General features: G+C 50.4%; 52 protein-coding genes, 1 other RNA gene and 1 other annotated feature (1 of these 54 running past the window's edge). Of the genes, 32 read left to right on the top strand and 21 right to left on the bottom strand.

Annotation, left to right across the window (positions count from 1 at the left end; all coding sequences use genetic code 11):
* Nucleotides 1–459 carry the 5' portion of a 23S rRNA pseudouridine(1911/1915/1917) synthase RluD gene (rluD, locus tag OGY06_RS00345; protein WP_003826464.1) on the bottom strand. The gene continues 522 nt to the left of window position 1, outside the view, so the window shows 459 of its 981 coding nt (coding positions 1–459); the start codon lies at nucleotides 457–459; its stop codon lies beyond the left edge, outside the window.
* 131 nt (nucleotides 460–590) lie between these two features.
* On the opposite strand from rluD, the gene bamD reads away from it, so the two are divergent.
* From bamD to pheA, 4 genes are all read left to right on the top strand, one after another.
* The gene (bamD, locus tag OGY06_RS00340; RefSeq protein WP_003826460.1) at nucleotides 591–1,328 is read left to right on the top strand and encodes an outer membrane protein assembly factor BamD; all 738 of its coding nucleotides are present in this window, start codon (nucleotides 591–593) and stop codon (nucleotides 1,326–1,328) included.
* A 269-nt stretch (nucleotides 1,329–1,597) separates the two neighbouring features.
* Complete coding sequence (raiA, locus tag OGY06_RS00335; RefSeq protein ID WP_003031244.1) at nucleotides 1,598–1,936, top strand: ribosome-associated translation inhibitor RaiA; 339 nt, start codon at nucleotides 1,598–1,600, stop codon at nucleotides 1,934–1,936.
* Nucleotides 1,937–2,038: 102 nt separating this feature from the next.
* Nucleotides 2,039–2,164: a sequence feature (Phe leader region), on the top strand.
* Nucleotides 2,040–2,087, top strand: a complete 48-nt coding sequence (pheL, locus tag OGY06_RS00330; protein ID WP_100250063.1) for a pheA operon leader peptide PheL — start codon at nucleotides 2,040–2,042, stop codon at nucleotides 2,085–2,087. Its footprint overlaps the feature before it by 48 nt.
* Before the next feature lie 22 nt (nucleotides 2,165–2,186).
* Entirely contained in the window at nucleotides 2,187–3,347 is a 1,161-nt protein-coding gene (gene pheA / locus OGY06_RS00325) for a bifunctional chorismate mutase/prephenate dehydratase (protein ID WP_197385589.1), read from the top strand.
* A gap of 96 nt (nucleotides 3,348–3,443) precedes the next feature.
* On the opposite strand, the gene tyrA is transcribed toward pheA, so the two are convergent.
* Together tyrA and aroF are read right to left on the bottom strand one after the other, a co-directional pair.
* A complete protein-coding gene (tyrA, locus tag OGY06_RS00320) occupies nucleotides 3,444–4,565 on the bottom strand; it encodes a bifunctional chorismate mutase/prephenate dehydrogenase (protein ID WP_003826456.1) in 1,122 nt (373 codons plus the stop codon).
* 10 nt (nucleotides 4,566–4,575) lie between these two features.
* A complete protein-coding gene (aroF, locus tag OGY06_RS00315; protein ID WP_003031241.1) occupies nucleotides 4,576–5,646 on the bottom strand; it encodes a 3-deoxy-7-phosphoheptulonate synthase AroF in 1,071 nt (356 codons plus the stop codon).
* Nucleotides 5,647–5,861: 215 nt separating this feature from the next.
* Between aroF and OGY06_RS00310 the strand changes: the two genes are divergently transcribed.
* From OGY06_RS00310 to OGY06_RS00295, 4 genes are all read left to right on the top strand, one after another.
* Nucleotides 5,862–6,236 (top strand): DUF2799 domain-containing protein, encoded by a 375-nt coding sequence (locus OGY06_RS00310; protein ID WP_003826452.1) that lies wholly within the window; start codon nucleotides 5,862–5,864, stop codon nucleotides 6,234–6,236.
* A gap of 158 nt (nucleotides 6,237–6,394) precedes the next feature.
* A complete protein-coding gene (gene yfiR, locus OGY06_RS00305; protein WP_286604430.1) occupies nucleotides 6,395–6,913 on the top strand; it encodes a regulatory sequestration protein YfiR in 519 nt (172 codons plus the stop codon).
* The gene (gene dgcN, locus OGY06_RS00300) at nucleotides 6,906–8,132 is read left to right on the top strand and encodes a diguanylate cyclase DgcN/YfiN (protein WP_003826449.1); all 1,227 of its coding nucleotides are present in this window, start codon (nucleotides 6,906–6,908) and stop codon (nucleotides 8,130–8,132) included. The genes yfiR and dgcN overlap by 8 nt, the downstream gene beginning before the upstream one ends.
* 12 nt (nucleotides 8,133–8,144) lie before the next feature.
* A complete protein-coding gene (locus OGY06_RS00295) occupies nucleotides 8,145–8,627 on the top strand; it encodes an OmpA family protein (protein ID WP_003826447.1) in 483 nt (160 codons plus the stop codon).
* A gap of 131 nt (nucleotides 8,628–8,758) precedes the next feature.
* Here the strand turns inward: OGY06_RS00295 and rplS are convergent, their stop codons facing one another.
* The 5 genes from rplS to ffh form a co-directional block, all read right to left on the bottom strand.
* Nucleotides 8,759–9,106: a 50S ribosomal protein L19 gene (gene rplS / locus OGY06_RS00290; protein ID WP_002914145.1), complete on the bottom strand. Its 348-nt coding sequence runs from the start codon at nucleotides 9,104–9,106 to the stop codon at nucleotides 8,759–8,761.
* 39 nt (nucleotides 9,107–9,145) lie between these two features.
* The gene (gene trmD / locus OGY06_RS00285; protein WP_003031232.1) at nucleotides 9,146–9,913 is read right to left on the bottom strand and encodes a tRNA (guanosine(37)-N1)-methyltransferase TrmD; all 768 of its coding nucleotides are present in this window, start codon (nucleotides 9,911–9,913) and stop codon (nucleotides 9,146–9,148) included.
* Nucleotides 9,914–9,957: 44 nt separating this feature from the next.
* A complete protein-coding gene (rimM, locus tag OGY06_RS00280; protein ID WP_003031230.1) occupies nucleotides 9,958–10,506 on the bottom strand; it encodes a ribosome maturation factor RimM in 549 nt (182 codons plus the stop codon).
* Between the two features lie 18 nt (nucleotides 10,507–10,524).
* Nucleotides 10,525–10,773 carry a 30S ribosomal protein S16 gene (gene rpsP, locus OGY06_RS00275; protein WP_003031228.1) on the bottom strand — a complete coding sequence of 83 codons (249 nt, stop codon included), beginning with the start codon at nucleotides 10,771–10,773 and terminating at the stop codon, nucleotides 10,525–10,527.
* A gap of 249 nt (nucleotides 10,774–11,022) precedes the next feature.
* Complete coding sequence (ffh, locus tag OGY06_RS00270) at nucleotides 11,023–12,384, bottom strand: signal recognition particle protein (protein ID WP_003031226.1); 1,362 nt, start codon at nucleotides 12,382–12,384, stop codon at nucleotides 11,023–11,025.
* Nucleotides 12,385–12,549: 165 nt separating this feature from the next.
* On the opposite strand from ffh, the gene OGY06_RS00265 reads away from it, so the two are divergent.
* Together OGY06_RS00265 and OGY06_RS00260 are read left to right on the top strand one after the other, a co-directional pair.
* A complete protein-coding gene (locus OGY06_RS00265) occupies nucleotides 12,550–13,341 on the top strand; it encodes a cytochrome C assembly family protein (RefSeq protein WP_003031224.1) in 792 nt (263 codons plus the stop codon).
* Nucleotides 13,342–13,359: 18 nt separating this feature from the next.
* Nucleotides 13,360–14,649 carry an HlyC/CorC family transporter gene (locus OGY06_RS00260; protein WP_003826409.1) on the top strand — a complete coding sequence of 430 codons (1,290 nt, stop codon included), beginning with the start codon at nucleotides 13,360–13,362 and terminating at the stop codon, nucleotides 14,647–14,649.
* 49 nt (nucleotides 14,650–14,698) lie between these two features.
* Here the strand turns inward: OGY06_RS00260 and grpE are convergent, their stop codons facing one another.
* A complete protein-coding gene (grpE, locus tag OGY06_RS00255; protein ID WP_003826408.1) occupies nucleotides 14,699–15,292 on the bottom strand; it encodes a nucleotide exchange factor GrpE in 594 nt (197 codons plus the stop codon).
* 122 nt (nucleotides 15,293–15,414) lie between these two features.
* Here grpE and nadK point away from each other — a divergent pair, with 122 nt between their 5' ends.
* The 3 genes from nadK to bamE all read left to right on the top strand — a co-directional run bounded on the left by nadK (nucleotide 15,415) and on the right by bamE (nucleotide 18,534).
* Entirely contained in the window at nucleotides 15,415–16,293 is an 879-nt protein-coding gene (gene nadK, locus OGY06_RS00250; protein ID WP_125112768.1) for an NAD(+) kinase, read from the top strand.
* Nucleotides 16,294–16,378: 85 nt separating this feature from the next.
* Nucleotides 16,379–18,040 carry a DNA repair protein RecN gene (gene recN, locus OGY06_RS00245; protein ID WP_125112769.1) on the top strand — a complete coding sequence of 554 codons (1,662 nt, stop codon included), beginning with the start codon at nucleotides 16,379–16,381 and terminating at the stop codon, nucleotides 18,038–18,040.
* Between the two features lie 149 nt (nucleotides 18,041–18,189).
* Complete coding sequence (gene bamE, locus OGY06_RS00240) at nucleotides 18,190–18,534, top strand: outer membrane protein assembly factor BamE (RefSeq protein ID WP_003826401.1); 345 nt, start codon at nucleotides 18,190–18,192, stop codon at nucleotides 18,532–18,534.
* A 49-nt stretch (nucleotides 18,535–18,583) separates the two neighbouring features.
* On the opposite strand, the gene OGY06_RS00235 is transcribed toward bamE, so the two are convergent.
* Nucleotides 18,584–18,880: an RnfH family protein gene (locus tag OGY06_RS00235; RefSeq protein ID WP_008785525.1), complete on the bottom strand. Its 297-nt coding sequence runs from the start codon at nucleotides 18,878–18,880 to the stop codon at nucleotides 18,584–18,586.
* Nucleotides 18,864–19,307, bottom strand: a complete 444-nt coding sequence (gene ratA / locus OGY06_RS00230) for a type II toxin-antitoxin system toxin RatA (protein ID WP_003826396.1) — start codon at nucleotides 19,305–19,307, stop codon at nucleotides 18,864–18,866. The genes OGY06_RS00235 and ratA overlap by 17 nt, the downstream gene beginning before the upstream one ends.
* 154 nt (nucleotides 19,308–19,461) lie before the next feature.
* On the opposite strand from ratA, the gene smpB reads away from it, so the two are divergent.
* The 9 genes from smpB to OGY06_RS00185 all read left to right on the top strand — a co-directional run bounded on the left by smpB (nucleotide 19,462) and on the right by OGY06_RS00185 (nucleotide 40,089).
* Nucleotides 19,462–19,944: an SsrA-binding protein SmpB gene (gene smpB / locus OGY06_RS00225; protein WP_003031211.1), complete on the top strand. Its 483-nt coding sequence runs from the start codon at nucleotides 19,462–19,464 to the stop codon at nucleotides 19,942–19,944.
* A gap of 585 nt (nucleotides 19,945–20,529) precedes the next feature.
* Nucleotides 20,530–31,725 (top strand): BapA/Bap/LapF family large adhesin, encoded by an 11,196-nt coding sequence (locus OGY06_RS00220; protein WP_286604426.1) that lies wholly within the window; start codon nucleotides 20,530–20,532, stop codon nucleotides 31,723–31,725.
* A gap of 100 nt (nucleotides 31,726–31,825) precedes the next feature.
* On the top strand, nucleotides 31,826–33,235 hold the full coding sequence (locus OGY06_RS00215) for a TolC family outer membrane protein (protein WP_063941899.1): 1,410 nt from the start codon (nucleotides 31,826–31,828) through the stop codon (nucleotides 33,233–33,235).
* Nucleotides 33,232–35,418, top strand: coding sequence for a type I secretion system permease/ATPase (locus tag OGY06_RS00210; protein ID WP_286604424.1), 2,187 nt, complete (start codon nucleotides 33,232–33,234; stop codon nucleotides 35,416–35,418). Before OGY06_RS00215 ends, OGY06_RS00210 begins: the two co-directional genes overlap by 4 nt.
* Nucleotides 35,419–35,425: 7 nt before the next feature.
* Nucleotides 35,426–36,589, top strand: a complete 1,164-nt coding sequence (locus OGY06_RS00205) for a beta-barrel domain-containing protein (RefSeq protein WP_122973896.1) — start codon at nucleotides 35,426–35,428, stop codon at nucleotides 36,587–36,589.
* Nucleotides 36,590–36,661: 72 nt separating this feature from the next.
* Nucleotides 36,662–37,025, top strand: a transfer-messenger RNA (tmRNA) gene (ssrA, locus tag OGY06_RS00200).
* A gap of 204 nt (nucleotides 37,026–37,229) precedes the next feature.
* Complete coding sequence (locus OGY06_RS00195; protein ID WP_148361620.1) at nucleotides 37,230–38,471, top strand: integrase domain-containing protein; 1,242 nt, start codon at nucleotides 37,230–37,232, stop codon at nucleotides 38,469–38,471.
* A 342-nt stretch (nucleotides 38,472–38,813) separates the two neighbouring features.
* Nucleotides 38,814–39,677 (top strand): hypothetical protein, encoded by an 864-nt coding sequence (locus OGY06_RS00190; RefSeq protein WP_275146102.1) that lies wholly within the window; start codon nucleotides 38,814–38,816, stop codon nucleotides 39,675–39,677.
* Nucleotides 39,661–40,089 carry a hypothetical protein gene (locus tag OGY06_RS00185; protein WP_148361618.1) on the top strand — a complete coding sequence of 143 codons (429 nt, stop codon included), beginning with the start codon at nucleotides 39,661–39,663 and terminating at the stop codon, nucleotides 40,087–40,089. The genes OGY06_RS00190 and OGY06_RS00185 overlap by 17 nt, the downstream gene beginning before the upstream one ends.
* A 111-nt stretch (nucleotides 40,090–40,200) precedes the next feature.
* Here OGY06_RS00185 and OGY06_RS00180 read toward each other — a convergent pair whose 3' ends face one another.
* Nucleotides 40,201–40,962 carry a hypothetical protein gene (locus tag OGY06_RS00180; protein WP_262411243.1) on the bottom strand — a complete coding sequence of 254 codons (762 nt, stop codon included), beginning with the start codon at nucleotides 40,960–40,962 and terminating at the stop codon, nucleotides 40,201–40,203.
* Between the two features lie 119 nt (nucleotides 40,963–41,081).
* On the opposite strand from OGY06_RS00180, the gene OGY06_RS00175 reads away from it, so the two are divergent.
* The 8 genes from OGY06_RS00175 (at nucleotide 41,082) to OGY06_RS00140 (ending at nucleotide 47,189) form a co-directional block, all read left to right on the top strand.
* Nucleotides 41,082–41,288 carry a helix-turn-helix transcriptional regulator gene (locus OGY06_RS00175; RefSeq protein WP_148361617.1) on the top strand — a complete coding sequence of 69 codons (207 nt, stop codon included), beginning with the start codon at nucleotides 41,082–41,084 and terminating at the stop codon, nucleotides 41,286–41,288.
* Nucleotides 41,289–41,486: 198 nt separating this feature from the next.
* On the top strand, nucleotides 41,487–41,834 hold the full coding sequence (gene arsR, locus OGY06_RS00170; RefSeq protein ID WP_187392916.1) for an As(III)-sensing metalloregulatory transcriptional repressor ArsR: 348 nt from the start codon (nucleotides 41,487–41,489) through the stop codon (nucleotides 41,832–41,834).
* Nucleotides 41,835–41,881: 47 nt separating this feature from the next.
* On the top strand, nucleotides 41,882–42,244 hold the full coding sequence (gene arsD, locus OGY06_RS00165; protein ID WP_148361615.1) for an arsenite efflux transporter metallochaperone ArsD: 363 nt from the start codon (nucleotides 41,882–41,884) through the stop codon (nucleotides 42,242–42,244).
* A gap of 17 nt (nucleotides 42,245–42,261) precedes the next feature.
* Nucleotides 42,262–44,013 carry an arsenite efflux transporter ATPase subunit ArsA gene (gene arsA, locus OGY06_RS00160; RefSeq protein WP_286604415.1) on the top strand — a complete coding sequence of 584 codons (1,752 nt, stop codon included), beginning with the start codon at nucleotides 42,262–42,264 and terminating at the stop codon, nucleotides 44,011–44,013.
* A 47-nt stretch (nucleotides 44,014–44,060) separates the two neighbouring features.
* Nucleotides 44,061–45,350, top strand: a complete 1,290-nt coding sequence (gene arsB / locus OGY06_RS00155; RefSeq protein ID WP_101989772.1) for an arsenite efflux transporter membrane subunit ArsB — start codon at nucleotides 44,061–44,063, stop codon at nucleotides 45,348–45,350.
* A 12-nt stretch (nucleotides 45,351–45,362) separates the two neighbouring features.
* Complete coding sequence (gene arsC / locus OGY06_RS00150; RefSeq protein WP_191222263.1) at nucleotides 45,363–45,794, top strand: glutaredoxin-dependent arsenate reductase; 432 nt, start codon at nucleotides 45,363–45,365, stop codon at nucleotides 45,792–45,794.
* Between the two features lie 151 nt (nucleotides 45,795–45,945).
* Nucleotides 45,946–46,758 (top strand): sulfite exporter TauE/SafE family protein, encoded by an 813-nt coding sequence (locus OGY06_RS00145; protein ID WP_191222262.1) that lies wholly within the window; start codon nucleotides 45,946–45,948, stop codon nucleotides 46,756–46,758.
* Nucleotides 46,759–46,820: 62 nt separating this feature from the next.
* Nucleotides 46,821–47,189, top strand: coding sequence for a winged helix-turn-helix domain-containing protein (locus OGY06_RS00140; RefSeq protein WP_286604410.1), 369 nt, complete (start codon nucleotides 46,821–46,823; stop codon nucleotides 47,187–47,189).
* Between the two features lie 73 nt (nucleotides 47,190–47,262).
* Here OGY06_RS00140 and arsA (OGY06_RS00135) read toward each other — a convergent pair whose 3' ends face one another.
* The 8 genes from arsA (OGY06_RS00135) to OGY06_RS00100 all read right to left on the bottom strand — a co-directional run bounded on the left by arsA (OGY06_RS00135) (nucleotide 47,263) and on the right by OGY06_RS00100 (nucleotide 54,505).
* On the bottom strand, nucleotides 47,263–49,020 hold the full coding sequence (arsA, locus tag OGY06_RS00135) for an arsenical pump-driving ATPase (RefSeq protein WP_286604408.1): 1,758 nt from the start codon (nucleotides 49,018–49,020) through the stop codon (nucleotides 47,263–47,265).
* A gap of 20 nt (nucleotides 49,021–49,040) precedes the next feature.
* A complete protein-coding gene (locus OGY06_RS00130; RefSeq protein WP_286604405.1) occupies nucleotides 49,041–49,403 on the bottom strand; it encodes an arsenic metallochaperone ArsD family protein in 363 nt (120 codons plus the stop codon).
* A gap of 75 nt (nucleotides 49,404–49,478) precedes the next feature.
* Nucleotides 49,479–50,024, bottom strand: coding sequence for a sigma-70 family RNA polymerase sigma factor (locus OGY06_RS00125; protein WP_275146258.1), 546 nt, complete (start codon nucleotides 50,022–50,024; stop codon nucleotides 49,479–49,481).
* 8 nt (nucleotides 50,025–50,032) lie between these two features.
* The gene (arsH, locus tag OGY06_RS00120) at nucleotides 50,033–50,746 is read right to left on the bottom strand and encodes an arsenical resistance protein ArsH (protein WP_148362661.1); all 714 of its coding nucleotides are present in this window, start codon (nucleotides 50,744–50,746) and stop codon (nucleotides 50,033–50,035) included.
* Nucleotides 50,736–51,080 carry an ArsR/SmtB family transcription factor gene (locus OGY06_RS00115; protein ID WP_148361610.1) on the bottom strand — a complete coding sequence of 115 codons (345 nt, stop codon included), beginning with the start codon at nucleotides 51,078–51,080 and terminating at the stop codon, nucleotides 50,736–50,738. The genes arsH and OGY06_RS00115 overlap by 11 nt, the downstream gene beginning before the upstream one ends.
* A gap of 229 nt (nucleotides 51,081–51,309) precedes the next feature.
* Nucleotides 51,310–51,531: a DUF2188 domain-containing protein gene (locus OGY06_RS00110; protein WP_148361609.1), complete on the bottom strand. Its 222-nt coding sequence runs from the start codon at nucleotides 51,529–51,531 to the stop codon at nucleotides 51,310–51,312.
* A gap of 148 nt (nucleotides 51,532–51,679) precedes the next feature.
* Nucleotides 51,680–52,312: an inovirus Gp2 family protein gene (locus tag OGY06_RS00105; RefSeq protein ID WP_191222259.1), complete on the bottom strand. Its 633-nt coding sequence runs from the start codon at nucleotides 52,310–52,312 to the stop codon at nucleotides 51,680–51,682.
* A 759-nt stretch (nucleotides 52,313–53,071) separates the two neighbouring features.
* Nucleotides 53,072–54,505, bottom strand: coding sequence for a YfjI family protein (locus tag OGY06_RS00100; RefSeq protein WP_286604400.1), 1,434 nt, complete (start codon nucleotides 54,503–54,505; stop codon nucleotides 53,072–53,074).
* Nucleotides 54,506–54,913: 408 nt separating this feature from the next.
* On the opposite strand from OGY06_RS00100, the gene OGY06_RS00095 reads away from it, so the two are divergent.
* Nucleotides 54,914–55,801, top strand: a complete 888-nt coding sequence (locus tag OGY06_RS00095; RefSeq protein WP_286604398.1) for a GTPase family protein — start codon at nucleotides 54,914–54,916, stop codon at nucleotides 55,799–55,801.
* Nucleotides 55,802–56,237: 436 nt separating this feature from the next.
* Nucleotides 56,238–56,837 (top strand): hypothetical protein, encoded by a 600-nt coding sequence (locus OGY06_RS00090; RefSeq protein WP_275370101.1) that lies wholly within the window; start codon nucleotides 56,238–56,240, stop codon nucleotides 56,835–56,837.
* Between the two features lie 81 nt (nucleotides 56,838–56,918).
* Here OGY06_RS00090 and OGY06_RS00085 read toward each other — a convergent pair.
* Nucleotides 56,919–57,616, bottom strand: a protein-coding gene (locus OGY06_RS00085; protein WP_103215986.1) for an IS1-like element IS1A family transposase whose coding sequence is annotated in 2 segments (ribosomal slippage) — nucleotides 56,919–57,367 and nucleotides 57,367–57,616 — 699 coding nt in all. Because the reading frame shifts where the segments join, the coding sequence is not laid out codon by codon here.
* Nucleotides 57,617–57,671: the final 55 nt, after the last annotated feature.

Genomic DNA, 57,671 nt, shown 5'->3' with positions numbered 1-57,671 from the left:
CGGAACCGTTTTTGCTACGACCATTAATCCAGTCGTGTCTTTATCCAGACGGTGCACGATACCAGCACGAGGAACATCCGCGATTGGCGGGTAGTAATGCAGTAACGCATTCAATACCGTGCCATCGGGATTCCCGGCGCCCGGATGCACTACAAGGTCACGGGGTTTGTTGATGACAAGAATGTCGTCATCTTCATAAACGATATCCAGTGGAATATCCTGAGGTTCAAAACGAACCTCTTCATCAATTTCTGCGTTGATGGAGACACGCTCTCCACCCAACACTTTTTCTTTCGGTTTATCGCAAAGTTGGTCATTTACCAGTACGCGCTGGTCGAGGATCCATTCTTTTATGCGCGATCGCGAATAATCAGGGAACAATTCGGCCAAAGCCTGATCTAAGCGTTGACCGAGCTGATTTTCGGAGACTGTTGCGGTGAGTTCTACTCGTTGTGCCATAAACTGCTTCTTCGTTTAACGTTGGGTTTTACGGCTTTGCCGTTTAATATAGTGTGCTATTGTAGCTGGTCTTAACCGGGAGCAGGAACAGAGAATCTCCCGTATTACATTTTGAGGAAAGTCAAAACGTCATGACGCGCATGAAATATCTGGTGGCAGCAGCCACGTTGAGCCTGTTTTTGGCGGGTTGCTCTGGTTCAAAGGAAGAGGTGCCCGATAATCCGCCAAATGAAATCTACGCGACTGCTCAGCAAAAGCTGCAGGACGGTAACTGGAAACAGGCAATAACGCAATTGGAAGCGTTGGATAACCGTTATCCATTTGGACCGTATTCTCAGCAGGTGCAATTAGATCTCATCTACGCCTACTACAAAAACGCCGATCTGCCACTTGCTCAGGCTGCTATCGATCGTTTTATCCGTCTTAACCCGACACACCCTAACATTGATTATGTCATGTATATGCGTGGCCTGACCAATATGGCGTTGGATGATAGCGCACTGCAAGGATTCTTTGGTGTTGATCGCAGCGATCGCGATCCACAACATGCCCGAGCTGCGTTTAATGACTTTTCCAAACTGGTGCGTGGGTATCCGAATAGCCAGTACACCACTGACGCCACCAAACGTCTGGTGTTCCTGAAAGACCGCCTGGCGAAGTATGAATACTCCGTTGCAGAATACTACACTGCCCGCGGCGCATGGGTTGCCGTGGTAAACCGTGTGGAAGGCATGCTGCGCGACTACCCGGATACCCAGGCAACACGTAATGCCCTGCCGTTGATGGAAAACGCTTATCGCCAGATGCAGATGAATGCGCAGGCTGAAAAAGTCGCGAAAATCATTGCCGCCAACAGCAGCAATACCTGATTTGCCTCAGAATGCAAAACGGCAGCCCAAGGGCTGCCGTTTTTTTATCCGTTAACGCCACAACTGAAGCGGTTTAGCTCCAACGCATCCCATCAAATATGGCCTGCTTTCAGGTATTCCTCAAGTAAAAAATCGCCTGTTCCTGCGGTGCCTCACAAAAAGGTTTTCTTGACAAAAAGCGACAAAATAATGTGATTTAGATCACACATTTTGACATTGGGAACGGTATGCTGGAATCACCAAGACGGGAAAGACAAGAGGTAAAATTTATGACAATGAACATTACCAGTAAACAAATGGAAATTACTCCGGCAATTCGCCAGCATGTCGCAGACCGTCTCGCCAAACTAGAAAAATGGCAAACTCATCTGATTAATCCACATATCATTCTGTCTAAGGAGCCACAGGGTTTCATTGCTGATGCCACCATCAATACACCGAACGGACATCTGGTCGCCAGCGCAAAACACGAGGATATGTACACCGCAATTAACGATTTGATCAACAAGCTGGAACGGCAGCTCAATAAAGTGCAGCACAAAGGCGAAGCCCGTCGTGCAACAACTTCAGTCAAAGACGCCAACTTCGTCGAAGCAGAAGAAGAGTAGTCCCTTACATTGAGTGTATCGCCAACGCGCCTTCGGGCGCGTTTTTTGTTGACAGGGTGAAAACAGTACGGGTACTTTACTGACGTAGCCAAAGGAAAATTACATGAAACTTGTCCCGTTCTTCTTCGCATTCTTTTTTACCTTCCCCTGAATGGGAGGCGTTTCGTCGTGTGATAAAGAATGCGAAGACGAACAATAAGGCCTCCCACAACGGGGGGCCTTTTTTATTGATAACAAGAAAGGCAACACTATGACATCGGAAAACCCATTGCTGGCGCTGCGCGATAAGATCAGCACGCTGGATGAAAAATTACTGGCCCTGCTGGCTGAGCGACGTGGACTGGCCGTAGAAGTTGGTAAAGCCAAACTGCTTTCGCATCGTCCGGTTCGTGATATCGACCGTGAACGTGACCTTTTGGACCGACTCATTCAGCTTGGCAAAGCACATCATCTTGATGCTCACTACATTACTCGCCTGTTCCAGCTCATCATCGAAGACTCCGTCCTGACTCAACAGGCACTGCTCCAGCAGCACCTGAACAAAATTAACCCACACTCCGCGCGCGTGGCCTTCCTTGGGCCAAAAGGGTCATATTCTCACCTCGCAGCACGTCAGTACGCTGCCCGCCATTTTGAACAATTTATTGAAAGCGGCTGCGCAAAATTTGCCGATATCTTTAATCAGGTCGAAACCGGACAGGCTGACTATGCTGTAGTTCCGATTGAAAACACCAGCTCCGGTGGGATTAACGACGTTTACGACCTGCTGCAGCACACCAGCCTGTCTATCGTTGGCGAGATGACCATTACAATAGACCACTGTGTACTGGTGTCTGGCACAACGGATCTTGAGACCATTGAAACGGTATATAGTCATCCGCAGCCGTTCCAGCAGTGCAGCAAGTTCCTGAATCGCTACCCGCACTGGAAGATTGAGTACACCGAAAGCACCTCTGCGGCGATGGAAAAAGTTGCGCAGGCTAACTCACCGCGCGTGGCGGCCCTGGGGAGCGAAGCCGGAGGCGTACTGTATGGATTGCAGGTTCTCGAAAATATTGAGGCTAACCAGTCGCAAAACATCACCCGTTTCGTGGTGCTGGCACGTAAAGCAATCAATGTATCCGACCAGGTTCCGGCAAAAACCACGCTGCTGATGGCAACAGGACAACAGGCCGGTGCGCTGGTTGAGGCGCTGCTGGTACTGCGTAACCATAATCTGATTATGACTAAACTGGAGTCACGCCCGATTCACGGCAATCCGTGGGAAGAGATGTTTTATCTTGATATCCAGGCCAACCTGGAATCGCCCCAGATGCAAAAAGCATTGAAAGAGCTGGGTGAGATTACGCGTTCGATGAAAGTACTGGGATGCTATCCAAGTGAGAACGTGGTGCCAGTCGATCCGAGCTAACGTTTGACAATGCCGGATGGCGCTACGCTTATCCGGCCTACGATTCATACGATTTTTGAAGGCCGGATAAGGCGAAGCCGCCATCCGGCATCTTAATTAAGGACGGCTATCATTCGCCTGACGTAACAAAGTACGGCTTTCACTCTGGAAGCGTTTCGCATAATCGCCAAACCAGTGCTCCACCTTACGGAAGCTGTCGATAAACGCTTGCTTATCGCCCTGCTCCAGCAAACCGATCGCCTCGCCAAAACGTTGGTAGTAGCGTTTAATCAGCGCAAGGTTGCTCTCAGACGACATAATAATATCGGCATAGAGCTGCGGATCCTGGGCAAACAGACGGCCAACCATTGCCAGTTCAAGGCGGTAAATCGGCGAAGAGAGCGCCAGCAGCTGCTCCAGTTGAACGTTCTCTTCCGCTAAATGCAGACCGTAGGCAAAGGTCGCAAAGTGACGCAGTGCCTGAATAAACGCCATGTTCTGGTCATGTTCAACGGCGCTGATCCGATGCAGTCGCGCACCCCATACCTGAATCTGTTCCAGAAACCACTGATAAGCTTCCGGCTGACGTCCGTCACACCAAACTACGACCTGCTTGGCCAGACTGCCGCTGTCCGGACCAAACATTGGGTGTAACCCCACCACCGGGCCATCATGTGCAGCCAGCATCGCCTGCAAAGGACCATTTTTCACTGAAGCCAGATCCACCAGGATGCAGTCAGACGGCAGACGCGGTAGTTTGGCGATCACCTGCTCGGTGACGTGGATCGGCACGCTGACGATCACCATGCCGGCATCAGAGACGATCTCCGGCGCGCGATCCCAGTCCTGCTGTTCCAGGATCCGCACCTGGTAACCTGACAGGGTGAGCATTTTTTCGAACAGACGCCCCATCTGACCGCCGCCGCCGACAATCACCACCGGCCGCAGAGAAGGACAAAGCGTTTTAAACCCTTTGTCGTTCTCACTGGAGTAGGACTCACGCATAACGCGGCGTAGCACATCTTCAATCAGGTCCGGCGGCACGCCAAGGGCTTCCGCTTCCGCACGACGAGAGGCCAGCATAGAGGCTTCCCGTTCCGGTACGTAGATCGGCAGCCCAAAGCGGCTTTTTACTTCACCAACTTCGGCAACCAGCTCCAGGCGGCGTGCCAGTAAATCCAGCAACGCCTTGTCGACTTCATCAATTTGATCGCGTAATGCGGTCAATTCAGCAACCATAACCAACCTCTTATGCTACACGCGCCGACAGCTGGCCGTTTAAATCCTGGCTAATTTCACGCAGCAGCGCATCCGTCATTTCCCAACTGATGCAGGCATCGGTTACGGACACGCCGTATTTCATTTCGCTGCGCGGCTGTTCAGAAGACTGGTTGCCTTCGTGAATATTACTTTCAATCATCAAGCCAATGATCGAGCGATTGCCATCTTTGATTTGTGCAATCACGGATTCAGCCACGGCAGGCTGACGGCGGTAATCTTTATTGGAATTACCATGACTGCAATCTACCATCAGAGAAGGTCTTAGTCCCGCCTGCTCCATCTCTTTTTCGCACTGGGCGACATCTGCCGGGCTGTAGTTCGGCGCTTTACCCCCGCGCAAGATCACGTGACCGTCCGGATTCCCCTGTGTTTGCAGCAGTGCAACCTGCCCGGCCTGATTAATACCGACAAAGCGGTGCGACTGCGCAGCCGCACGCATGGCGTTAATGGCGGTCGCCAGGCTACCGTCGGTACCATTCTTAAAGCCAACCGGCATCGAAAGACCGGAAGCCATTTCACGGTGAGTCTGCGATTCCGTAGTACGGGCACCGATTGCGGACCAGCTAAACAGATCGCCCAGGTATTGCGGGCTATTTGGATCCAGCGCTTCAGTTGCCAGCGGCAGTCCCATATTTACCAGTTCAAGCAGCAGCTGACGCGCAATTTTCAGACCAGCTTCAACATCAAAAGAGCCATCCATATGAGGATCGTTAATTAACCCTTTCCAGCCGACAGTGGTACGGGGTTTTTCAAAATAGACGCGCATCACCAGGTAGAGGCTATCGCTGACCTCTGCGGCAAGGGCTTTAAATCGACGAGCATACTCAATCGCCATTTCAGGATCGTGAATGGAGCATGGGCCACATACGACCAGCAGGCGAGGATCGCGACCAGAGATAATATCTGAGATGGTTTTACGCGACTGGGCGATTTGCGCCTCTTGCTCCTGGCTCAGCGGAAATTCAGCTTTCAGCTGCTCCGGAGTCATCAGAACCTGTTCGTCGGTAATATGTACGTTGTTCAGCGCGTCTTTTTGCATGATGGTGATCCTGTTTAGCTCGTTTGCGATAGTTGATCCTCAGCGAGGAGGAAATAACGATACCACAATAGGTAAAGATTTCAATCCACAATCCGTAAATTTTAATTTACATTATGCTATTTTAAGGCAAAAACAGCCCTTATAAATGTACATTTAAATTTACACCACCGAATTTTCAGATCCACTATGCTTAAAAAAACGAAGGAGCACAGGCAATGAAGCAACTCATCAGCATCTTGTTTCTATTACTTCTTAGCGGATGTCAGATAGACCCCTACACCCATGCCCCTACCTGGACTGGTACCGACTGGTACGACGCCGGGATACAAGATGCCATTTCGGGCTATGCCGTTAAAGATAATGAAACGCTTGCCGACAACTACAATGACCGCAACGTCGATCGTACGGAATACCTTAAGGGTTACGCCGAGGGACAGCGTAAAACCTGCCAGCAGGATTTTGTTTATGCCAGAGGCCTGACCGGGAAAACTTTTCCGCCCAGTTGCGATACTGTCGAAAATGTTGACCAGTTACACAGCGCCTGGCAGCAAGGGGCAAACGAGGGTGCCGCCTCGATAAGATTAAATTAAACAATGGTTTATATTTTATAAACCATTAAGATTTAACTTAAATCACCAATAGCATTATTCTAGGAATAATGACGGCTTAGGAAAATAATGTTATTTTGTTGCAAACAATCTTGAATGTATTTCGACGTTTTACAGCAAACGCTGGTAGGTAACTATTCATGAGCTATTCTTACCGACTCATACTTCTACTGGCACTGCTCCTGACCGGATTACCGCTGTATGCCCAAAGCGTTACGGAAGAAGCAAAATCGGTACGCGCTATGGTTTCCGGCATCGTCAGTTATACACGCTGGCCCGCACTTTCCGGGCCCCCAAAACTGTGTATTTTCTCTTCATCGCGTTTTTCCAGTGTCCTGAAAGATACCAGTGCAGGCGCATTACCCTATCTTCCCGTCATCATCCGTACGGAACAAGAAATATTAGTTTCGCAGTGTGACGGTTTTTATTTTGGAAAAGAATCCCCTACTTATCAGGTGGAATTAAATAATAAATATCCGACTAAGGCATTGTTATTAATTGCTGAACAGAACCCCGAATGCGTTATTGGCAGCGCCTTTTGTCTCATAATTAAAGACGAAGATGTGAGATTTTCCGTAAATATGGATTCCCTTTCACGCAGCGGCGTAAGGGTCAGTCCAGACGTATTGATGCTTGCACGGAATAATAAGCATGGATAAGGGCCATTCTCCCATAGCACGCCCGACGTTTAAGCGAACATTACGGCGTATCAGCATAATCAGCGTTCTGGTAACCATGATGCTGATCTGGCTGCTGCTCAGCATTTCTTCCGTGCTGGCATTAAGACAGTATGCGCAAAAGAATCTGGATCTGACTGCCGCTACCATGACCCGTACGCTCGAAGCTGCATTAGTCTTTTCTGATAGTGTTGCAGCAACTGAAACGCTGGCGGCACTGGGCCAGCAGGGGCAATTTTCCGTTGCAGAAGTCCGTAATAAAAACCAGAAGGTGATCGCCACCTGGCGCTATAACGCGCAGGATACCACTGAAAAGATCAGCGGGATGATCAGCCACTGGCTGTTCCCACAACCGGTCACTCAGCCGATTTTGCATAATGGCAACGTCATCGGCGAAGTACGATTGACTGCGCGCGATAGCGTTATCAGTCATTTCATCTATTTGTCGCTGGCCGTCCTTACCGGGTGCATTCTGTTGGCATCCGGAATTGCATTAATGCTCACTCGCTATTTACACAATGGCGTTGTGGATGCACTGCAAAACATTACCGAGGTGGTACATGATGTTCGTACCAACCGTAACTTTTCACGGCGCGTATCAGAGGAACGCATTGAAGAGTTTCATCTCTTTGCCCTGGACTTTAATAGTCTGCTGGACGAGATGGAGGAGTGGCAACTTAAACTGCAGGCAAAAAACGCTCAGCTGTTGCGTACTGCACTACATGACCCTCTGACGGGTTTGGCAAATCGCGCAGCATTTCGCAGCAGCATAAATGCCCTAATGAATGATGATGCCGCCCACAGCAGCTCGGCATTGTTATTCCTTGATGGCGACAATTTTAAATTTATTAATGATACCTGGGGCCACGCAGCGGGGGATCGGGTCCTGATTGAAGTCGCAAAAAGGTTATCCGAGTTTGGGGGGAGTCGCCATTACCCATACAGACTTGGCGGCGATGAGTTCGCCATGGTGCTGTACAGCGTTCATTCTGAATATGAGGTTCAGCGGATCTGCGCGGCACTGTCACAAGAGTTTAACCGACCTTTTGACCTGCATAATGGTCATCTGGCAAGCATGACGCTCAGCATTGGGTTTGCGCTGACGTGGGAACATGCCTCTGCCGAAAAATTACAAGAACTTGCCGATCAAAATATGTATCAGGCTAAACATTTGCGTTCTGAACGCATTATTAAAAAATAAGGAATTACACACATGCTAAAACGTTTATTATCCCCGTTTCTTCTGCTTTTACTGATTCTGGCTGGCTGTCAGGCACCTCAGGGAAAATTTACCCCAGAGCAAATTGCAGCCATGAAATCATACGGATTTACTGAAGCATCAGGAGACTGGTCTCTCGGCCTGTCTGATACCATCCTGTTTGACAAAAATGACTATAAACTCCGTCCTGAAAGTGAAAAACAGATCAAGGAAATGGCATCCAAACTAGCAGCTACCGGGCTGAATCATGCTCGCCTGGATGGTCATACTGATAACTACGGCGAAGACAGCTACAACGAAGCTCTGTCACTCAAACGCGCTAATGTCGTTGCCGATGCCTGGGCGCAGGGCGCTAATATTCCCCGCACCAATCTGACTACTCAGGGACTCGGGAAGAAATATCCCATTGCGAGCAACCAGACATCAAAAGGTCGCGCTGAAAACCGCCGCGTGGCGGTCGTGATCACGACACCATAATCATCCCCCAACTGGCTGCGCGCCGCGCAGTCCTTCCATTGCCATAAAGAACAAAAGAGTAAACGTCGGGATAAAAAAAGGGCCAGCCTTTCGGCCAGCCCTTTTCTAACAGGATGTCGCTTGCGCGAATCTTAGTTAAGACGCTCTTTGATACGAGCAGACTTACCAGTGCGCTCACGCAGGTAGTACAGTTTAGCTTTACGAACAGCACCACGACGTTTAACAGCAATGCTGTCAACTACCGGAGAGTGAGTCTGGAAGACACGCTCAACGCCTTCGCCGTTGGAAATTTTACGAACAGTGAATGCAGAGTGCAGACCGCGGTTACGAATAGCGATAACCACGCCCTCGAATGCCTGCAGACGTTTTTTGGAACCTTCAACAACCCATACTTTCACTTCCACGGTATCACCCGGACGGAAGGAAGGTACGTCCTGCTTCATCTGTTCTTGTTCAAGTTGCTTAATAATGTTGCTCATAATTTAATCTCTTATCCTGGGTAAACTGATATTGGGGGCTTACGCCTGCCCATCATGTTTATGTTGCTGTTGTGCGTGTTCCTTTTTGAACTCCGCCAGCAACCTTGCTTGCTCTTCAGTCAGAGCCAGGTTTTCCAGAAGTTCAGGTCTTCTAAGCCAGGTCCGGCCCAGCGACTGCTTCAAACGCCAGCGACGTATCTCAGCGTGGTTCCCCGACAGTAACACCGCCGGTACTTCCATCTGTTCTAACACTTCAGGTCGGGTATAGTGCGGGCAATCCAGCAACCCATCAGCAAACGAATCTTCGATTGCCGAAGCTTCATGACCCAGTACCCCCGGAATAAACCGGGACACGGAGTCGATCAGCGTCATTGCTGGTAACTCACCACCGCTGAGTACGTAATCGCCGATTGACCATTCTTCGTCAATTTCGGTTTGAATCACGCGCTCATCTATTCCTTCATAGCGACCACATACCAGAATCAGCTTTTGATTCGTGGCCAGTTCGCTAACGCCCGCTTGATCAAGCTTGCGTCCCTGAGGTGACAGATAAATCACCTTTGCGCCTTCACCAGCCGCAGCTTTTGCTGCATGAATGGCGTCCCGTAAAGGTTGCACCATCATTAACATCCCCGGTCCGCCGCCGTAAGGACGATCGTCCACGGTACGGTGCCGGTCATGAGTAAAGTCACGAGGACTCCAGCTCTGGATGTTCAGCAGGCCATTTTTTACTGCCCGGCCAGTTACCCCGTAATCGGTAATTGCGCGGAACATTTCTGGAAACAGGCTAACGATACCTATAAACACAAGCCAATCCCCATAACGCCGACTTTTACCGTTTATCCGGTGGTTTAAAAACCAGGATCCCAATCTACTTCGATAGTACGAGTAGCGAGATCGACTTTCTTGATAACCTGCCCATCGAGGAACGGCACAAGACGTTCCTTGATACCAAACGCATCTTTCAGGTTTGCCTTGATGACGATGACGTCATTCGAACCGGTTTCCATCATATCGACGACTTTACCGAGATCGTAGCCTTCAGTAGTCACTACCTGGCAGCCCATAAGGTCTTTCCAGTAGTAGGAACCATCTTCCAGCGCTGGCAACTGCGAGGAATCCACGACAATTTCGCAATTAGTCAGTAGATTCGCCGAATCACGATCGTCAACGCCTTTCAGCTTGATGATCAGATCCTGATTGTGGTGCTTCCAGCTTTCCAGCTGTACTTGCTGCCACTGACCCGCCTTCTGGATAAACCAGGGCTGATAGTCAAAAATGCTTTCGGCGTCTTCAGTGGAAGAAAACACTCTGAGCCAACCACGGATACCGTAAGAAGACCCCATTTTCCCCAAAACGATGGGTTCCACAGGAGCCTGTGCGGCGAGTTGCTTGCTCATCATGACCACCGTGACAGATTAAGCTGCTTTGTTTGCTGCTTTGATCAGCGTAGCTACGCGATCAGAAATAGTCGCGCCCTGGCCAACCCAGTGAGCGATGCGATCCAGATCCAGGCGAGTGCCTTCTTCTTTTTCGCTAGCGATTGGGTTAAAGAAGCCAACGCGCTCGATGAAGCGACCGTTGCGTGCATTACGGCTGTCGGTAACAACAACCTGGTAGAACGGACGCTTTTTAGCGCCGTGACGAGCTAAACGAATAGTAACCATAACATCCTCTTGTGTGAATAAAACACCCAGGCCCCATCGAGGAACGGAGCCCGGGTGTCATATTAAAAGCCCGAAAATTTTACTGATTTCTGGGGAAAATGCAATCAGCAGTTGATAACTCTGCTATAAAAGGCCGTTGGCGGTGCCGTCAGTTCGGTGCCGGCGTGCGCGCAGCCACCGGAGCGTACACGCAGTACGTGAGGATGGCGAGCACACCCCGGTGCCGAAATGGCAAACAAGCCAGGCCGATTAGCGGCCTGGGAATCCTGGGGGCATCATCCCCTTCATACCACGCATCATCTTCGCCATTCCGCCCTTCTTCATTTTCTTCATCATGCGCTGCATGTCGTCGAACTGTTTCAGAAGGCGGTTTACGTCCTGTACCTGCATACCGCAACCGGCAGCGATACGGCGTTTACGGGAACCTTTGATAATTTCCGGTTTAGCGCGTTCTTTCATCGTCATCGAGTTGATGATGGCTTCCATACGCACCAGCACTTTATCGTCCATCTGCGATTTCACATTGTCAGGGATCTGACCCATGCCCGGCAGCTTGCCCATCAGGCTTGCCATACCGCCCATGTTTTTCATCTGGTTGAGCTGTTCAAGGAAATCGTTGAGATCGAAGCCATCGCCTTTTTTCAGCTTGCTGGCTAATTTTTCTGCCTGCGCGCGGTCAACCTTGCTTTCGATATCTTCGATCAGCGACAGCACGTCGCCCATGCCGAGAATGCGCGAAGCAATCCTGTCCGGATGGAACGGCTCCAGTGCTTCGGTTTTCTCGCCGACGCCGAGGAATTTAATCGGCTTACCGGTAATATGACGAATAGAGAGCGCCGCACCGCCACGGGCATCACCATCAACTTTTGTCAGCACTACGCCGGTTAACGGCAGCGCTTCGTTAAAGGCTTTTGCGGTATTCGCGGCATCCTGACCGGTCATGGCGTCGACCACAAACAGCGTTTCTACCGGTTTGATAGAAGCGTGGACCTGTTTGATTTCGTCCATCATCGCTTCGTCAACGTGCAGACGACCGGCGGTATCCACCAGCAGCACGTCGTAGAATTTGAGTTTGGCTTCTTTCAGCGCGGCGTTAACGATATCGACCGGCTTCTGGCCGACATCCGACGGGAAAAAGTCCACACCGACCTGCTCGGCCAGCGTTTCCAGCTGTTTAATCGCCGCCGGGCGATAAACGTCCGCGGAGACCACCAGCACTTTCTTCTTATGCTTCTCGCGCAGGAATTTACCCAGCTTACCGACGCTGGTCGTTTTACCCGCACCCTGCAGGCCCGCCATCAGCACCACGGCTGGCGGCTGTGCCGCCAGATTCAGGGTCTGGTTTTCTTCGCCCATTGCCGCAACCAGCTCGTTACGGACAATCTTGACGAACTCCTGACCCGGCGTCAGGCTTTTGTTAACTTCATGACCAACCGCTTTCTCTTTTACGCGATTGATAAACTCACGCACTACCGGCAGCGCTACGTCAGCCTCCAGCAGCGCCATGCGCACTTCGCGCAGCGTCTCTTTAACGTTGTCTTCAGTAAGGCGTCCACGGCCACTGATATTGCGCAGCGTGCGCGACAAACGATCGGTTAAATTATCAAACATTGTCTCTCGCCTGGGGTGGAAACGGTCGGTCGCGGCAGCGACACATCAACAGAAATTTGTCGCAGTATAACATGAAGCCGCCTTTGTTGTTATGCAACGGTTGGAGCAGCGGTCACGTAACGCTATACTGCTTTTCTTTATCACTGGCCAACTGTCGACACCTATATGCCCGTTTTTGCTCTACTCGCCCTTGTCGCCTACTCAGTCAGCCTCGCGCTGATTATTCCCGCACTGCTGCAAAAAAACAGCGGCTGGCGGCGTATGGCTATTCTCTCTGCGGTTGTTGCGCTGGTAAGCCATGCTATCGCCCTGGAAGCGCGTATCCTACCCGGCGGTGAAAGCGGACAAAACCTGAGTCTGTTGAACGTCGGCTCGCTTGTAAGCCTGATGATCTGTACGGTAATGACCATCGTCGCGTCCCGCAATCGTGGCTGGTTATTGCTGCCTATTGTCTACGCCTTTGCGCTGATAAACCTGGCCTTCGCTACGTTTATGCCTAACGAGTTCATCACTCATCTCGAAGCTACGCCGGGCATGATGATTCACATCGGGCTATCGCTGTTCGCTTACGCCACGCTGATTATCGCCGCACTCTATGCGCTACAGCTTGCGTGGATTGACTACCAGCTGAAAAACAAGAAACTGGCCTTCAGCAATGAGATGCCGCCACTGATGAGTATTGAGCGGAAAATGTTTCATATCACCCAAATTGGCGTGGTTCTGCTGACGCTCACCCTGTGCACTGGCCTGTTTTACATGCATAACCTGTTCAGTACCGAGAACATTGATAAAGCCGTTCTCTCTATCGTGGCATGGTTTGTCTATATCGTTCTGTTGTGGGGGCATTACCATGAAGGTTGGCGCGGACGTCGCGTCGTATGGTTTAACGTCGCAGGCGCAGGCATTCTGACGCTGGCCTATTTCGGCAGTCGCATCCTGCAGCAGTTCGTGAGTTAAATCTTTAAGGAATCCTACGTGGAACACATCTCCACCACCACGCTCATTGTCACGCTCCTCATCATGGTGGTCATTTCCGCCTATTTTTCCGGTTCTGAAACCGGAATGATGACCCTGAATCGCTATCGTCTACGTCATCGGGCCAAGCAGGGAAATCGACAGGCGAAACGCGTTGAAAAGTTACTTCGCAAGCCGGATCGCCTGATAAGCCTGGTGCTCATCGGTAATAATCTGGTGAATATTCTGGCCTCCGCGCTCGGCACCATTGTCGGTATGCGCCTGTATGGCGATGCGGGCGTCGCTATTGCCACCGGGGTACTGACGTTTGTGGTGCTGGTTTTTGCCGAAGTGCTGCCAAAGACGATTGCCGCGCTATATCCGGAAAAAGTCGCCTATCCGAGCAGCGTCCTGCTGGCTCCGCTGCAAATTCTGATGATGCCGTTAGTATGGCTACTCAACACCATCACGCGGCTGCTGATGCGCATGATGGGCATCAAAACGGATATCGTAGTGAGCGGTTCGCTGAGTAAAGATGAACTGCGAACGCTGGTGAATGAATCGCGCTCGCAAATCTCACGCCGTAACCAGGATATGCTGCTGTCAGTGCTGGATCTGGAAAAAGTCAGCGTCGATGACATCATGATCCCGCGTAATGAAATCATCGGCATTGATATTAACGATGACTGGAAATCAATCGTGCGTCAGCTTTCGCACTCTCCGCACGGTCGTATTGTGCTGTATCGCGACTCGCTCGACGACGCCATCAGCATGCTACGCGTACGTGAAGCCTGGCGATTGATGGCCGAGAAAAAAGAGTTCACCAAAGAGACCATGTTACGCGCCGCCGACGAAATTTATTACGTTCCGGAAGGCACACCGCTCAGCACCCAGCTCATTAAATTTCAGCGCAATAAGAAGAAAGTGGGCCTGGTCGTCAATGAATATGGCGATATTCAGGGACTGGTTACGGTCGAGGATATCCTGGAAGAGATTGTTGGTGACTTCACGACCTCAATGTCACCGACGCTTGCCGAAGAAGTCACGCCGCAGAATGACGGTTCGGTGATCATTGACGGTAGCGCCAACGTTCGTGAAATCAATAAGGCGTTTAACTGGCATCTGCCGGAAGATGACGCACGTACTGTGAACGGTATTATTCTTGAAGCGCTGGAAGAGATCCCGATTGCTGGCACACGTGTGCGTATTGGGCAGTACGATATCGATATTCTCGACGTGCAGGATAATATGATTAAACAGGTGCAGGTGTTGCCCGTCAAACCGCTGCGGGAAAGCGTATCGGACCAGTGAGAGTAATCCAGACCGGGTAGTGCATCAGCATTACCCGGTCTGAGGCTAATTAGCCTTTGGCTTTCGCCACAGAGACCATCGCCGCACGGATGGTACGTCCGTTCAGGGTATAGCCTTTCTGCATAACCATCAGCACATTACCGGCAGCAACGTCGTCAGACTCTACCATTGCAATCGCCTGGTGCACGTTCGGGTCCATCGGCACGTCGATATCCGCAACCACCTGTACGCCAAACTTCGCCACAACATCCAGCATTGACTTACGGGTCAGCTCAATACCTTCGACCATAGCCGCCATAGCGTCATTGTCTTTGTCCGCAACTTCCAGCGCACGGTCCAGGCTATCCAGCACCGGCAGCAGTTCGTTGACGAATTTTTCCAGTGCAAACTTATGCGCTTTTTCTACGTCCAGTTCGGTACGACGACGCAGGTTTTCCATTTCCGCTTTGATACGCAACACGCTGTCGCGCTCGCGCGTTTCGGCTTCAGCAAGCTGAGCTTCCAGATTCGCAATTTTTTCATCGCGCGGATCCACCTGCTCAGCAGAAGCGTCTGGTTCAACCGCCTCAACTTCTTCGTGCTGATCCATGATAATTTCTTCCGGGGCTTGCCCCTCAGGCGTTTTCTGTTCTTTACTACTCATGAATTTCTCCGCGTTTTTTTCGCATTCATCTCGCTAACTTGGCTTATTATGGGGATCAGATTCAGGGATTCAAGGGAAGCACTCACATTGTCACTAATCTTCGTTACAAGGACCTCGAGAAAATGAACAAACATTTCAAGTGTATTGGCATTGTGGGGCATCCACGTCACCCCACTGCACTGACCACACATGAAATGCTCTACCGTTGGCTGTGCGCCAAAGGTTATGAGGTTATCGTTGAGCAACAAATCGCCCACGAGCTGCAGCTGAAAAATGTGAAAACCGGTACGCTCGCAGAGATTGGCCAGCAGGCAGACCTCGCAGTGGTAGTCGGCGGCGACGGCAATATGCTGGGCGCCGCACGCACCCTTGCACGTTATGACATCAAGGTTATTGGCATTAACCGCGGTAATCTCGGTTTTCTGACCGACCTTGACCCAGACAATGCCCACCAACAGTTAGCTGACGTGCTGGAAGGCCACTACATCAGCGAAAAGCGCTTTTTACTTGAAGCCCAGGTGTGCCAACAGGATTGCCAGAAGCGTATTAGCACGGCGATCAATGAAGTTGTGTTGCACCCCGGAAAAGTGGCGCACATGATTGAATTTGAAGTCTATATCGATGAAGTTTTTGCCTTCTCCCAGCGCTCGGACGGCTTGATTATTTCCACACCGACCGGCTCTACCGCCTACTCGCTCTCTGCCGGAGGTCCGATCCTGACGCCTTCGCTGGATGCTATTACGCTGGTCCCGATGTTCCCGCATACGCTTTCCGCGCGACCGCTGGTGATCAACAGTAGCAGCACCATTCGCCTGCGCTTCTCTCATCGCCGTAACGATCTGGAAATCAGTTGCGACAGCCAGATCGCCCTGCCTATACAGGAAGGTGAAGACGTATTAATTCGCCGCTGTGATTATCATCTAAACCTGATACACCCAAAAGATTACAGCTATTTCAACACATTAAGCACTAAACTAGGCTGGTCAAAAAAATTATTCTAATTTAACGCCAACCTCTTTACTGTATAAAAAACCAGTTTATACTGTATGTAATTACAGTTATGGTTTTTCATACAGGAAAACAGCTATGTTGGCACAACTGACCATCAGCAATTTTGCTATCGTTCGTGAACTTGAGATCGATTTCCAGAACGGAATGACCGTTATTACCGGTGAAACCGGTGCGGGTAAGTCCATTGCCATTGATGCTCTCGGTTTGTGCCTGGGCGGACGCGCAGACGCCGACATGGTACGTGCAGGCGCCACGCGAGCCGACCTCTGCGCGCGATTCGCCTTAAAAGACACCCCCGCGGCTCTGCGCTGGCTGGAAGAAAACCAGCTTGAGGAAGGCCGTGAATGTTTGCTGCGTCGTGTTATCAGCAGCGACGGACGTTCACGCGGCTTCATTAACGGCACTGCCGTACCGTTGTCACAGCTGCGCGAGCTGGGCCAGTTGCTTATTCAAATCCACGGTCAGCATGCGCATCAGCTCCTGACAAAATCAGAACACCAAAAGTCTCTGCTGGATGGTTACGCCAATGAAGCGTCCCTGACTCAGGAAATGGCTGCGCGCTACCAGCTGTGGCACCAAAGCTGTCGTGATCTGGCGCATCATCAACAACAAAGTCAGGAACGCGCAGCCCGGGCGGAACTGTTGCAATACCAGTTAAAGGAACTGAACGAATTCAACCCGCAGCCGGGTGAATTTGAGCAAATTGATGAAGAGTACAAGCGTCTGGCTAACAGCGGGCAATTGCTCACCACCAGCCAACAGGCGCTGGCTATCCTGACGGATGGCGAAGACATCAACCTGCAAAGCCAACTGTACACCGCAAAGCACCTGGTCACTGAACTGGCAGGCATGGACGGCAAACTTTCCGGTATCCTGGATATGCTGGAAGAGGCCACTATCCAGCTCAGCGAAGCCAGCGACGAGCTGCGCCACTATTGCGATCGTCTGGATTTGGACCCTAACCGTTTGTTCGAACTTGAACAGCGTATTTCCAAACAAATCTCATTGGCCCGCAAGCATCATGTTGCCCCTGAAGCGCTGCCACAGTTCTATCAGTCTTTGCTGGATGAACAACAGCAGTTAGACGATCAGGCCGACTCGCTCGAAACCTTAACCCTGGCGGTGAATAATCACCACCAGCAGGCTCTGGAAACGGCAAAAATGCTGCACAAACAGCGCCAGCATTATGCTCAGGAACTGGGACAACTGATTACAGAGAGCATGCATACTCTCTCAATGCCGCACGGTGTCTTTTGCATTGATGTGAAATTTGAGGAACATCATTTGAGCGCAGACGGTGCCGATCGCGTAGAGTTTAAAGTGACCACTAACCCAGGCCAGCCGTTGCAGCCGATTGCGAAAGTGGCTTCAGGTGGGGAACTGTCGCGCATTGCGCTGGCTATTCAGGTTATTACCGCACGCAAAATGGAAACACCTGCGCTGATTTTCGATGAAGTGGATGTCGGTATCAGCGGCCCGACTGCTGCGGTAGTAGGAAAAATGCTGCGTCAGTTGGGCGAGTCAACTCAGGTAATGTGTGTTACTCACCTGCCGCAGGTTGCTGGCTGTGGCCATCAACACTTCTACGTCAGCAAAGAAACGGATGGCGCGATGACCGAAACACACATGCAGCCGCTTGATAAACGCGCTCGCCTGCAGGAATTAGCCCGCCTGCTTGGCGGTAGCGAAGTAACGCGCAATACCCTCGCAAATGCAAAAGAACTGCTGGCGGCATAAACTTTTTTACCTTGTTAAGGTCTGAGTTCAACATAAAATCGCCGACCGACCCGACAGCAAAAGGTTTTAAAGTGGTGAAAGGTCTATTATCATCGGCATATTACATATGAGCCGCGTACTGCTCGGGCCCGAAAAGGAATCAAATCACTATGCGCTGTAAAACGCTGACTGCTGCTGCAGCAGTACTACTGATGTTGACTGCAGGCTGTTCCACTCTGGAGCGAGTGGTTTACCGCCCTGACATCAACCAGGGAAATTATCTGACACCTACCGATGTCGCCAAAGTGCGCACGGGTATGACGCAACAGCAGGTTGCTTATGCTCTGGGTACACCAATGATGTCCGATCCTTTTGGCACTAACACCTGGTTTTATGTGTTCCGTCAGCAACCTGGTCATGAAGGCGTAACCCAGCAAACACTGACGCTGACCTTTAACAGCAGCGGCGTTTTGACCAACATTGATAACAAACCTGCTTTGACCGACAACAAGTAGGTTTGATAGATCAAAAAAGGTGCTCAATGAGCACCTTTTTTATTGTCTGCTATTTTTTAGCGGATTTCTCTGCTCGCTGTCTGCGCAGCTCTTTCGGATCAGCAATCAGTGGCCGGTAGATTTCCACCCTGTCACCGTCCTGCAGAACATCAGCAAGCTTTACCGGACGGCTGTAAATGCCCACTTTATTTTTGCTGAGATCGATATCGGTACGTAATTCCAGTAGCCCGGAAGCGCGGATAGCCTCTTCCACCGTAGCGCCCTGTTGCAGCGTTACACGTTGCAGATACTGTTTCTCGGGCAGCGCATACGCCACTTCAACGACAATTTTAGCTGACGCTGACACTGTAAACCTCTTTCGCGCGAACCGTGAAGGCCTGCACCATGTTTGAAGCCAGCTCTTTAAAGATACGACCAAACGCCAGCTCGATTAATTTATTGGTGAACTCAAAATCGAGATGAAATTCAATGCGGCACGCTTCATGACTCAGTGGCGTAAACTTCCATCCGCCAATGAGTTTCTTGAACGGTCCGTCGACCAGATGCATCAGGATGCTCTGGTTACTGGTCAGTTGATTGCGCGTAGTGAACGTTTTGCTGATCCCTGCTTTCGAGACATCCACCGCCGCTGTCATCTGTCCCGGAGTTGACTCCAGCACACGGCTACCGGTGCAACCCGGTAAAAACTGGGGATAGGATTTAACATCATTCACTAGCTGATACATCTGTTCCGCACTGTAAGGTACTAAAGCGGTCCGGCTAATCTGAGGCATAACAATTTCCATCAATATCAATCACACAAATAATACCATTTATCCCCCGCTAAAAAAAACGCTATAGCCTAACTCGTGCTAAGATAGCGCCTTGCGCCCCGCTGGATGAAATGGGGTGTTTTTCGATTCCAGATTACCTATACTGAGCGGCATTATGACGAAGAAAAAAGCACACAAACCTGGCTCAGCCACAATCGCGCTGAACAAGCGCGCACGACACGAATACTTTATTGAAGAAGAGTTCGAAGCAGGACTCGCTCTGCAAGGTTGGGAAGTCAAATCCCTGCGCGCGGGTAAAGCTAACATCGGCGACAGCTACGTCATCCTTAAAGACGGCGAAGCGTTCCTGTTTGGCGCCAACTTCACACCGATGGCTGTTGCCTCAACGCATGTGGTATGTGATCCCACCCGTACCCGTAAGCTGTTGTTAAACCAGCGTGAACTCGACTCCCTGTATGGTCGTATGAATCGTGACGGTTATACCGTCGTTGCGCTTTCACTGTACTGGAAAAATGCCTGGTGCAAAGTGAAAATTGGCGTCGCAAAAGGTAAGAAACAGCACGACAAGCGCTCCGATGTGAAAGAACGCGAATGGCAGTTAGATAAAGCGCGTATTATGAAAAATGCTGGTCGCTAATCGCTACTCCCCTATGACCAGTCTCTCATCCTGAGACTGGTTCTTATTTTTTAGTTATTGAAACCCACCTAATACATTCATCGAGTTTATGGTTTATTTGAGCTGAATCGTTCAGGTATAAAATAAACTTCCCTGGCATTACTGTAGCACTCCATAGTCTAATAAAATAAAACTTCAAGACCATACCACCTGTATTTAAACTTATTTAATAACACTATTATCACTGTTGTTTATTATATCACCACCTCATTTCAGTTAAATCACAAACCCTTTAGATACAATAAATTAACTAAAAAACCAACCATTAAATACGCACCGGAAAGTATCCTTTTCAATAAGCCAAATATATTTTTAATATGGATAAGTTGCAGAATACTTTCTTTCTGACTATATCATCTAATACGAAAGAACTATTCAGCCGACAGGTCCCGAACGTATTTGATAAGTAAACGAACATCTGTATGACCTAATCAATGTAATTACATGTCTAAATTCATCTTTATGATGAACGGGGCCCCTGTCTGCTCATTTTCCCAGCGCGCTGTTGCGGATTAATACTCCCGACATGCCATCAGGAGTGAACATATGCGTCTACTCGCCGTTGTATCAAAATTAACTGGCGTTTCCACAAATGTTGAATCCTCTGAAGTTACGCTCAGTTCGCCTTCTATCGTGAAACTGTCGGTGTCGCGTGAGGAGGTGAGTCAACTGACACGCGTTAATCAGGATCTGGTTGTCACACTCCGCTCAGGTGAAACCATCACCATTAAGAACTTCTACGTCGGAAAAGGTGATGCGCAAAACCAGCTTGTTCTGGAAGACAGTAATGGTGCGCTGTGGTGGGTTCAGGATACTGATGGGGCATTCCATTTCCAGCATTTGGACGATCTCACTCCACTAATGACTGCCGAGGGAAGCCATGAAGGCGGCGCCGTCTGGCCGTGGGTTCTTGGTGGGATCGCGGTCGCAGGCGGAATTGGCCTCGCCGCAGGTGGCGGCGGCGGCGGCGGCGGCGGCGGTGGGAGTGATAATAACGCCGGAAACGGAAATGGCGGAAATGGCAACGGTAATAATGGGGATGGCGGCTCACCGCCAACAACAACCCCTAACATGCCTGACGTACCCGTTATCACCAGCATAATCGATAACCAGGAGCTGATTACTGGTCCTGTTAATCAGCAGGAATCCACCAACGATAATACGCCCACTCTCCAGGGCACCGGCCCCGCAAATGCCACATTGCATATTTTTGATAACGGCGTCGAAATCGGCCAGGTCACTATAGATGCCAACGGCAACTGGTCGTTTACGCCATCCTCTCCGCTCGCAGACGGTACCCACAAGTTTACCGTCAGTGCATCAGACGGTACGGGCAGCAGCGACATGTCGGACAGTTGGGAGATTATTGTCGATACGCTTGCCCCCGACGCCCCTGTGGTCACAGAAGTAACTGACGATTCAGGTTCCATTAAAGGCTTGATAGGTAATAACGGCGTAACCGACGATGCCACTCCAACACTCACAGGCACTGGTGAGGCGGGCTCTTACATCAGTATTTCTGATAATGGCATTCTGATTGGCATGGTTCAGGTGGATGACAATGGTAACTGGACGTTTACACCGGATACACCGCTTAGCGACGGTGTTCACGATCTGACGCTGACGCAAACTGACGATGCGGGTAACGTGAGCACGGAAACGAGTGTACCGACATTCACCGTTGATACCACCCCGCCTGAAGGCGCGGTCATTTCCTCCGTAAACCTGCAAGGCACCGAGGTAACCGGTAGTGCAGAGGTGGGAAGCCAGGTCATTATCATCGGTAGTAATAATCAGGTTTTGGGTTCAACTACCGTTGATCAAACCGGCAATTTCGTCATCGCGATTTCACCTTCACAGACGCACGGTGAAGCGCTGATCGCGAAGATTCAGGACCAGGCAGGCAACGTCGGGCCAGATACCTCCTTCAATGCCACTAACTCTGGCTACCCGGGCGTACCCGTTATCATCAGCATTGTGGATGATGTTACCCCCTCAACTGGACCATTGAACAATAATCAGGCCACCAACGACCCAACGCCTACGATCTCGGGTACCGCAGACGCCAACAGCACGGTTAACATTTATAACAACGGTGCGCTTGTTGTAAGCGTGCTTGCCGATTCCAGCGGCAACTGGACCTGGACCTCCAACACCAACTTGCAGGACGACTCATACTCCTTCACCATCACAGCAACCAACCACCTGGGCACGGGAGGAACGTCAGCGGCATTCAATATCACTATCGATACTCAGCCACCGTCAGCGCCGGACGATCTGAACGTATCTGCCGACGGCTCTGTCGTCACCGGTACAGCCGAACCAGGAAGTACCGTGACCATCAATAATAACGGTCTTCAGATCGGCAGCGGCGTCGCCGGAACGGATGGCTCATTTACCATTACCATTGACCCGCCACAGACCAATGGTGAAACCATTACCGCTATTGCCACCGATCCCGCCGGGAACCCAAGCCAACCGGAAACCGCGCTCGCGCCAGACATCACAGCACCACAACCGCCAGCTAATCTGGTGATTAATCCTACAGGCGATCAGGTTACCGGCATGGCGGAACCCAACAGTACGGTACATATTCTGGATCCTGGTGGCGCGATAATTGGAACAGCAACCGCCGGCTCGAACGGAGAATTCACCGCCACGCTGGTTCCGCCGCAGACCAACGGAGAACATCTTGTCGCCAACGCGACGGATGCGGCTGGCAATACCAGCGGCAACAGCGCGATTACCGCCCCGGATACCACGGCACCTGACGCGCCTACCGGCGTCATCGTCGCCGGGGACGGTGGTTCTGTAAGCGGACATGCTGAAGCGGGAAGCTCCGTCACCGTAAAAGACAGCAATGGTAATCAGATCGGCGCAGGCCAGGCTGACAGCGGCGGCAACTTCACGGTGTCGATTACGCCGTCGAAAATGAACGGCGAAACGGTAAAAGTTACCGCAACGGACAGCAGCAATAACGAGAGTCAGCCAACTTCCGCGGTGGCTCCGGATATTACCGCCCCCGGAACACCCATCATCACCGCCGTGACGGATGACCAGCCCATGTACCAGGGCCCTCTCAAAAACGGCGATGTCACCAACGATAGCAAACCTAAGCTGGAAGGCACCGCCGAAGCAGGTTCTCAGGTCAAAATTTACGATAACGGCACCCTGCTGACGACCGTTGTCGCTGATATCAACGGTAACTGGAACTATACGCCAGTCTCGGCGCTAAGCGAGGGCGCTCACATCTTCACGGTGACAGCCACAGACGCCGCGAATAACACCAGCAGCGCGGCAAGCTGGAAAATAATTGTCGATACCATTGCGCCAACTGTTCCAGTGATAACGTTGGTTAACGATGACGTTGGCAGCATTACGGGCAGCGTTGCAAATAACGGTTGGGTCACCAACGACAATACGCCAACCATCTCGGGTACCGGTGAGCCAGGTTCACTGGTGAACCTGTACGATGGCATTCAGTTATTGACGGTTATTCTTGTCGACAGCTCGGGTACCTGGAGTTATACCGTTCCGGGGAATCAGGTGCTCAGCGATCGCACCCATCAGTTTACGGTATCGGCAACTGATGCCGCCGGTAATGTCATCACCTCACCCACAGTGGTCAGCGTTACCGTAGATACCCAACCGCCAGGCGATCCTGTCATTTTGGCTGCTACCGACGACGTTGGGAATGCACCGATCGATCTGCCTACCGGAAGCCGTTCAAACGATACCTTGCCAGAGCTGAAAGGAACCGGAACAGACGGTTCTAAGATCACTCTCTATGATGGAACTACGCCAATTGGAAGCACGACTGTTTTGCCCGGAGGCACCTGGAGTATTCAACTCGACCAACCGCTCAGTGAAGGCTCACACAATTTATCCGCTATTGCCACGGACGTTGCAGGCAACGCCAGTAATGCCGGGACCTTTACGCTAACGATTGATACCACCCCACCAGCAGCCCCAGTTATCAGCTCCGCAGAAGGTCTGATTGGGACAAATCTACAAACGCTGAGTAACGGCAGCAGTACCAAAAGCTTGAATCCAGAACTCTCCGGAACCGGCGAGCCCGGCGCGAAGATTACGATTTATGATAATGGCGGTTCCATTGGCACCGTCACCGTACAGCCAGACGGCACCTGGACATTTACCCCAACCTCACTCGCCGACGGACCGCACAAATTCACCGCTACAGCGACTGATGTTGCAGGCAACACGGGGATCCCATCAGCCAGCTTTACCCTGACGGTAGACAACACACCTCCCGCACAACCAGCCGCGCCAATCATTACCGACGATGTGGCTCCGGTAACAGGTGTGGTCACTAACGGCAACACCAACGATACCACGCCAACCTTTAGCGGCACGGGAAACGTCGGGGATTTGATTACCATTTATCTGAACGGCACTCCCCCTTTGCAGGGAACGACAACAGTAGGTGCAGACGGAACCTGGAGCTTTACTCCGCCAGCACCGGTTACTCCAGGTACTTACCAGGTAACCCTCACCGCAACCGATCCGGCAGGCAACGTCAGCCAGCCATCAACAGCTATAACACTGAACATCGACACGACGCCGTCTGCGCCGCCGGTGATTATCGCCGCCAATGATAACGTCGGCGATATCATGGGTGACCTTGCGCCCAACGCCGTGACCGATGACACCACGCCAACCATTCGTGGTACAGGTGTCAATGGAGACATCATCACTCTGTATAACGGCGGTACGGTGATCGGCACTGCAACGGTGGCAGGCGGTACCTGGAGTATTACCCCCGGGACTGCGCTGGCAAACGGGAACTACACATTAAGCGCTACCGCAACAGACCCCGCAGGTAACGTCAGCGACAATTCAAACAGCATTTCGTTTACGGTTAACAACACGAAGTTAACGTTGCCGCAGGTCACGGATATCCAGGATAACGTTGGCGTCTTTACCGGTTCGCTAACCAGCGGCAGCGTCACGGACGATACAACGCCAACCATTAGCGGTACCGGCACACCGGGCAGTACGATTTTGATTTTCGATGGTAACAATCCCATCGCCATTGCGACAGCTACCGTTGCTGCTAACGGCAGTTGGAGTGTGGATGTCCCCCTCACGCCCAATGTCACTCACACACTGACTTTCGGCGCCGTGGATGACGCAGGTAACTCACTGACAGCAGATAACCCGCTGACGTTGATTGTCGATACCCTGCCGCCTGCAACGCCTACGGTTACCAGCGTAGACCCGAAAGGTACGCTGGTTAGCGGCTCTGCCGATCCAGGCAGTACCGTCATCATTCGCAGCGGTACCACGATCCTCGGCCAAGGGATCGCAGACGGCTCAGGTAACTTCGCTGTCACAATTTCGCCAGCACAAACAACCGGTCAGGCGCTCAACGCCATCGCTCAGGATCCCGCTGGAAATCAAAGCGATCCGACAACGTTTAACGCTGCAACCTCCAGCGTTCCTCATCCACCAACGCTTGAGATCGTTGATGACATTGCGCCCATCATGGGGGTGATTGGCAACGGTAAAACTACCAATGACACATTACCGTTGCTGCAAGGGACGGCCACAGCAGGGGCGACTGTTAATATTTATATAAATGGCACATTGCTCCCCATCACGGTAACTGCCGATGCCGTGTCTGGCGCATGGAGTTATCAGTTACCCGACCCACTGACTAATGGCGTAACCTATAACTTCACTGTGGCGCAAACCGTCAATGGCATACTGAGCGGTCAGTCACCCAACTACGCTATCACCATCGACACGACGGCACCGCAAGCGCCAACGATCACCAGCATTATCGACGATGTTGCCCCCGGAACTGGATCGTTGGATAAAGGGCAAATTACAAATGATTCACGTCCGACGCTCAACGGAACTGGCGAACCCGGGGCAACCATTACCCTCTACGATAACGGTATCGCTTATGCCACAACGACCGTAAACAGTAACGGATTCTGGAGCTTTACCCCGACAGCACCGCTGGGAGAAGGCGATCATCTCTTTACCGCCCGCGCAACGGACGCCGCTGGCAACCAGGGAGATCCATCCAGTGATTTCCGGATCATTGTCGATACCCTGGTACCGAATGCGCCATCTATTGTGACGGTCACGGACAACGTTGGTACGATCCAGCCCCTGACCTCCGGGCAGTTGACCAATGATAATACCCCAACGCTTGCTGGCGTTACCGAGGCGGATTCGGTTGTTACCATCCGCGATAATGGCACGGTAATCGGCACAACCACCAGCGACGAAAATGGCAACTGGAGCTTTACGCCTGCCCCTGCTCTCGGAGAAGGAAGCCACTCGCTGACTGCCAGCGTTACAGATAACGCGGGTAACATTAGCCCGACAACGCCACCATTTGTGGTCGTCGTCGACACGCTGGCGCCAGCCACACCGAGCATTACCTCAGTAATTGACGATCAGCCCGGCAATACCGCGCTGACCAACGGACAGCTTACAAACGATGCGCAGCCTACCCTGAACGGCAAAGGCGAGATTGGCGCCATCATCACGATCCGTGATAACGGCGCTGAAATAGGTACAACTCAGGTGGACGAGTCAGGTAACTGGAGCTTCACTCCGGATGCTCCGCTGGGACAGGGGCAACATATTTTCACCGTCGTTGCCACAGATCAGGCGGGGAACACAGGCGGAGTATCATCATCGTTTACTATTGAGCTGGACTCTATTGCCCCGTCTGCACCGGTAATTCTGACCGTTCAGGACAATACCGCGCCGACAACCGGGCCAATCTCCAATGGGCAAATCAGCAACGAAAGTCGCCCGGCGCTCAGCGGTACCGGTGAAATTGGCGCGACGATTACCGTCCTGAGCGATGGTCAGCCGATTGGCACCACCATCGTCGGCGCAGGCGGAAACTGGAGTTTTACGCCCTCCGCGGCATTGGGTAACGGCCAGCATACTCTGACCGTCACGGCTACAGATAGCGCAGGCAATACCAGCCTGCCTTCTGGTGGCTTTACCTACACTGTCGATACTCTGGCACCGACAGCGCCAGTGATTACTCAGGTTGCGGATGATGTCGGCCCACTGATTGGAAATCTGAACAACGGTCAGGCCACGAACGATCCACTCCCGACGCTTAGCGGTACAGCAGAAGCCAATTCCACGGTGAAAATTTACGATAACGGAGCGCTGATCGGATCTGCTCCTGTAGATGGTACGGGCGCCTGGAGCTTCACACCGGGAACCCAACTTAGCAACGGTAACCACGCGCTGACGGTAACAGCCACCGACGCGGCCGGAAATGTCAGCCCGACATCTGCAGGATTTAACATCGTTGTTGATACCGTCGCCCCGCTTGCGCCAACGATTATCCAGGCGTTTGATGACGTGCAGCCGGGAACCGGAACGCTATCGAACGGAGCCTCTACCAACGACACCCGCCCCGTACTCAGCGGCTCAGCGGAAGCCGGTGCCCGGGTAGCCATCTACGATAATGGCGCGCTGCTGGCAACGGTGACTGCGACGATAGACGGCACCTGGGAATATCTGCCTGCCACGCTGGGTAACGGTCAGCATGTGTTTACCGCCATCGCCACCGACGCCGCCGGGAACGTGAGTCCTGTCTCAGGCGGGTTTACGATTAATGTCGACACCATTGCACCATCCGTCCCGCTGCTGGTCTCTGTGGTGGATGATATCGCAGGCGGCGTGTTCAATGCAGCGCTCAGCAACGGACAGCTGACCAACGATGCACGTCCGACGCTGAACGGCACCGCCGAGGCAGGCAGCACCATCAGCATCTATGACGGAAGCACCCTGTTGGGTACCGCGCTGGTGCAAAGCAATAACAGTTGGTCGTTTACCCCAACCACACCGCTGGCAAATGGATCGCACACCTTCACCGTCACCGCCACCGATGCGGCGGGCAACACCAGCGGCGCGACGGCAGGCTTTAGCGTGGTAGTTGACACCACAGCGCCGACGCAGCCTTCAATCAGCAGCATTATTGACGATGTCGGGCCAAACACCGGGCCGATTGGCAGCAATCAGCCGACCAATGACGCGCGCCCAACGTTAAACGGCATCACGGAAGCCAACGCGCGAGTTGATATTTATGATAACGGCAGCTTTATCACCAGCGTAACGGCGGACGGCAGCGGCAACTGGAGCTACACCCCGACTACCGCGTTGGCACAAGGTACCCACTCGTTTACCATCACTGCAACGGACAGTGCGGGTAATACCAGTGGCATATCGTCTGCGGCAGCGATCGTGGTCGATACCGTTGCCCCGGGTATCCCAACCGGGCTGGCGGTAAACGCCAACGGCACCGCGCTCACCGGCGTTGCCGAGCCAAACAGCACGGTCATTATTACCTCCAGCGGAGGAACGGTGCTCGGCACGGCAACCGCCAACGCCTCCGGTAATTTCACCTTCACTCTGAACCCACCGCAAATCAGTGGGCAAACTCTGCTGGTCAGCGCACAGGATGCCGCAGGCAACATCGGTACGGCGGGTAACGTGCTGGCACCGTTTACCGGCGTACCACCTGCGCCTGTTATTGCCAGCGTGCTCGATGACGTCGGCACTATCATGGGACCCGTCGCTCCCGGTAAAACCACCAATGACACCCTGCCAACGCTCAGCGGAACGGCGCAGGCTAACGCCGTCATCAATCTGTACAACAACGGCGTGCTAATGGGCTTCACGACCGCAGACGGTAACGGGATCTGGAGCTTTACCCCATCCGGTGCACTCAGCGAAGGTAACCATGCGTTTACCGCCACGGCAACCAACGCCAACGGCGCAAGTGGGTTGTCCGGTTCGTTCAGCGTAATTGTGGACACCACACCACCGACCGCGCCAACGATCCTGATCAGCGCCGATGGCGGTACCGTCAGCGGCGTCGCCGAAGCGGGAAGCACCGTCACCATTTCTCTGCCCGGCGGCACCAGCGTGACGGCAATCGCCAACAGCAGCGGTGTCTACAGCGTCAACCTGCCGGTTCGCCAGATTGAAGGGCAGTCGCTGTCCGCCACGGCGACCGATGCGGCGGGAAATACCTCATCGCCGACAAACGCTCTCGCACCAGTATTGCCGCTGCTGGCTGAAGACAATGTCACCAGCCTGCCGCTACAAACCGATGTCACCGTCAGCACCGAGCATCAAAGCGATTATGGTTTCCTGTTGGTCAATGCGCTGGGAAATGTCGCCAACGTGCTGGGGAACGATACGGCAAGCGTGAATTTCAGCATAGCCTCTGGCGGCAGCGGATCCATTACGATCAATGCCGCAGCGACCGGCGTGGTGCTGTCGCTTTTAAACACGCTTGAAGTCGTCATCCAGCGCTTTGACACCGCGCTGAATACCTGGGTGACAGTGGTGGATACCGGGAAACCAAACTTTGCCAGCCTGCTCACCCTGGGCGCCTCGGGCGTAACGCTCAATTACAGCGGACTGACTGGCGGTGATTACCGCGTGGTCAGCTACAACACCAACCTGCTGGCGACCGGGGCATACACCAGCCTTGATGTCTCAGTGGTAAAAGCCAGCGCAGGGACCATCACCGGCGGTACCACGGAATCCGGGAATATCATCACCGATACCGATCCCGCCAACGGGCAGGATAATGCCCCTTCCGGCACGCTGGTCACCGCCATCACCGACGGTAACGGCAACGTCGTGAACATCCCGGCAGAGGGCATTAATGTGCAGGGGAAATACGGCATTCTGCATATCAATCAGAACGGTAGTTACACCTATACCCTGACCAATACGTCAATCTCGGTGTATGGCCGTTCTGAAAGTTTTACCTACACGCTGACGCATGGCAGCGATCACTCCTCGGCAAAACTGGTGGTAACGCTCGGTCAGGCGCCCACCACCAGTACGGTAACCGCGGCAGATGATGTAGCTGCGCTGACTTACGGGACGCAGGTCATCGCGGTTGATCATGGCACATCACAGCAAACCGGCTTCACCCTCGCCAACGTCGGACTGGGTAATGTGCTGGACGTCAGCCTGGTTAACGGTTTAACCAATCCGATCAAATTTAATGTGGATGATGGCGCAACCCGCACGCTGACCGTCAAGGCCAGCGTTCTCGGCGTCACGGTTGGCGGTTTTGATCTCTATGTTTATCGCTTCAACGAGTCCATTCAGCAGTATGAGCAGTTCCGCGTGAAGCCCAACTGGGTCACGGCGCTGCTAGGAGGTAGCTCAACGGATTACACCATCACCCTGCCTGGCGGTGACTACCTGTTCCTGCTTAACGCCTCCGGCGGTCTGACGCTGCTGACCAGCTATACCCTGAATATCCAGGCCGATCACACCTACGCCGTCGACAGCCTGAGTGCGACAACCAATGGAAACCTGCTGGTCAACGACTCGGCTCCGGCCAATACCGTTATCACCGAAGTTAACGGTGTCACCGTAAACGGAACGGGCACTACCACCATTAACGGGCAGTACGGCACGCTGACTATTGATGCGAAAGGGAACTACACCTACACACTGAGAAGCGGACTGGGCGCAGACGGTATCAATACGCCGGACAGTTTCGTGTATAAGGTCAAAGCGCCAAACGGCGATACCGGCAGTGCATCGCTGAATATCAAACCAACACCGCAGGCGCTGGATGCAGTAAATGACGTCAGCAGCACGATGGCGGTCACCACCCAGGCGGATACTTCCCGGTCGTTTACCGACGACAGCGTCGGGAACGCCAGCTGGAGTGCCCAACTCCTTTCACCCACCTCAAAAAGTGGTACTGGCGTCATTGAAATCGCTACGGGAACGGCGGTGCAAAACGCCATACTGCATTTTAACGTCGCGTCAGGTCTGACGCTGGGCGGGCTGACCGTCACCTGGGCGCTGTATGACAGCAACAACATCAAGATTGCCGGTAACTCTTTCAATGGCGGATTGCTGGTTGGCGGCAATATCGATATAGCCTTGAGCGGGATCGTACTGCACCCCGGCAACTATCGCCTCGACTATACCGGAAGCGTCGGGGGGCTGGGGCTGGGGAATATCACCATCACCCCCAGCGTGAAAGGCACGATAATCGACCTGCAAAACTTCGAGACTTCCGCAGCGAACAGCGTCACCGGCAATATTTATGACGGAGACCATATTGCCAGCGTGCATACCTTGCTGACGGTGAACGGCACGGGCGGCAGTACCGCCACGCTTGATCCGCTGAGTAGCACGACCAGCGCCATCATTAACGGGTTGTACGGCAAACTGACCATTGGCATTGATGGTCATTACACCTATGCCCTCAACAGCGATGTCTCGCTCTCCACCATCGTCACCAAAGAGACATTTACCTACACCCTTAACGACCAGAATGGCCATACCGATACCGCTACGCTGACCATCAATATGAATCCGCAAGTGGTGAGTACCGTCGATGCCGATCGCCTGACTGGCAGCGCCTACGGCGATACGCTGATTTATCACCTGCTCAACGCCAACGACGCTACCGGCGGCAACATTAGCAATGGTGCTACCGATACCTGGACCAACTTCTCGCTGGCCCAGGGTGACAAAATCGATATCGGCGACCTGCTGGTGGGCTGGAACGGGCAGAACGCTACACTCGGCAACTACCTCACTGTAACCACCAGCGGTAACAACACGGTGATTGCCATCGACCGCGACGGTACGGGCAACACATATCACTCAACCAATCTCATAACGCTGGAGAACGTACACACCACGCTCGATGAGCTGGTGCAACAAAATCACATCGTACCCTGACGTTAACGCAATGCGTTAAAGCGCCATAACTACAGCCCCGGATGCCATGACGTCCGGGGCAATAACAGTCGTCGCTGCCGTATTTTGTAAGGGATAAACTATGAAAAATGTCGCGCCTGTTGCATTACTTCTGGCATTAACGCTCTGTACCCTGCGGGTGAATGCCGAAGATGAACCGCAAATTATTACGCCGGAAGGACTGGCCACCAGCCAGATGCTTCCCTCGCTGGACGGCGCGGTTGCCGATCTGCCGCTGAGCGCTGCCGCCCCCGGCAACCTGATGCTCAACGACGCGGTAAGTCGTGCCGTGAGCTGGCATCCTTCTATTCGTGAATCGATCGGCAAACTGCTCTCACAAAACGAGCAGATAGACGTGGCGAAATCGAAATATTACCCGCAGGTTTCTGCCGGAATGAATAACGGTTACAGCAATACCTATACCGACCACGGCTTTAGCCCGGCGCTGGTTATTTCGGTGTCACAAATGCTGTACGACTTCGGTAAAGTCGCAAGCCAGGTCCGCGCCGAGACCGCCGGAGCCGCACAACAGCAGGCGAATGTGTTACTCAGTATTGATACCATCGCCCACGCAACCGCTAACGCGATAGTCCAGGTGCAGACGTGGCAACAAATGGTGGATGCCGCCGAAGAACAGCTCACCGCCTTAAACGACATTGGTCGACTGACCCGACAACGCAATGATGAAGGGGCAACCTCGCTGTCCGACGTGGTGCAAACCGATGCGCGTATCGAGTCTGCACGTTCTCAGCTGGCGCAGTATCAGGCCAATCTCGACAGCAGTAAGGCCACATTGATGAGTTACCTCGGCTGGAACTCACTTAACGGCATCAGCAACGAATTCCCGGCCAAACTGGACAGCAGCTGCGATGTGGTCAAACCGGAAGATAAACTGGTTCCCGCGGTTCTGGCGGCCTGGGCACAAGCGAATGTGGCACAGGCAAATCTCGATTACGCCAACGCGCAGATGACGCCCACCATCTCTCTGGAGCCGTCGGTTCAGCATTATCTCAACGACAAATACCCCAGCCATGAGGTGCTCGACAAAACCCAGTACTCCACGTGGGTAAAAGTTGAGATGCCGCTGTATCAGGGGGGCGGACTCACCGCCAGGCGCAACGCCGCCAGCCATGCGGTAGAGTCTGCACAATACTCCATCCAGCGCACCCGACTCGAAGTACGACAAAAATTACTGGAGTCCCGCAGCCAGGCAATGAGCCTCGCCACCGCCCTGCAGATTCTACGCCGCCAGCAGCGACTGAGTGAACAAACGCGCGAGCTTTATCAACAGCAGTATCTGGACCTCGGTTCGCGCCCGCTGCTCGACGTGCTTAACGCCGAGCAAGAGGTGTATCAGGCCCGTTTTGCCGAACTCCAGACTCAAAACCAGCTGCGCCAGCTCCAGCTGAACTGCCTCTATAACACTGGCTCGCTTCGCCAGGCGTTCGCCTTAAATAATCGCAGCATTCAATCGGTGGAGATCAAGCTATGAGCGACCTCGATTCACATGCAGAAGATGCGATTGGCGAACACGTCCTGAGCCAGTGGGCGCAGGCGATGACGCATATTGCCAACCACTATCGCGTTACCTGTTCGCCCGGCGCAATCCAGGCCAACGCCCCGTGGTTTGCGGGAAAAAGCCGGGCAACGGCCCTGTCGCAACTGGCGCGTCAGGCGGGCCTGTCATTTCATGCGCTGGATACCGCCACGCAGGCGTTCGGTCAGTGGCATCTGCCGGTGGTGGCGGAACTGCGCGACGGCCAGCTAATGGTGATAGAGCATTTCAACGGCGAAGATGCACTGGATGTGTTTATCATCGCCGAAGGGGGCCAGCGTAACCGGCTCACGGTCGCAGAGCTTCTGCCGGAGATCGTGAGTATTACCGCGCTGCGCCCGCTGTCGGCGCTGAAGGACAGTCGGGTAGACCGCTATATTTCGCGCTTCAAGCCCGACTGGATGCGCGAACTGGTGTTAAAGGACATCCGCCCTTACCTGCCGGTCATGATTGCCGCCTTTCTGATTAACGTTCTGTCGCTCGCCGGGATTATCTTTTCTATGCAGGTTTATGACCGGGTGATCCCCGCTCAGTCTTATCCAACGCTGTATGTTCTCTCCACTGGCGTTCTGGTGGCGGTGCTGTTTGGCTTTTTGCTGCGCGAAGCGCGTACCCACATAATGGACCTGCTCGGCAAACGCGCCGATATGCGTATTTCCGATCGCGTATTCAGCCATGCATTGCGCCTGCGTAACAGCGCCGTCCCTCGCTCGACGGGGAGCTTCATTTCTCAACTGCGCGAGCTGGAACAGGTTCGCGAGATGATCACCTCCTCGACCATGTCGACCATTGTCGATCTGCCGTTTTTCTTTTTGTTTATCGTGGTGCTGGCTTTTATCGCCCCGCCGCTGGCATGGATAGCGCCCGTCGCGGCCCTGCTGATGATCCTGCCCGGTTTGCTGTTACAGAAGAAGCTGGCGGTGCTCGCCAACCAGGCTGCCCATGAATCCACCCTGCGCAACGCAGTGTTGGTCGAAAGCGTCCAGGGGCTGGAAGACATCAAGCTGATGCAGGCTGAAAACCGCTTTTTACAGCAGTGGAACAGCTACATCCGCATTACCGGAGAGTCCGGGCTGCGCACGCGCAGGCTGACTCAGGGGCTGATTGGCTGGGGCATGTCGGTACAAAGCCTGGTCTACGCCGCCATCATTATGTTTGGTGCGCCGATGGTCATTGAAGGCACGATGACCACCGGGGCCGTGGTGGCCGCCTCGATGCTCGGTTCCAGAATGATTGCCCCAATGGCTAATCTGTGCGGCGTGCTGGCCCGCTGGCAACAGGTCAAGGCGGCGAAGATGGGATTAGACAGCATCATGCAGCTTCCCACTGAAACGCAGTACCACGAAGATCGGGTGCATCAGGAGATTTTTCACGGTCATTATCTGTTTGAGAACGCACACTTTCGCTACCACAGCGACGATCAGCGCGTTCCGCTGCGCATCTCGCGCCTGGAGGTCATGCCCGGCGAACGGGTGGCGATTCTCGGGCGTAACGGTGCCGGGAAATCAACCCTACTGCAGGCCATGGCGGGCGGAGTGGAGATTATCCAGGGCGATGTCCGGCTCGACAACCTGAGTCTGGCGCAGATCGATATGGCTGATTTACGCCGCAACATCGGTTTTCTTAGCCAGAATGCGCGGCTGTTTTTTGGCACCCTACGCGAGAACCTGACCCTCGGCGCACCGCATGCCAGCGACGCGCAGATCTTCGAAGCGCTGGAGGTCAGCGGCGCGGCAGCTTTCGTTAAACAGCTCGCCAAAGGGCTGGCACATCCCATTATGGAGGGCGGCAACGGTTTGTCCGGTGGACAACGGCAGTCGATCCTGCTGGCAAGAATGCTGCTGCGATCGCCCAATATCGTGCTGCTCGACGAACCCAGCGCCTCGCTGGATGAACATACCGAGCGGGAGTTTATTCAGCGCCTGAACCAGTGGCTGGGCAACCGCACATTGATTGTCGCCACCCATCGCGTACCGGTTCTGGAGCTGGTCGAACGCGTGGTGGTATTAAAAGAAGGCCAACTGGTTATGGATGCCCCGAAAGCGCAGGCATTAAATGCGAGCCGGGCACCTGCCCCAACTCACGGTCGGGAGTGGAAAAATGAAAACCAATCCGCATGATGCCGCCATGGACGACCTCGATATCCGCCGCGAGCACCGTTTTTCCGGGGCCAGCCGCATTATTCTGCTCAGCACGCTGCTGTTTGCCGTCCTGGGTATCTGGGCATATTTCGGCAAGCTGGATGAAGTCTCAACCGGCAGCGGGAAAGTGATCCCCAGCTCGCGAGAGCAAGTCTTGCAGTCGCTGGATGGCGGCATTCTCGCTGAGCTTACGATACGCGAGGGAGATAAAGTGCAGGCCAATCAAATTGTGGCGCGCCTCGACCCTACCCGTTCTGAGTCCAACGTTGGGGAGAGCGCCGCCCGTTATCGCGCCTCACTGGCTTCCAGCGCAAGGCTTAATGCCGAAGTTAACGATCTGCCGCTGGTCTTTCCCGATTCACTGCGCGCATGGCCGGATCTCATCGCCTCCGAAACTCGCCTGTATAAAAGCCGTCGCGCGCAGCTTGCGGATTCAATGGCGGAACTGCAAGATGCCCTGGTCTCAGTTAATAAAGAACTGGCCATCACCCAACGGCTGGAGAAAAGCGGTGCCGCCAGCCACGTAGAAGTGCTGCGCCTGCAACGACAAAAAAGCGATCTGGGATTAAAAATCACCGACCTGCGCTCGCAATATTTCGTGCAGGCGCGGGAAGCGCTGTCAAAAGCTAACGCCGAAGTGGACATGCTGGCGGCGATTTTAAAAGGACGCGAGGATTCCGTCACCCGCCTGACCGTACGCGCGCCGATGCGCGGTATTGTGAAAAACATCCAGGTCACCACCATCGGCGGCGTTATCCCGCCCAACGGCGAGATGATGGAGATTGTGCCGCTGGACGATCATCTGCTGATAGAAACCCGCTTGTCGCCGCGTGATATCGCGTTCATCCATCCTGGACAACGGGCGCTGGTGAAGATTACCGCCTATGACTACGCCATTTACGGCGGCCTGGAAGGCGTAGTCGAAACCATCTCTCCGGACACCATTCAGGACAAAGTGAAACCGGAAATCTTCTATTACCGCGTGTTTATCCGCACGCATCAGGACTTCTTACAGAACAAACTGGGACGCCATTTCTCCATCGTACCGGGCATGATTGCCACAGTGGATATAAAAACAGGTGAAAAAACCATCGTCGACTATTTAATCAAACCGTTTAATCGCGCAAAAGAAGCGCTGCGCGAGCGCTAAATCCTTGAGGATTAGGGGTTGCGGGGGCTGGTCACGCGTGTCACAAGTCTGTTATACTTGCTCTAACACATTGGGGCTGATTCTGGATTCGACGGGATTCGCGAAACCCAAGGTGCATGCCGAGGGGCGGTTGGCCTCGTAAAAAGCCGCAAAAAAATAGTCGCAAACGACGAAAACTACGCTTTAGCAGCTTAATAACCTGCTCTGAGCCCTCTCTCCCTAGCTTCCGCTCTTAAGACGGGGATCAAAGAGAGGTCAAACCCAAAAGAGATCGCGTGGAGGCCCTGCCTGGGGTTGAAGCGTTAAAACTAATCAGGCTAGTCTGGTAGTGGCGTGTCTGTCCGCAGGTGCCAGGCGAATGTAAAGACTGACTAAGCATGTAGTACCGAGGATGTAGGAATTTCGGACGCGGGTTCAACTCCCGCCAGCTCCACCAAAATTCTCCATCGGTGATTACCAGAGTCATCCGATGAAGTCCTAAGAGCCCGCACGGCGCAAGCCCTGCGGGCTTTTTTGTGCCCTCAATTTGTCCCGCGAAGTCTGAAGCCAACTAATTAAATCCGAACCTTTTAGGCACCTTGTTAGGCACCTCATAAAGCTTTATTGTTTTTGAGGTGCCTAAAACTATGGAAACCCGGCAATGGCAAGACAAACCAAACCTCTATCCGTTAAAGAAATCGAATCTGCTAAACCCAAGGAAGCGGACTACGTTCTCTATGATGGCGATGGCCTTGAGCTACTTATCAAATCCAGCGGGAGTAAAATCTGGCAGTTTCGCTACATTCGCCCTGTCACCAAGAAACGTGCGAAGAAGAGCATTGGCCCCTACCCGTCAGTTACGCTTGCCGATGCCAGAAACTATCGAGCAGAGTCTCGCTCTCTCCTTGCGAAACAAATCGATCCACAGGAACATCAGCAAGAACAACTTCGCAGTTCGCTTGAAGCTAAAACCAATACTTTCCAACTCGTAGCTGAACGATGGTGGAATGTGAAGAAAGCAAGTGTGACAGCGGATTATGCTGAAGATATCTGGCGCTCTCTTGAGAGAGATGTCTTTCCTGCGATTGGTGACTTCAGCGTTACAGATATTAAAGCTCATACACTGGTTCAGGCCGTTCAACCTGTTCAGGCCAGAGGAGCGCTGGAAACCGTTCGTCGTCTTTGCCAGCGTATCAATGAGGTCATGATTTATGCCCAGAACACAGGCTTAATTGATGCAGTTCCTAGTGTCAATATTGGAAAAGCATTCGAGAAGCCGCAGAAGAAAAACATGCCCAGTATTCGTCCGGATCAGCTGCCTAAACTGATGCAGACGATGCGAACTGCCAACATTAATCAGTCAACACGATGTTTGTTTATGTGGCAGCTTCTGACAATCACTCGCCCTGCCGAAGCGGCTGAAGCTCGTTGGGAAGAGGTAGATATGGAATCGAGAGAATGGAAGATCCCTGCTACACGGATGAAAATGAATCGTGACCATACCGTTCCCTTATCAGATGGAGCAATGGCTGTTTTGGAGATGATGAAGCCGTTAAGCAGTAACAGGGAGTTTATCTTTCCTAGCCGTATCAAACCAAACCAACCAATGAACAGCCAAACCGTCAACGCATCTCTAAAACGTGCAGGTTTTGGTGGGGTGCTCGTTTCACACGGGCTGCGATCTATTGCAAGTACGACCCTTAATGAACAAGGTTTTCCACCTGATGTCATTGAGGCAGCACTTGCACATGTGGATAAGAATGAGGTACGTCGAGCTTACAATCGCAGTGATTACCTAGCGCAGCGACGACCTATGATGCAATGGTGGGCTGACTTTATTGAAGCAGCTGATGCAGGAAGCATATTGGCTGGGGGCGTGAGAGGTATTAAGTTAGCGGGGTGAATGCAAATTAGATTACCTTACACTAGCACAAGTGTGTGCTAGTGTCCCATCCCCTAATGATCAACTTAAGTTTGAAACAGGCCATCATGTATCAAAGTTATCTGTTCATTTCTTTTGATGGAATTATTATCCAAATACCAAAGGAGTTTGCTGAAAGTACAAATTACGTCATATCAACATATGTCTTGCCCCCTTCAAGACTGCAGAAAACCATTGAAAAACAGGAATATTAGAGTTATTTTAGATAGATAAAACCATCATGATAATTCAACTTTCAGACGTTCCACCTATAGGAAAGCATGGATCACGGTCCTGAATGTTGCGCGCCACAAGGGGCTAAATGTGAACCCAGAGTTATCAATAAAAATAGATTATCTCAAAGACCGCCACAATCCAGCAGAGGTATTTGAGGCGATGGCATTATACATAAATGCTTACCGTGATTTTGGACAAGTATTAAGTAACTCTATTGGAATTAAAGCAGACTTCAACTTTCAATTAAATGAAATTAAAAGTGGTTCAATACTTAGTAAACTCTCAGTGATTCCCGGAAAAATTGACGAAATATTAGCCAATGCATTTTATAACTCAGGCGATGAGTTATTTAGAGAGTTAACTGACATTGAAACCACCGACACTGAAGAACAAGTAGAAACTCTAGCTGTAAATCTAGAAACTGCATTAGCAAAAAATCTACCACAACAAATAGCGGACCCCAATATAGACAGACAGAATCTATCATTTGCTCTAGAAAAATTCTCAACCGCGAATCAAAAAATAAAGCCCAATGAATCAGTAATTATTACTAGCAATAGTAACAACAACCAAAACTTTAAGTTTAATACGAAATGGCGTTTTGGTGGAAAACCAAGAGAAATGTTCCTAGGGAGTACTGAAAGCAGAGAATTAAATGATAAACTCTATGTGACCGTCTCTGTTAACGAGGGTAATTCTGTGTGGTCATTCCGTAGCATAAGTTTGGATAAGCGCTTGAGTGGAAGAATAACACACAAAGAATGGTTGGAAAGATATCAAGACGGTTTAATTCCTGCAATCGGACCAAAAGATATTATTGATGCCAAAATTACTTTTGATATTTACACACCACCAAAAGGCAAAGGCCAACCCCAGATTAGAAACTTAAAAGTGATAAACATCAGAAATATCCAACGAAATAATGGGTTACAGTATGAACTCGACACTTAGTTTAAAAGAAAGAAAAGCAACATTTGCAGAGCTGAAGGCTGAATATTTATTTATAGCCATTCCTTTTCTACTTTTAATTTCGATAAAACTCTATATTTCAACATGGCAAGAGATAATCACATCTCCAGATTGGTCTTTAGCATCATGCCTGATCTTTGGGCAAATAACATCTAAAGTATCGAAAGCCGTCGCTTGCTCTAATACTAAAACAAGTGAGCATTTTTTTGGATGGTATACTGCAAAGCGTTTCCTTTTAGTAGTCATATCTATTGCTGCTTATTTTGGCATGCTGGCAAAGCCTACAATGGGTCTTGGATACATACAAATAATTATTTTCATTACTGCTAGTTACTTTCATTTCAAAGATGGCTTCACAACAAAACTGCTTCAAAAAAATGAGTGTAGAAGATAATAATACACTTGCTCTATATCACTTCCGATGCATCGCGGATAGTCATGAATGATGATCCGCGATAGAAATAAAGATGCCCACAAATAACATCAATGAGTAAGAAGAAATGCTTTATTTTTTTGGCTTCCTTTGTATTACCGAATCAAAAGCACTCTTCACGCCTTGATCATTTCTAGACCAATCCATCACTAACCGCTGCATATTAGCATATTTATCTACAGATGATTTATTTAACTCATCTTTATCCTCAGCAGACGGCCATCCATTTTTCTCAACAAATAAAAGCAAATCATCTTCAATAAATTTGAATGCGATTGTTTTCTTACGCCAGCCTCCGTCTACTTTATTTTTTTGTAATAATCTAATCACTTCCTCTTTCATTTTTCCAAAACGAGCCGCTTTTGCTTTCCCCCCCTTGGCCTTCTGTTTTGCATCCTCAATCTCACTTTCTTGTCGATTTTTTCCTGATATCATGCCACAACAAAAATTCAACCTAGCTATAGATTTTAAAAGTAATTTAATTCCTTCACTATTCTTCCCTGCATTACAAAAACGTAATCCCAATTGCCAGTTTAAAGCAGCATCAATAAGATATCTGTCAATTTCATCTTCAAATTCACTTGCCAATTTATATGAAGCAAGAAATTCTCGATTAATTAAGACTTGTTGGCATCCCTCTAACTTTTTCTCATAACTAGGTAAACGTTTAGCCACGTTGTCTAGGTATCCGGCAATAACAGGATCGTCGCCACTCAAAAAAGATAAATCATCGTCCATTTCCGACAGCCTCAAAGCAAAAGCAAGCTGCCCCTTTGTTAAATCTAAGCACACTCTCAACTCGTCCAGAAAAAAAATATTTTCATTATTACTCATAGTAATCAACACCTTATGATTAAATCATTTTTTACGTACTGCGGACGTATTTTTTACATCTCGCTCCTTTACTAACCTCCTACTCATCCGAAGTAGACCAGTAAATAGGAGCTCCATTCATGCCATCATTTAATATGAAAATTCTGCGAGTACGTGACGTTTGTAAAAAATTAGGTATCGGTCGTTCAACCATCTACGATTGGATCAATACTAAATCCCCCCGCTACGATGACACTTTCCCCAAGCCATTACAGCTTGGAAAAAAATCGGTTGGGTGGCTCGAATCCGATTTAGAACAGTGGATTATCAATCGCTGCAAAATGTAGTACAGCATGAATCCTAGTGGGCGATCATGATCTAACATCTAAAGATGTCTATTACTGTAAGGCTTAGAAAAATCTAACTCTTCGACAATGTTGCAGTAATGCTACTCGCGGTGTACCCTAAAAATTAAATATGAAATTTCGAATATGTTATTGCTATCTATGTTAATAAGTTTATCCTATAAAAAATAGGAGTAAGTGATGTTGAATTCTTTAACGCTGTTCAAAAACCTCTCCGATGAAACCCGTTTGGGCATCGTGTTACTGCTGAGAGAGATGGGGGAGCTGTGCGTGTGCGATCTCTGTACGGCGCTGGAACAGTCTCAGCCCAAGATCTCCCGTCATCTAGCAATGCTCCGGGAAAGTGGGCTATTGCTGGATCGCAAGCAGGGCAAGTGGGTCCACTACCGCCTATCCCCACATATTCCTTCCTGGGCTGCTCAGGTAATTGAGCAAGCCTGGTTAAGCCAACAGGACGATGTACAGGCTATCGCCCGTAAGCTGGCATCAGCCAACTGCTCTGGCAGCGGTAAGGCTGTTTGTATCTAAAAAATTTGCCTATACATATATGATTTTACGAATATGAGGTGTTAAAGATGAAAACGTTAACCGTGTTTGATCCAGCGATGTGCTGCAGTACCGGCGTTTGTGGTTCAGATGTTGATCAGGTTCTGGTCGATTTTTCTGCTGATGTGCAATGGCTGAAAGGGCGTGGGGTCCAGATCGAACGTTTTAACCTGGCGCAGCAGCCTATGAGCTTCGTTGAGAACGCAAAAGTGAAAGCATTCTTGGAAGCATCAGGAGCCGAAGGGCTTCCGCTGCTGTTGCTGGATGGTGAAACGGTGATGGCGGGGCGATATCCCAAACGCGCTGAACTGGCTCGCTGGTTTGGTATTCCGCTTGAGAAAGTGGGAGTGGCTCCGACAAGCTGCTGTGGTGGTAATACTTCCTGTTGTTGATTATGTCAGGAGGACATATGAACTTTTTACAGAATATCCCGCCTTACCTGTTTTTCACCGGTAAGGGAGGAGTAGGTAAAACCTCAATTTCCTGCGCTACAGCTATACGACTGGCAGAACAGGGCAAGCGCGTCCTGCTTGTCAGTACTGATCCGGCTTCTAACGTCGGTCAGGTATTCGATCAGTCTATCGGCAACACTATCCAGCCCGTGTCTGCGGTGCCTAACCTTTCAGCGCTGGAGATCGATCCGCAGGACGCCGCCCAGCAATACCGCGCCAGAATCGTTGACCCCATTAAAGGTCTTTTGCCTGATGACGTCGTTAACAGCATCAGTGAACAGCTTTCAGGCGCTTGTACGACTGAGATTGCTGCGTTCGATGAGTTTACTGGCTTACTGACCGACGCTTCTCTACTGACACGCTTTGATCACATCATTTTTGATACTGCCCCAACCGGCCACACCATTCGCCTTCTCCAGCTTCCCGGTGCATGGAGTAGCTTCATTGAAAGTAACCCGGAGGGTGCTTCCTGTCTTGGGCCGATGGCGGGGCTGGAAAAGCAACGCGAGCAATATGCTCATGCGGTTGAGGCATTATCCGATCCTGAACGTACGCGCCTGGTGCTGGTCGCGCGATTGCAAAAATCAACACTGCAGGAAGTCGCCCGAACTCATGAAGAACTATCAGCCATTGGCCTTAAAAATCAGTATCTCGTCATTAACGGTATCCTGCCTGCAGGCGAAGCAAAACGTGATGCACTGGCCGCTGCAATATGGCAACGGGAGCAAGAGGCGCTGGCAAATCTTCCTTCCGGGTTATCTGAGTTGCCGACAGACAGTTTATACCTCCAGCCGCTGAACATGGTTGGTGTCTCCGCGCTGAAAGGCCTGATAAACGAATATACCGAATCAGTATCGCTTCCTGTACAGAGTATGCAGAATAAGCCAGAAAATATGTCGCTGTCTGCCATGGTTGATGATATCGCCCGTAATGAACACGGTTTGATTATGCTGATGGGCAAAGGTGGGGTGGGTAAAACCACAATGGCTGCAGCTATCGCCGTCCGACTTGCGGATATGGGTTTTGATGTACACCTCACTACCTCAGATCCTGCCGCGCACCTGAGTACAACCCTGGACGGTAGCCTCAATAACCTGCAGGTCAGCAGAATAAATCCGCACGATGAAACCGAACGCTATCGCCAGCATGTTCTTGAAACGAAAGGCAGGGATCTGGATGAGGCCGGAAAACGGCTGCTCGAAGAGGATTTACGTTCTCCTTGCACAGAAGAGATTGCGGTGTTCCAGGCGTTCTCACGCGTCATCCGTGAAGCAGGCAAACGGTTTGTGGTCATGGATACGGCACCTACCGGACACACGCTATTACTGCTTGATGCTACCGGGGCTTATCATCGTGAGATTGCCAGGAAGATGGGGGATAAAGGTCATTTTACCACTCCGATGATGCAGCTTCAGGCCCCGGAACGTACCAAAGTCCTTCTGGTCACTCTGCCTGAAACCACACCAGTACTGGAAGCGGCAAACCTGCAGTCCGATCTTGAGCGTGCGGGTATTCATCCCTGGGGCTGGATTATCAATAACAGCCTTTCTATTGCACAGACGCATTCACCACTGCTTTGCCAGCGTGCCCGACAAGAGCTTCCTCAGATCGAGGCGGTGAAGAACCAGCATGCAAGCCGCATAGCGTTAGTACCGGTAATGGCTTCTGAGCCTACTGGCATCGAGAAACTCAGAGAGCTGGCAGTTTAATTTTTTGGCATACACAGGGCGGCAGAGCCGTCCTGTCTGGAGGATTTATGTTACTGGCAGGCGCTATTTTTGTCCTGACCATCGTTTTGGTTATCTGGCAACCGAAGGGATTAGGGATCGGCTGGAGTGCGACACTGGGCGCGGTACTGGCGTTGATTTCTGGCGTTGTCCATTTTGGTGATATTCCTGTTGTGTGGAATATCGTCTGGAATGCGACGGCGACCTTTATTGCCGTGATAATTATCAGCCTGCTGCTCGATGAATCCGGCTTTTTCGAATGGGCGGCGCTGCACGTTTCACGTTGGGGTAACGGTCGTGGGCGTTTGCTCTTTACCTATATTGTTCTACTCGGTGCAGCGGTGGCGGCACTGTTTGCCAACGATGGTGCGGCACTTATTCTGACGCCAATAGTCATCGCAATGCTATTAGCATTAGGGTTTAGCAAAGGCACGACACTGGCATTTGTCATGGCCGCCGGATTTATTGCTGATACGGCCAGCCTGCCGCTAATTGTGTCGAACCTGGTTAACATCGTTTCTGCAGACTTCTTTGGGCTGGGTTTCACTGAGTATGCGTCGGTAATGGTGCCGGTGGATATTGCCGCTATTATCGCCACGCTGGTGATGTTGCATCTGTTCTTTCGCAAAGATATTCCACCGACTTACGACCTAGCTCTCCTGAAAGCACCGGCAAAGGCGATTAAAGATCTGGCAACCTTCAGAACCGGCTGGATAGTTTTAATTCTTCTGCTGGTTGGGTTCTTTGTCCTTGAGCCGCTCGGTATTCCCGTTAGCGCGATTGCGGCTGTTGGAGCTGTGATCCTGTTTGCTGTAGCTAAACGAGGCCATGCCATTAACACGGGTAAAGTGCTGCGTGGGGCACCCTGGCAGATCGTTATTTTCTCGCTGGGGATGTATCTGGTGGTCTACGGTCTGCGCAACGCCGGGCTAACCGAATATCTCTCTGGTGTACTGAACGTGCTGGCAGATAAAGGACTTTGGGCCGCGACGTTTGGTACTGGCTTCCTGACGGCTTTCCTGTCTTCCATCATGAACAATATGCCTACCGTGCTGGTTGGCGCTCTCTCTATTGATGGCAGCACCGCAACAGGCGTTATCAAAGAGGCAATGATTTATGCCAACGTGATTGGTTGCGATCTGGGACCGAAAATTACACCTATTGGTAGCCTGGCAACGCTGCTCTGGCTGCATGTCCTTTCACAGAAGAATATGACCATCACATGGGGATACTATTTCCGCACTGGGATCGTCATGACTCTGCCTGTGCTGTTTGTAACGCTGGCCGCGCTGGCGCTACGTCTCTCTTTCACTTTGTAATGAGATACTGATATGAGCAACATCACCATTTATCACAACCCAGCCTGCGGCACATCGCGTAATACGCTGGAGATGATCCGCAACAGTGGTACTGAACCGACTGTTATTCTTTATCTTGAGACACCACCTTCACGCGATGAGCTGGTCAAACTCATTGCGGATATGGGCATTTCAGTCCGGGCGTTACTGCGTAAGAACGTCGAGCCGTATGAGGAACTGGGTCTTGCAGAAGATAAATTTACTGACGACCAGCTAATCGACTTTATGCTGCAAAATCCTATTCTGATTAACCGTCCGATTGTCGTGACGCCACTGGGAACTAAACTGTGCCGTCCGTCCGAGGTCGTTCTGGATATCCTTCCTGATGCCCAGAAAGCAGCTTTCACTAAGGAAGACGGTGAGAAGGTCGTTGACTCTAGCGGAAAACGAATAGACAGCAAGTAATTTCAGCCAATGAAAGGGCTAATTCCCCGGCCCTTTCATATCCTCTTTTTCATCATCCCTCCAGAAAGTTAAATATACGCTTCCAGAGTCCACATTTTTTATGCTACCTTTTTCGTTATGTCGTTTTTGACATAACGAAAAAGAGAAACACATGTCATTAGAATCAAAACGGAACGGAAAAGGTTTTTTATCAGGCACATTAATCGGTGCTTTAGGCGGCTTGATTGGCCTTGGTGGTGCGGAGTTCCGTCTTCCTGTCCTGATAGGAAGTTTCAAAATGCCCACGCTGGAAGCGGTTATTTTTAACAAGGCAATGAGCCTTACTGTTGTCGCTGTTGCTTTGATATTCCGAACAAAATCTATAGCCGTCGATCAGCTGTTTGCTCATCTTGATATTGTCATCAATTTGCTGGCCGGGAGCCTTATCGGTGCATGGTGGGCTGCAGGAAGAGCCATAAAAATGTCCCGTATTTGGCTGGACAGAACTATTCTGCTCCTGCTTGTTATCCTGTCATTTGTCATGCTTTCAGAAGCATGGATGCCTTTGCATGATAGCTCCGCTGGTTTGTTTCAGCCCGGAATCGCAACCATTATTGCGGGGGTTATTGCGGGTTTCTTCATCGGAAATGTTGCTGCTCTGCTGGGTGTTGCAGGGGGAGAGCTCCTGATACCAACCATCGTTATCCTTTTCGGGGCAGACATCAAACTAGCAGGCAGTTTGTCACTCATGATCAGTTTACCGACGATGATTGTGGGGTTCTCTCGCTACACTAATGCAGATGCTTTCCAGATCCTGAGAAAAGAGAAAAAACTTTTTGTGTGGATGGTCATCGGTTCCGTTATAGGTGCCGCTATTGGGGGCCTTATGCTCGGTATGTTCCCGGTAAGAGTGCTTATGACGCTGTTAGGCGCGGTACTTCTTATTTCCGCGATCAAAACCTTTAAGCATACCCGGCAAAGATAATGGCTGTTAACACTTTGGACTATTCAGCATTACAGAGAAAATGATTTCAAAAAGGTATCAGAATGAAAAATACGCCCCTTAAATCAAACTTAATCTTAGTCAGACCGAGGATTTATATTAACGACAACATCTCGCTAGGGCCGGGGAAGGTTGACCTTTTAAGGGCGATTGATGGCTTTCACTCTCTTTCTGCGGCAGCTAAAGATTTGGGGATACCTTATAAAAGAGCATGGCTCTTAATTGACACCTTGAACAAGGGAATTGGTCAGCCAGTTGTAACCACTTCCACAGGTGGTAACAAAGGCGGTGGAACAGTTCTGACGCCATTGGGGCGTAGCCTGTTGACCTGGTATGACAAGGCCGAGGCTCACCTCAATGAGCAATCTCAGCAACAGTTAATCGAACTTGAAAAGATTCTTTTTGGAAAATGACAGAGACCTTTGTTATCCATCGGGAAAATAGAGCGACAGCAATTCATGAAGGGGGCTAATGCCCCCTTCATTGTTACTTCGCCATCTCTTCCAGCAGGTCAATACCAACCGGCTCTTCGCTCTGTAGCGCTGTTAGTGCAATACGCTTTGCATACTGTTCTTCCACATCAGAGATGAGAGGCAGCTCGCGGTTCGCCCTGGTCTTCAGGAAAGGCGAAGACGGTTGAGCAGCTGCTAGGCTGTTATTAACAACCCATGCCCACGGCTCGATGCCAGCTCGACGCAGATCCTGCTGCAGGTTAGCTGCTTCCAGTACAGGTGTCGTTTCGGCAAGCGTCACGATCATCACCTTCGTCTTTTCCGGGTCCTGCAATTGCATCATTGGCGTCATCACATGGTCATGTGTTTGCCCCATCTGGCGTACCATTTCCCGGTGATAGGCTCCAGTCGCATCCAGTAGCAGAAGTGTGTGACCCGTTGGCGCGGTGTCCATAATGACAAAATGATCGTCTGCCTCTTTGATTACCCGTGAGAATGCCTGGAAGACGGCGATCTCTTCAGTACATGGTGAGCGGAGATCTTCCTCCAGCACCGCCCGTCCCTCAGCGTCTAATCCTTTACCTTGATTTTCCAGTACAAAACGGCGATAACGCTCTGTCTCCACCTTCGGGTCAATACGGCTGACCTGAAGATTGGGCAGCGAGCCATCCAGCGTGTAAGACAGATGTGCCGCCGGATCGGATGTAGTCAGGTGAACTTTGTGACCGCGCTTAGCCAGAGATACCGCCACCGATGCCGCAACGGTCGTTTTACCCACCCCGCCTTTACCCATCGTCATGACCAGCCCTTTTCCTGTTTGACTGAGTTCATCCACCAGCGAGGCAAGTTTCGGTAAATCCAAAGTATTCAGCGTGGTAGTAAGGAGAGCCGGTGCGGCTTTGCTCTCTGTAAATAACTCCCGCAATGCTTCCAGACCGACCAGGTTAAATGGCTTCAGATACAGCTGTGAGCGGGGAAGATTAGCCAGATTATCAGGCATTGCCTGTAATGCTTTTTCTTCCCGAGCCAGAATACTTTGCGCCAGTGGATCATACTCACCTGCAAACGGCGGCAGTACACCATTGATGGCAAGGTGCTGATGCTGCAAACCGATAACAGACAGCTCATCGTGAGTATGAGAAACCTCTTTCAGCGTTGAAGCCTGGGCACGGGCAACCAGCACTAAGCGTGTGAGAGCTGCATCAGACAGCGCTTTAACTGCATCGGAGTACTGGTGCTGTTGTTTCTCCAGCCCAACCAGAGGCCCGAGGTTTGCAGCGGCATCAGGGTTCGCTTCCAGATAACCGCTCCAGGCTCCCGGCAATTCAAGCATGCGGATGGTATGACCGGTTGGCGCGGTATCAAATACAATATGGTCATATTTTTCCCGCAGCTCATGATTGGTTAGCAGACCGGTAAACTCATCGAAGGCAGCGATTTCAGTGGTGCATGAGCCAGAGAGCTGCTCTTCAATGCTGCTGACCACATCCGCAGGCATCAGCCCGCGAACAGGGTCGAGCACACGGTCACGATAGGCTTGCGCTGCAGCCATCGGATCAACTTCCATCGCAGCAAGATTTTCTACAGTACTGATATCTGTGATTCGGTGACCGATAGTCTGGCTAAATACCTGGCCGACATTAGAAGCCGGATCGGTACTCACCAGAAGCGTTCTCTTACCCTGATCGGCCAGCCATACCCCAGTAGCACATGCCAGGGAAGTTTTACCCACACCACCTTTGCCAGTGAAGAAGATGAACGGGGGAATGTCTTTTAAAAATGGAATATTCATCAGTATTAGCTCCTCTGGAATTAAGGCATGCGTGGAATGCTGCAGCAGCGTGGTTGCGTGCTGTCTTCACTCCAGTCCTGAGTAAGCGGAATACCTGACCAACGGGCGATATCTTCTCGCGTCGGGAGTTTGCCTGCCATCACGAGTTTGCCGTCGAGCAAGGTGACGGGGAGGGACTCCATTCCTGATGTGTTCAGGAACTCTTTGATGACAGGAGAATTCAGGAACTGCTGCGGGTTCTTCACAAGGCTGTAGCGCTGAATATCAACGCCATTCTTTTTCGCCCATTCGGCGCTGGCGTTCCATTTGACGGCTTCGTCACTGACCACAACGCTACTGGTTGCGCAGCAGCCTGCTGCTTCAAAGATCTCAATTTTTGACATGGACTGTTTACCTCAGTGTTTAGTCGATTGGCTTTACACTGAGGTAAACGAAGGTGATGGGAAAAAGATGCGCGATTAATTCATTTTTTTGTGGCAGCAGACGGGAGAAGTGCCATCCGCCTCAATCTGACAAAGTTCTGTCATCGTCTCTTTCAGGTGTTTTCTGGCCCGAAGCAGACGGGATTTAAACGCCGTAAGCGTGATTCCCAGTTCATCGGCCAGGGACTGCTGGGGACGCCGGTTAAGGTCGGACTCTTCAATCAACCACCGCTCATCTTCGGGTAAAGCCTGTAATGTTTCAGGCAGGCAAATACCCAGCGTTGAGATTGCATCAGGGGATGCGTCTGTTAATGGGGCATCTTCTTCCAGCTCAACAAACTCCCTGGTGGTGCGGTACTCATCAATCAGCAGATTCCTCGCCGCCCGATACAGCCAGGCTCGCGGATTCTCCATCTCGCAGAAACTGTCTGAATGAGCGCGGGCACGCAGGAATAGCTCTTGTAGAAGGTCTGCTGCTTTTTCAATATCACCTGTCTTCGATGTCAGAAAGCGAGAGAGTTCGGCTTCATGTTGCCGCCAGAACACGCTCATGCAGTTGTTGAATGCCGTTACATCACTCATACCAGCCCTCAAATTTTGCTCTGATTAACCCGCCGGGAAAGTTCTTCTGCAGACTCTTTTCGTTCGCTGTAGCGATCAACGAGATAGGCTGAGTTACCTCGGGTCAGCAGAGTAAATTTCACCAGTTCTTCCATCACATCCACGATGCGGTCGTAATAAGACGAGGGTTTCATTCGTCCATCTTCATCAAACTCCTGCCAGGCTTTTGCCACAGAGGACTGGTTTGGAATAGTGATCATCCGCATCCAGCGGCCAAGAATGCGCATCTGGTTTACGGCGTTGAAAGACTGAGAGCCACCGCAGACCTGCATAACGGCCAGCGTCTTACCCTGTGAAGGGCGAACAGCGCCTTCTGATAACGGTATCCAATCAATCTGGGCCTTCATGATGCCGGTCATCGCACCATGGCGTTCAGGTGAACACCACACCATGCCTTCGGACCAACGAACCAGCTCGCGCAGTTCCATAACTTTAGGATGCGAGTCAGGCGCATCATCAGGAAGAGGCAGGCCAGAAGGATTGAAGATCCGCACCTCTGCGCCCATGGCAGTCAGCAACCTTGCGGCCTCCTCAGTTGCCAGTCGGCTGTAGGAACGCTCGCGTACAGAGCCGTACAGCATGAGGATACGGGGAGGATGGGGAATGGCAGGTACACTAAGTTTTGCCTCTGTGATTGAGGTGTCGAACAAATCCAACTCAATGTTTTTGATATCACTTGTCATTTTCATTCTCTCTGCACTTTTTGATGTTGATTGCAGTAGGGCTGCTTACCGCACCTGAGCAACACTCTTCGGTCAGAAATGCCAATAGACCCTCAAGCCTTTCGTAGCAAGGCTGACAGCACAGTATCCGTCCTTGTCTTTCTTGCCTGATTAAATCCACTGAAAGTAAGGCTGCAATATGATGGCTTAATGTTGATGATGGGATTGAGAGCCGTTTTTGGATATCTCCCACTGGCAATCCTGCATGCCCTGCCTTTACAAGCTCTCGGTAAATTCCAAGCCGTGTTGGATGCCCAAGTTCTTTCAGAGCATTTGCTGCTTCAATCAGTTCCATCAATGCACCTATTAGATTTCCATATTTCCAGCATAGTCGAAATAATTAACCATATTAAACACCATTTAAGCTCTAAAGCCTATGGATATTCATACAGATTCTAATTCCATCGCTTAGAATAAATTGCAGAACGTAGCTACCCCCGCATTTCCGTAAAGATAGAATTTTTCTTTTACTATACTCAAAGCCCCGTAGCAGACTAGTGCCTGCTACAGGGACGTGATGAAAGTTAACCTTTAGGAGGAAAATCATCTTTTCCGTGGGAATCTTTGTCCCGAATTTGCCCATTGGGTCGGTGTATTACCAGCTCACTGCCCTGGTTACGGGAAATCGAACGTGCTGCGTCAATAGCTTCCTGCTGTGTACGATGCGTTGAGGTCACCCGCTCATTTCCGGCCCCACGCACAGCCCATTCTCCGTTATGTGGCACTACATGTTGATTCTTACCCATCTGTATTACCTACCTAGTGATAACACCATATGGTGTCAGTATAAAGTATAGACACTACATATTGCGCTTCGTTTGCATCCGATCACATTACTGGAACTATGTAGCATTGAGCCAGCTACCTCACGTAACTAAGCACAGCCGACAGGAACTAATACTGGCTACAGCCCATCGACCGCTCCCGTGAGCTATAAACCTTCGTACGTTCTTTAGTGAGATAACTTAGTCTAAATACCAGTCGCTTATAATGCTCTAAATAATCACTGGCATTTGTGTCCAACACATACACTGGATTATCCGGAAACTCGACAAGCGGCCTGTACTCATCATAGTCACGTAAATCTAATGCACTCATCCATGCGCTCTGAATCATCCCCCAGAGGCTTTGAGGATTACCAGCACTCCCTAACCCGCGAAAGAGATCTTTATTCAGTAAGAGAACTACATGGTAGTGAGGATAAATGGCAGTATCTATTTCTCTTACCCAGAAGTAACGTAACCGACAAGGATGTGCTCGTTTATCTGATCGCTTAAGCCTGTTTCTGTAATGCCTTACTTTCGCTCTGAGAGAGCTTATAAAGCGACTTAGCAAGTCACCAGAAATATTAGGGTTACAGCATACTGAATCCTCTGCAATCCATTCTGGTGATAAACGCAGGTCAATTCGTATTGCTAATGTCCTTGGGTTTTCATCCTGTGCTAACTGCAGTACATCCTCCAATCGTTGTAGATAATGTTGATTAAAAGGTTCCTGACGTATATCGAGATATTCAAGGGGTAACATATAATACATCCTTTGTTTCATATTCAATTGTTAATGACTCTATTGAAATGGTTACTAGAGATAACCAAATGCAATAGACCCAAGTTCTCATAGGCAGATATTATTTATCAACAGACGATATTCAGCCATCACTTACCGTGTAAGCACAGGAAAGTGCTTAATAACTAAATACGTTTAATTATAAAATCATATCTGCCTTCCATTATTGTAGTGATTATAATTAATCAGTATCGCTGTGTATGTAGCAGGTAACAGCAATTACCATATCAACTAGATATAAACGTAAATATTTCATTCTTGTAGTAATGCGGAGTGTTCACATGTCATGTTTGTATGTATTACTTATCTGCCCACCAATGTATATCAATACATGATTGTATAACTCATGTGGCTACAACATGTGTATATACGGATACATGATATTATATACAGATAGGCTGCTGTATATAATACTATTACCGACATCAAACACTATGAATTATCTATCATTCTCTTCTTTATATAGCAACATCAGTTTTCAATTAAATTTAAGAGGTATATTACTCTTAAGTTAACAATTCTAAAAAATAAAACAAACCCTGACTATACACCTCATATTTCCGACTTGAGTTCTTATTCAATACGGCTATCAGTTACACATTTCAATCCAAATACTAAACCAATAGTTTTTAAAGTTATAGTTTAAGTATGAAATCAATTTCATCATATTTTTTTCCTCTTTGCCTTGCGATAAGCTGCGACAATCGCAGAAGTAGCAACTCAGTAGTGACTGTAAGCTGGATTTTTTGTAAAAATATTGTTATCAAAATTTTCATCTCTATACACTACTCTCCTACCTTTAAAAACCCCAACATCAATCACGCGTGCATCTGCCAGATTATTTATCACTCGATCTAGCAATGTCCCCTTGCGTAATACATTAGGGCCAAATCGGCGTATATCGTTATATCTCACTGAGTCATCCCGGGAACGAGACAAATCGCGTCGTAACCATGAAATCAGCAATGCCTCGTAATAGCCATCATCCTGACCAAATATATTAATTGCCTGTTCCATATACCATTTACACAGTAACCACGCCCCCTCAACATACTCTTTTTTTATTAAACACTCACCTTCTGTAAAGTAAGAAAACAAGGCTGATAGCCGTGCTATGTTATTAGCCAATTTTGAAGCAAAGTCGCTCATATTTGCATAGCACTCGCCTGTTTTGATTCGGCTCTCAATGATATTATAAATTTCTTCCCATGCATCCTGCGCGGAAAGATCGAATGAAAGCATTTTTTGCGCACCACAACTGGCAGATTCCCCTCCCCCAGTAATTAGAGTCTCCAGACGCTGATGAAAAAACTCAAGATGTCTCAAATCCCCTACATTCTGTTGAATATAACGTTCACCCTGCGTCGTAAGATTTTCATCAATATATACCGGTAAACAGCGTGCAAAAAAACCACTTCCGCGGGCTTTTGAGCCCTGCCGCTTAAGGTATAAATCAAATGTCTTTTTTTGAACCATGAGTGACAGTGTGACACGACCATTTTCAATGGTAAAACTTTGCGTCGTTTTTCGTTCAACGCGAAAGGAAACGCCATCCCACATAGTGTTGATAAAACTCAGATCATTCATCACCTGTCGCTCAAGAATATTTGCCCCTTCATCAGCAATCAATCCAATATGCGGAGAATGACTGTACATCGCAAGCTGCAATGCCTCCGGGGTTACATTATTATAAATATGTTGACCGATTTTAGGTTGTACTGGCTTTTCAAGCTGTAACACTCTCAGGCTTTGCGACTCCTCATGAGTACATTCACCCTTAGTCGTTTTTTTCTTAATAAGGTTTACAATTGCCTTTTCCTTTGCATTCCATATTTTTGTCTCAACCTCGAAAATCTTCCTCTGCTCATCTGCCTGTCGTAGCAAATAAGCATCATGCTGATAGAATGGGCTAAGCACCATGCGATCTACGGTCGTTTTTCTCTCACCAGAGTTAGCTATAACGAATAAAAATAAGGATACCGGAGCAGTCACGGACTCATTTAATTTTATGTTGATGGTGTTCTGACAGGCTAACGATATGGCACCAATCACTGATGAGGAAATTAATTCTATCGGTGCTTGTGTGCGTTCATTAATATCAAGAATTGTTTGACGAATGCTCTCAGGAAAAGCTCTAAGTGGAAAACGGATCATAATTACCTCATTGGTTATGTGCTCTTGGATACGGACAATAAATAGCAATGGCAATCGCAGGTCAATCGCAAGAAGTCTCGTTGGGTAATTTCAGACGCGTTCGTACTCATCATTTACATAACTACAGATTAGAATTGTTAGTGGGATATTTAGAATGCGTTATGTTATATAGTTACAATAAACAAGCGCTGCACCTAAAAAATGAAAAGTGGATCGCATAGCAATTTGTTAATACCTAAAAATCGGCCTTTAAATATTTTGTCAAACAGGATAGCGAGTTGTCCTCTCCCCAGGAGGATGAGCATTTCGAATTAATTTTTACTTATATATTACATCATTGAATAACAGCATATCTTATTCATCAGGCTATCCTCCGGGATGGCCTGTTTCATTTCTGAGGAGTGATCAATGAAGCAACCATCCGGATATCAAATTATCCGCCACCACTTACGTCGCTATCCCCGTACATTACGCCACACGCTGATAAAGGAGCTCAGCCAGCTTATTACTTACGAACCAGTCATTGGTATTATGGGAAAAACAGGTGCAGGGAAATCGTCGCTTTGTAATGCCCTATTCCGCAGTGAAGTCTGCGCAATGAATGCCGTGGAAGCCTGTACCCGTGAACCACAGCGTGTACTTCTGCGATTTGGTGAGCACTACCTTACGCTGGTGGATCTGCCTGGAGTGGGCGAGAGCCAGCAGCGGGACGCTGAATACCGTGAGCTCTATCGGGAGCAGCTCCCGAAGCTGGATATGGTGCTGTGGGTGCTAAAAGCGGATGACCGGGCATTCTCCGTGGAAGAGACGTTTTATCAGTCTATTCAGGCCCAGTGCGGTAACACCATGCCGCCGGTGCTCTGGATACTCAATCAGGTGGATAAAGTAGAGCCATCCGAACAGTGGAACCGGCACTCTGCGACGCCATCTTCCACCCAGCTTGAGAATATCAATCGAAAGCAGCAGGCCGTTGCCAGTCAGTTAGGTATTCAGGATGGTGTCATTATTCCGGTATCGGTAAAAGGACGCTACCACCTGGCCCATGTTGTGGAACAGATGATAAATCGCCTCCCAAAGCAGGTACGCAGCCCGCTGCTGCCCCATCTGCATCAGTCATATCACTCCGCGCCCGTCAGGGAAACCGCCCGCAGCAGCTTTGGCGACGCTGTCGTCGATACACTTGATCGCGTCATTGACAGCGCACCATTGCCATTGATTGCCCGCCAGGCCTTGCAGGCTGTGACGCATACCGTCGCCCACGTTGCCCGCAGTATCTGGTCCTTCTTTTTCGATTAGTTTTGCACGAACCACGATAAAGAGTTTTGCTTGTTCATGATCGATTTCGTCGATCGTTCCGATCGGTTTTATTCATTATCCCTATCTTTGTTACGGCTATAAAATTAGCAGTGAATGAAACTACTCATTTTAAATCAATAAGATAGTGGTGGGTGTTCATGTGCTTCATATTGTCTGTTCACTGATATAGGGGGATTGCCCCCTATTGATAAAGAGGCTTAACAGCAATGATTTCCAGGATGATTAGTTTCTATAGGGCCCGCGTTTCGCGAGTCGCGCCTTTTTCTGGGAATTTTAGTGCTTAAGGTGCGAGTTCATCCGAATAATAGAAGAGATATAGTTCATTCCAGAAAATAATAACCGTCAATGATGTTTTTCCGGCAACAAAATATCACTGGTAACTCACCAAGAATTATTAATTGAAGGTTCGTGAATAATGTATAAATTCATTCCAGTTTTTATATTTGTTATGCCGTTAGTTGTCAGTGCCGCTGACTGGGGGACAAGTCAGAAGGGTGTTGTACGTAATCATTCTGCGGAAACTGTAAAACAAGAAAACGATTACGGTATCTGGAAAGATAATAAGACCAGCGTCTTCTCTGTAATCGATCGTGTTCCAAACAAATACGGTACGATTGACAACGCACAGATCGTCGTGCGTTACGGGAAATATGGCCCTACTGTATCTTGGGTTAAGTTCATGGAGATGCCTTATTTCGAAATGACTGTAACTATGCAGATGCGTTTTGGTAAAGAAAAAGACATCGCAATCAACGGCCAGCGACTGATAGGTAAAGAAAGTCTGATCGAAGTTGAGCCGTGCGAAACCCCGGCGTGCGTAAACGACAGATTAAAGAACAAACGTTTGGCTACCTACGCTTACGTTATCGCTATTCAAAGTGATGACGCAAACGACTACGCGTACCATGCGCTGAAAACAAACAACAAGATTAAGTTTAGCGTACTCAACAATACCTGGATCGTCGATACATCTGGGTTCCTTGCAATGGACTCTAAACACAGTGCAGCTTTCTAAGAGGATATTATCATGCGTAAATTAATCGTAGCAGTAACTTTGGTAATGGGTTTCATGGGCACTGCAGGTAATGACTCCAACTTATTGATAGTGTTTTATGTTCAGATAATGCCCGATGACTTTGTCATGCAGCTCCACCGATTTTGAGAACGACAGCGACTTCCGTCCCAGCCGTGCCAGGTGCTGCCTCAGATTCAGGTTATGCCGCTCAATTCGCTGCGTATATCGCTTGCTGATTACGTGCAGCTTTCCCTTCAGGCGGGATTCATACAGCGGCCAGCCATCCGTCATCCATATCACCACGTCAAAGGGTGACAGCAGGCTCATAAGACGCCCCAGCGTCGCCATAGTGCGTTCACCGAATACGTGCGCAACAACCGTCTTCCGGAGCCTGTCATACGCGTAAAACAGCCAGCGCTGGCGCGATTTAGCCCCGACATAGCCCCACTGTTCGTCCATTTCCGCGCAGACGATGACGTCACTGCCCGGCTGTATGCGCGAGGTTACCGACTGCGGCCTGAGTTTTTTAAGTGACGTAAAATCGTGTTGAGGCCAACGCCCATAATGCGGGCGGTTGCCCGGCATCCAACACCATTCATGGCCATATCAATGATTTTCTGGTGCGTACCGGGTTGAGAAGCGGTGTAAGTGAACTGCAGTTGCCATGTTTTACGGCAGTGAGAGCAGAGATAGCGCTGATGTCCGGCAGTGCTTTTGCCGTTACGCACCACCCCGTCAGTAGCTGAACAGGAGGGACAGCTGATAGAAACAGAAGCCACTGGAGCACCTCAAAAACACCATCATACACTAAATCAGTAAGTTGGCAGCATCACC

It is taken from the genome of Citrobacter sp. Cpo147 (genome assembly GCF_030332405.1).
GTDB lineage: Bacteria > Pseudomonadota > Gammaproteobacteria > Enterobacterales > Enterobacteriaceae > Citrobacter > Citrobacter portucalensis.
The sequence above is the reverse complement of the archived record's forward strand: the minus strand, read 5'-3'. Positions and strand labels throughout refer to the sequence as shown.

Excerpts from the sequence above, each read along its gene's own strand:
- bamD (WP_003826460.1), top strand. The coding sequence starts at position 591 with ATGACGCGCATGAAATATCTGGTGGCAGCAGCCACGTTGAGCCTGTTT.
- raiA (WP_003031244.1), top strand. The coding sequence starts at position 1,598 with ATGACAATGAACATTACCAGTAAACAAATGGAAATTACTCCGGCAATT.
- pheA (WP_197385589.1), top strand. The coding sequence starts at position 2,187 with ATGACATCGGAAAACCCATTGCTGGCGCTGCGCGATAAGATCAGCACG.
- tyrA (WP_003826456.1), bottom strand. The coding sequence starts at position 4,565 with ATGGTTGCTGAATTGACCGCATTACGCGATCAAATTGATGAAGTCGAC.
- aroF (WP_003031241.1), bottom strand. The coding sequence starts at position 5,646 with ATGCAAAAAGACGCGCTGAACAACGTACATATTACCGACGAACAGGTT.
- OGY06_RS00310 (WP_003826452.1), top strand. The coding sequence starts at position 5,862 with ATGAAGCAACTCATCAGCATCTTGTTTCTATTACTTCTTAGCGGATGT.
- yfiR (WP_286604430.1), top strand. The coding sequence starts at position 6,395 with ATGAGCTATTCTTACCGACTCATACTTCTACTGGCACTGCTCCTGACC.
- dgcN (WP_003826449.1), top strand. The coding sequence starts at position 6,906 with ATGGATAAGGGCCATTCTCCCATAGCACGCCCGACGTTTAAGCGAACA.
- OGY06_RS00295 (WP_003826447.1), top strand. The coding sequence starts at position 8,145 with ATGCTAAAACGTTTATTATCCCCGTTTCTTCTGCTTTTACTGATTCTG.
- rplS (WP_002914145.1), bottom strand. The coding sequence starts at position 9,106 with ATGAGCAACATTATTAAGCAACTTGAACAAGAACAGATGAAGCAGGAC.
- rimM (WP_003031230.1), bottom strand. The coding sequence starts at position 10,506 with ATGAGCAAGCAACTCGCCGCACAGGCTCCTGTGGAACCCATCGTTTTG.
- rpsP (WP_003031228.1), bottom strand. The coding sequence starts at position 10,773 with ATGGTTACTATTCGTTTAGCTCGTCACGGCGCTAAAAAGCGTCCGTTC.
- ffh (WP_003031226.1), bottom strand. The coding sequence starts at position 12,384 with ATGTTTGATAATTTAACCGATCGTTTGTCGCGCACGCTGCGCAATATC.
- OGY06_RS00265 (WP_003031224.1), top strand. The coding sequence starts at position 12,550 with ATGCCCGTTTTTGCTCTACTCGCCCTTGTCGCCTACTCAGTCAGCCTC.
- grpE (WP_003826408.1), bottom strand. The coding sequence starts at position 15,292 with ATGAGTAGTAAAGAACAGAAAACGCCTGAGGGGCAAGCCCCGGAAGAA.
- nadK (WP_125112768.1), top strand. The coding sequence starts at position 15,415 with ATGAACAAACATTTCAAGTGTATTGGCATTGTGGGGCATCCACGTCAC.
- recN (WP_125112769.1), top strand. The coding sequence starts at position 16,379 with ATGTTGGCACAACTGACCATCAGCAATTTTGCTATCGTTCGTGAACTT.
- bamE (WP_003826401.1), top strand. The coding sequence starts at position 18,190 with ATGCGCTGTAAAACGCTGACTGCTGCTGCAGCAGTACTACTGATGTTG.
- ratA (WP_003826396.1), bottom strand. The coding sequence starts at position 19,307 with ATGCCTCAGATTAGCCGGACCGCTTTAGTACCTTACAGTGCGGAACAG.
- smpB (WP_003031211.1), top strand. The coding sequence starts at position 19,462 with ATGACGAAGAAAAAAGCACACAAACCTGGCTCAGCCACAATCGCGCTG.
- OGY06_RS00220 (WP_286604426.1), top strand. The coding sequence starts at position 20,530 with ATGCGTCTACTCGCCGTTGTATCAAAATTAACTGGCGTTTCCACAAAT.
- OGY06_RS00215 (WP_063941899.1), top strand. The coding sequence starts at position 31,826 with ATGAAAAATGTCGCGCCTGTTGCATTACTTCTGGCATTAACGCTCTGT.
- OGY06_RS00210 (WP_286604424.1), top strand. The coding sequence starts at position 33,232 with ATGAGCGACCTCGATTCACATGCAGAAGATGCGATTGGCGAACACGTC.
- OGY06_RS00205 (WP_122973896.1), top strand. The coding sequence starts at position 35,426 with ATGGACGACCTCGATATCCGCCGCGAGCACCGTTTTTCCGGGGCCAGC.
- OGY06_RS00195 (WP_148361620.1), top strand. The coding sequence starts at position 37,230 with ATGGCAAGACAAACCAAACCTCTATCCGTTAAAGAAATCGAATCTGCT.
- OGY06_RS00185 (WP_148361618.1), top strand. The coding sequence starts at position 39,661 with ATGAACTCGACACTTAGTTTAAAAGAAAGAAAAGCAACATTTGCAGAG.
- OGY06_RS00180 (WP_262411243.1), bottom strand. The coding sequence starts at position 40,962 with ATGAGTAATAATGAAAATATTTTTTTTCTGGACGAGTTGAGAGTGTGC.
- OGY06_RS00175 (WP_148361617.1), top strand. The coding sequence starts at position 41,082 with ATGCCATCATTTAATATGAAAATTCTGCGAGTACGTGACGTTTGTAAA.
- arsR (WP_187392916.1), top strand. The coding sequence starts at position 41,487 with ATGTTGAATTCTTTAACGCTGTTCAAAAACCTCTCCGATGAAACCCGT.
- arsD (WP_148361615.1), top strand. The coding sequence starts at position 41,882 with ATGAAAACGTTAACCGTGTTTGATCCAGCGATGTGCTGCAGTACCGGC.
- arsA (WP_286604415.1), top strand. The coding sequence starts at position 42,262 with ATGAACTTTTTACAGAATATCCCGCCTTACCTGTTTTTCACCGGTAAG.
- arsB (WP_101989772.1), top strand. The coding sequence starts at position 44,061 with ATGTTACTGGCAGGCGCTATTTTTGTCCTGACCATCGTTTTGGTTATC.
- arsC (WP_191222263.1), top strand. The coding sequence starts at position 45,363 with ATGAGCAACATCACCATTTATCACAACCCAGCCTGCGGCACATCGCGT.
- OGY06_RS00145 (WP_191222262.1), top strand. The coding sequence starts at position 45,946 with ATGTCATTAGAATCAAAACGGAACGGAAAAGGTTTTTTATCAGGCACA.
- OGY06_RS00140 (WP_286604410.1), top strand. The coding sequence starts at position 46,821 with ATGAAAAATACGCCCCTTAAATCAAACTTAATCTTAGTCAGACCGAGG.
- arsA (WP_286604408.1), bottom strand. The coding sequence starts at position 49,020 with ATGAATATTCCATTTTTAAAAGACATTCCCCCGTTCATCTTCTTCACT.
- OGY06_RS00130 (WP_286604405.1), bottom strand. The coding sequence starts at position 49,403 with ATGTCAAAAATTGAGATCTTTGAAGCAGCAGGCTGCTGCGCAACCAGT.
- OGY06_RS00125 (WP_275146258.1), bottom strand. The coding sequence starts at position 50,024 with ATGAGTGATGTAACGGCATTCAACAACTGCATGAGCGTGTTCTGGCGG.
- arsH (WP_148362661.1), bottom strand. The coding sequence starts at position 50,746 with ATGACAAGTGATATCAAAAACATTGAGTTGGATTTGTTCGACACCTCA.
- OGY06_RS00115 (WP_148361610.1), bottom strand. The coding sequence starts at position 51,080 with ATGGAACTGATTGAAGCAGCAAATGCTCTGAAAGAACTTGGGCATCCA.
- OGY06_RS00110 (WP_148361609.1), bottom strand. The coding sequence starts at position 51,531 with ATGGGTAAGAATCAACATGTAGTGCCACATAACGGAGAATGGGCTGTG.
- OGY06_RS00105 (WP_191222259.1), bottom strand. The coding sequence starts at position 52,312 with ATGTTACCCCTTGAATATCTCGATATACGTCAGGAACCTTTTAATCAA.
- OGY06_RS00100 (WP_286604400.1), bottom strand. The coding sequence starts at position 54,505 with ATGATCCGTTTTCCACTTAGAGCTTTTCCTGAGAGCATTCGTCAAACA.
- OGY06_RS00095 (WP_286604398.1), top strand. The coding sequence starts at position 54,914 with ATGAAGCAACCATCCGGATATCAAATTATCCGCCACCACTTACGTCGC.
- OGY06_RS00090 (WP_275370101.1), top strand. The coding sequence starts at position 56,238 with ATGTATAAATTCATTCCAGTTTTTATATTTGTTATGCCGTTAGTTGTC.